44 protein-coding genes (1 of these 44 running past the window's edge) are annotated in these 57,671 nt (G+C 72.1%); 18 read left to right on the top strand and 26 right to left on the bottom strand.

The genetic code is table 11. The features are described from left to right. From QSK22_RS17720 to QSK22_RS17685, 8 genes are all read right to left on the bottom strand, one after another. Positions 1-1,414, bottom strand: partial view of a beta-galactosidase gene (locus QSK22_RS17720; protein ID WP_285495306.1) — the beginning only. The gene continues 1,472 nt to the left of window position 1, outside the view; only the first 1,414 of its 2,886 coding nucleotides appear in the window; it begins with the start codon at positions 1,412-1,414; its stop codon lies off the left edge, out of view. Positions 1,415-1,498: 84 nt separating this feature from the next. Next, positions 1,499-4,552, bottom strand: coding sequence for a glycoside hydrolase family 3 protein (locus QSK22_RS17715; protein WP_285495305.1), 3,054 nt, complete (start codon positions 4,550-4,552; stop codon positions 1,499-1,501). Positions 4,553-4,785: 233 nt separating this feature from the next. Continuing rightward, complete coding sequence (locus QSK22_RS17710) at positions 4,786-5,811, bottom strand: LacI family DNA-binding transcriptional regulator (protein WP_502872325.1); 1,026 nt, start codon at positions 5,809-5,811, stop codon at positions 4,786-4,788. An 81-nt stretch (positions 5,812-5,892) separates the two neighbouring features. Further along, entirely contained in the window at positions 5,893-7,272 is a 1,380-nt protein-coding gene (locus QSK22_RS17705) for a GH1 family beta-glucosidase (protein ID WP_285495303.1), read from the bottom strand. Further along, positions 7,269-9,605, bottom strand: coding sequence for an alpha-xylosidase (gene yicI, locus QSK22_RS17700; protein WP_285495302.1), 2,337 nt, complete (start codon positions 9,603-9,605; stop codon positions 7,269-7,271). The genes QSK22_RS17705 and yicI overlap by 4 nt, the downstream gene beginning before the upstream one ends. Continuing rightward, positions 9,602-10,504, bottom strand: coding sequence for a carbohydrate ABC transporter permease (locus QSK22_RS17695; RefSeq protein ID WP_285495301.1), 903 nt, complete (start codon positions 10,502-10,504; stop codon positions 9,602-9,604). Before QSK22_RS17695 ends, yicI begins: the two co-directional genes overlap by 4 nt. Beyond that, the gene (locus QSK22_RS17690; protein ID WP_285495300.1) at positions 10,501-11,430 is read right to left on the bottom strand and encodes a carbohydrate ABC transporter permease; all 930 of its coding nucleotides are present in this window, start codon (positions 11,428-11,430) and stop codon (positions 10,501-10,503) included. The genes QSK22_RS17695 and QSK22_RS17690 overlap by 4 nt, the downstream gene beginning before the upstream one ends. Continuing rightward, positions 11,427-12,710, bottom strand: coding sequence for an ABC transporter substrate-binding protein (locus QSK22_RS17685; RefSeq protein ID WP_285495299.1), 1,284 nt, complete (start codon positions 12,708-12,710; stop codon positions 11,427-11,429). Before QSK22_RS17685 ends, QSK22_RS17690 begins: the two co-directional genes overlap by 4 nt. A gap of 372 nt (positions 12,711-13,082) precedes the next feature. Between QSK22_RS17685 and QSK22_RS17680 the strand changes: the two genes are divergently transcribed. Both QSK22_RS17680 and QSK22_RS17675 read left to right on the top strand, forming a co-directional pair. Continuing rightward, entirely contained in the window at positions 13,083-13,952 is an 870-nt protein-coding gene (locus QSK22_RS17680; protein ID WP_285495298.1) for a SigE family RNA polymerase sigma factor, read from the top strand. Continuing rightward, positions 13,952-14,893 (top strand): hypothetical protein, encoded by a 942-nt coding sequence (locus QSK22_RS17675; protein WP_285495297.1) that lies wholly within the window; start codon positions 13,952-13,954, stop codon positions 14,891-14,893. Before QSK22_RS17680 ends, QSK22_RS17675 begins: the two co-directional genes overlap by 1 nt. A 245-nt stretch (positions 14,894-15,138) precedes the next feature. On the opposite strand, the gene QSK22_RS17670 is transcribed toward QSK22_RS17675, so the two are convergent. The 3 genes from QSK22_RS17670 to QSK22_RS17660 are packed head-to-tail and all read right to left on the bottom strand — an operon-like array spanning position 15,139 to position 18,276. Further along, positions 15,139-15,801, bottom strand: coding sequence for a ThuA domain-containing protein (locus QSK22_RS17670; RefSeq protein ID WP_285495295.1), 663 nt, complete (start codon positions 15,799-15,801; stop codon positions 15,139-15,141). Between the two features lie 10 nt (positions 15,802-15,811). Beyond that, positions 15,812-17,137, bottom strand: coding sequence for a protein kinase domain-containing protein (locus QSK22_RS17665; RefSeq protein ID WP_285495294.1), 1,326 nt, complete (start codon positions 17,135-17,137; stop codon positions 15,812-15,814). A gap of 59 nt (positions 17,138-17,196) precedes the next feature. Then, on the bottom strand, positions 17,197-18,276 hold the full coding sequence (locus QSK22_RS17660) for a lytic polysaccharide monooxygenase auxiliary activity family 9 protein (protein WP_285495293.1): 1,080 nt from the start codon (positions 18,274-18,276) through the stop codon (positions 17,197-17,199). 173 nt (positions 18,277-18,449) lie between these two features. Here QSK22_RS17660 and QSK22_RS17655 point away from each other — a divergent pair, with 173 nt between their 5' ends. Next, positions 18,450-19,454 (top strand): LacI family DNA-binding transcriptional regulator, encoded by a 1,005-nt coding sequence (locus tag QSK22_RS17655; protein WP_285495292.1) that lies wholly within the window; start codon positions 18,450-18,452, stop codon positions 19,452-19,454. A 133-nt stretch (positions 19,455-19,587) separates the two neighbouring features. On the opposite strand, the gene QSK22_RS17650 is transcribed toward QSK22_RS17655, so the two are convergent. Continuing rightward, a complete protein-coding gene (locus tag QSK22_RS17650) occupies positions 19,588-20,832 on the bottom strand; it encodes an oxygenase MpaB family protein (RefSeq protein WP_285495370.1) in 1,245 nt (414 codons plus the stop codon). 191 nt (positions 20,833-21,023) lie between these two features. On the opposite strand from QSK22_RS17650, the gene QSK22_RS17645 reads away from it, so the two are divergent. Next, positions 21,024-21,713: a TetR/AcrR family transcriptional regulator gene (locus QSK22_RS17645; protein ID WP_285495291.1), complete on the top strand. Its 690-nt coding sequence runs from the start codon at positions 21,024-21,026 to the stop codon at positions 21,711-21,713. 69 nt (positions 21,714-21,782) lie between these two features. Here QSK22_RS17645 and QSK22_RS17640 read toward each other — a convergent pair whose 3' ends face one another. The 7 genes from QSK22_RS17640 to QSK22_RS17610 all read right to left on the bottom strand — a co-directional run bounded on the left by QSK22_RS17640 (position 21,783) and on the right by QSK22_RS17610 (position 29,666). After that, complete coding sequence (locus tag QSK22_RS17640) at positions 21,783-22,628, bottom strand: sugar phosphate isomerase/epimerase family protein (RefSeq protein ID WP_285495290.1); 846 nt, start codon at positions 22,626-22,628, stop codon at positions 21,783-21,785. 73 nt (positions 22,629-22,701) lie between these two features. Next, positions 22,702-23,859 (bottom strand): dihydrodipicolinate synthase family protein, encoded by a 1,158-nt coding sequence (locus tag QSK22_RS17635; RefSeq protein ID WP_285495289.1) that lies wholly within the window; start codon positions 23,857-23,859, stop codon positions 22,702-22,704. A gap of 94 nt (positions 23,860-23,953) precedes the next feature. After that, positions 23,954-25,114: a Gfo/Idh/MocA family protein gene (locus tag QSK22_RS17630; protein WP_285495288.1), complete on the bottom strand. Its 1,161-nt coding sequence runs from the start codon at positions 25,112-25,114 to the stop codon at positions 23,954-23,956. An 83-nt stretch (positions 25,115-25,197) separates the two neighbouring features. Next, positions 25,198-26,361, bottom strand: coding sequence for a xylose isomerase (gene xylA, locus QSK22_RS17625; protein ID WP_285495287.1), 1,164 nt, complete (start codon positions 26,359-26,361; stop codon positions 25,198-25,200). A 28-nt stretch (positions 26,362-26,389) separates the two neighbouring features. Next, positions 26,390-27,775 carry a xylulokinase gene (gene xylB, locus QSK22_RS17620; protein ID WP_285495286.1) on the bottom strand — a complete coding sequence of 462 codons (1,386 nt, stop codon included), beginning with the start codon at positions 27,773-27,775 and terminating at the stop codon, positions 26,390-26,392. A 382-nt stretch (positions 27,776-28,157) separates the two neighbouring features. After that, positions 28,158-28,745: a peptidoglycan-binding domain-containing protein gene (locus QSK22_RS17615; protein WP_285495285.1), complete on the bottom strand. Its 588-nt coding sequence runs from the start codon at positions 28,743-28,745 to the stop codon at positions 28,158-28,160. A 264-nt stretch (positions 28,746-29,009) separates the two neighbouring features. After that, a complete protein-coding gene (locus QSK22_RS17610) occupies positions 29,010-29,666 on the bottom strand; it encodes a GntR family transcriptional regulator (protein WP_285495284.1) in 657 nt (218 codons plus the stop codon). Positions 29,667-30,021: 355 nt separating this feature from the next. Between QSK22_RS17610 and pdhA the strand changes: the two genes are divergently transcribed. The 3 genes from pdhA to QSK22_RS17595 are packed head-to-tail and all read left to right on the top strand — an operon-like array spanning position 30,022 to position 33,549. Beyond that, the gene (pdhA, locus tag QSK22_RS17605; RefSeq protein ID WP_285495283.1) at positions 30,022-31,197 is read left to right on the top strand and encodes a pyruvate dehydrogenase (acetyl-transferring) E1 component subunit alpha; all 1,176 of its coding nucleotides are present in this window, start codon (positions 30,022-30,024) and stop codon (positions 31,195-31,197) included. Positions 31,198-31,210: 13 nt separating this feature from the next. Further along, complete coding sequence (locus tag QSK22_RS17600; protein WP_285495282.1) at positions 31,211-32,227, top strand: alpha-ketoacid dehydrogenase subunit beta; 1,017 nt, start codon at positions 31,211-31,213, stop codon at positions 32,225-32,227. After that, complete coding sequence (locus QSK22_RS17595) at positions 32,224-33,549, top strand: dihydrolipoamide acetyltransferase family protein (RefSeq protein WP_285495281.1); 1,326 nt, start codon at positions 32,224-32,226, stop codon at positions 33,547-33,549. Before QSK22_RS17600 ends, QSK22_RS17595 begins: the two co-directional genes overlap by 4 nt. Before the next feature lie 135 nt (positions 33,550-33,684). On the opposite strand, the gene QSK22_RS17590 is transcribed toward QSK22_RS17595, so the two are convergent. The 3 genes from QSK22_RS17590 to QSK22_RS17580 form a co-directional block, all read right to left on the bottom strand. Next, positions 33,685-34,992, bottom strand: a complete 1,308-nt coding sequence (locus QSK22_RS17590; RefSeq protein WP_285495280.1) for a glycoside hydrolase family 10 protein — start codon at positions 34,990-34,992, stop codon at positions 33,685-33,687. A 313-nt stretch (positions 34,993-35,305) separates the two neighbouring features. Then, positions 35,306-36,778 (bottom strand): family 43 glycosylhydrolase, encoded by a 1,473-nt coding sequence (locus QSK22_RS17585; RefSeq protein ID WP_285495279.1) that lies wholly within the window; start codon positions 36,776-36,778, stop codon positions 35,306-35,308. A gap of 8 nt (positions 36,779-36,786) precedes the next feature. Then, positions 36,787-38,211 carry a family 43 glycosylhydrolase gene (locus tag QSK22_RS17580; protein WP_285495278.1) on the bottom strand — a complete coding sequence of 475 codons (1,425 nt, stop codon included), beginning with the start codon at positions 38,209-38,211 and terminating at the stop codon, positions 36,787-36,789. A gap of 446 nt (positions 38,212-38,657) precedes the next feature. On the opposite strand from QSK22_RS17580, the gene QSK22_RS17575 reads away from it, so the two are divergent. The 9 genes from QSK22_RS17575 to QSK22_RS17535 all read left to right on the top strand — a co-directional run bounded on the left by QSK22_RS17575 (position 38,658) and on the right by QSK22_RS17535 (position 49,231). After that, a complete protein-coding gene (locus QSK22_RS17575) occupies positions 38,658-39,704 on the top strand; it encodes a LacI family DNA-binding transcriptional regulator (RefSeq protein ID WP_285495277.1) in 1,047 nt (348 codons plus the stop codon). A 102-nt stretch (positions 39,705-39,806) separates the two neighbouring features. Continuing rightward, positions 39,807-40,982 carry a mandelate racemase/muconate lactonizing enzyme family protein gene (locus QSK22_RS17570; protein WP_285495276.1) on the top strand — a complete coding sequence of 392 codons (1,176 nt, stop codon included), beginning with the start codon at positions 39,807-39,809 and terminating at the stop codon, positions 40,980-40,982. Next, complete coding sequence (locus QSK22_RS17565; protein ID WP_285495275.1) at positions 40,979-41,986, top strand: zinc-dependent alcohol dehydrogenase; 1,008 nt, start codon at positions 40,979-40,981, stop codon at positions 41,984-41,986. The genes QSK22_RS17570 and QSK22_RS17565 overlap by 4 nt, the downstream gene beginning before the upstream one ends. Positions 41,987-42,045: 59 nt before the next feature. Next, entirely contained in the window at positions 42,046-43,029 is a 984-nt protein-coding gene (locus tag QSK22_RS17560) for a U32 family peptidase (protein WP_285495274.1), read from the top strand. Positions 43,030-43,146: 117 nt separating this feature from the next. Beyond that, positions 43,147-44,280: a multiple monosaccharide ABC transporter substrate-binding protein gene (gene chvE / locus QSK22_RS17555; RefSeq protein WP_285495273.1), complete on the top strand. Its 1,134-nt coding sequence runs from the start codon at positions 43,147-43,149 to the stop codon at positions 44,278-44,280. A gap of 25 nt (positions 44,281-44,305) precedes the next feature. Then, positions 44,306-45,865, top strand: a complete 1,560-nt coding sequence (mmsA, locus tag QSK22_RS17550) for a multiple monosaccharide ABC transporter ATP-binding protein (RefSeq protein WP_285495272.1) — start codon at positions 44,306-44,308, stop codon at positions 45,863-45,865. A gap of 13 nt (positions 45,866-45,878) precedes the next feature. Continuing rightward, entirely contained in the window at positions 45,879-47,153 is a 1,275-nt protein-coding gene (gene mmsB / locus QSK22_RS17545; RefSeq protein WP_285495271.1) for a multiple monosaccharide ABC transporter permease, read from the top strand. Positions 47,154-47,234: 81 nt separating this feature from the next. After that, complete coding sequence (locus tag QSK22_RS17540) at positions 47,235-48,413, top strand: aldose epimerase family protein (protein ID WP_285495270.1); 1,179 nt, start codon at positions 47,235-47,237, stop codon at positions 48,411-48,413. Beyond that, complete coding sequence (locus QSK22_RS17535) at positions 48,410-49,231, top strand: SMP-30/gluconolactonase/LRE family protein (RefSeq protein WP_285495269.1); 822 nt, start codon at positions 48,410-48,412, stop codon at positions 49,229-49,231. Before QSK22_RS17540 ends, QSK22_RS17535 begins: the two co-directional genes overlap by 4 nt. 47 nt (positions 49,232-49,278) lie before the next feature. On the opposite strand, the gene QSK22_RS17530 is transcribed toward QSK22_RS17535, so the two are convergent. The 3 genes from QSK22_RS17530 to QSK22_RS17520 form a co-directional block, all read right to left on the bottom strand. After that, positions 49,279-49,566: a hypothetical protein gene (locus QSK22_RS17530; protein ID WP_285495268.1), complete on the bottom strand. Its 288-nt coding sequence runs from the start codon at positions 49,564-49,566 to the stop codon at positions 49,279-49,281. Beyond that, on the bottom strand, positions 49,563-49,844 hold the full coding sequence (locus QSK22_RS17525) for a hypothetical protein (RefSeq protein ID WP_285495267.1): 282 nt from the start codon (positions 49,842-49,844) through the stop codon (positions 49,563-49,565). The genes QSK22_RS17530 and QSK22_RS17525 overlap by 4 nt, the downstream gene beginning before the upstream one ends. A gap of 167 nt (positions 49,845-50,011) precedes the next feature. Continuing rightward, positions 50,012-50,614: a hypothetical protein gene (locus QSK22_RS17520; protein WP_285495266.1), complete on the bottom strand. Its 603-nt coding sequence runs from the start codon at positions 50,612-50,614 to the stop codon at positions 50,012-50,014. A 697-nt stretch (positions 50,615-51,311) separates the two neighbouring features. Between QSK22_RS17520 and QSK22_RS17515 the strand changes: the two genes are divergently transcribed. After that, on the top strand, positions 51,312-52,610 hold the full coding sequence (locus QSK22_RS17515; RefSeq protein WP_285495265.1) for a hypothetical protein: 1,299 nt from the start codon (positions 51,312-51,314) through the stop codon (positions 52,608-52,610). Between the two features lie 12 nt (positions 52,611-52,622). Beyond that, positions 52,623-53,513 carry a transporter substrate-binding domain-containing protein gene (locus tag QSK22_RS17510; RefSeq protein ID WP_285495264.1) on the top strand — a complete coding sequence of 297 codons (891 nt, stop codon included), beginning with the start codon at positions 52,623-52,625 and terminating at the stop codon, positions 53,511-53,513. Between the two features lie 85 nt (positions 53,514-53,598). Here the strand turns inward: QSK22_RS17510 and QSK22_RS17505 are convergent, their stop codons facing one another. Then, positions 53,599-57,375: a glycoside hydrolase family 2 TIM barrel-domain containing protein gene (locus QSK22_RS17505; protein ID WP_285495263.1), complete on the bottom strand. Its 3,777-nt coding sequence runs from the start codon at positions 57,373-57,375 to the stop codon at positions 53,599-53,601. Positions 57,376-57,671 lie beyond the last annotated feature (296 nt).

Genomic DNA, 57,671 nt, shown 5'->3' with positions numbered 1-57,671 from the left:
GCAGTTCGGAGCTGGAGACCGCCAGCCGCTGGCCGCCCATGTCGTACCCGGCCACCAGGATCTTGGCGTCGCGGCCCTTCACCCGCACCGGGACCTTGTAGGTGCCGTCGGGCGCGTTCCAGGTGAGGTCGGCGGAGGCGTCGGCGTCGGTCGTGCGGTCGGGGTGCCGGACGAGCACGAACTGGGTGCGCGTGTCGGGGTTGGCCCGGGCCTCGGTGTGCACGGCCTCGTCGCTGGACGCCGGCGCGGCCGCCGGGTCGGTCTTGGTCAGCGGGGCGACCGTGGTGGCGAACAGGCCCTGCCGTTTGAACTCGTCGTACTTGCCGGTGAGCTGCCGGTTCTCGGTGATGGCGGCGCCGTAGTCGTAGGAGGTGTACACGTCGTTGGGCTGGGCGAGCCGGCCCCAGTTGGTGCCGCCGAACGACATGTAGTAGCCGAACATCGTCGCGCCCGAGGCGATGAGGTTCGACTTGTAGTACACCTTCATGAAGTTCGGGCCGGTCAACTGGCGGCAGCCTTCGTAACCGGCCTTGTTGCCGTCGATCGCCCCGGCCTGGTACTCGGCGGCGTACACGGGGGCGTCGTCGCTGAGCCGTTCGGTAACGCCTTCACCCCAGGTGCCCCACACGTCGGGTTCGCGGCACTCGAACGCCTGCGGGTAGTCGTCCACGCCGGGGATCTGCACGGCTCCCTGCCCGGACGCCCAGGTCGGCGTCCACGACGCGTCGCAGCACTGGTTGTGGGTGATGGGCACGTCGATGCCGGCGGCCCGCGCCTGCTTCTGGATGTCCTCCATGTAGGCGGGGTCGGTGTTGGCGGCGTACTCGTTCTCGGCGTTGTAGGCGATCACCGAGCCGCCGCGGGTGACCTGGTGCCGGGCGATGATCGGGTTGATGTGCGCCAGCCACTCGCGGTAGGCGCGGGTGTAGCCGGGGTCGCTGGAGCGGGCGCGTCCCGGCACGTTCTTCAGCCACGCGGGGAACCCGCCGCCGGTGGTCTCGGCGTTGATGTACGGACCCGGGCGCGCCACCACGTACAGCCCGAGCTCCTCGGTCATCCGCAGCAGCCGGTCCACGTCGCGGACGCCGGTGAAGTCGTACACGCCGGGCGCGGGCGAGTGGTAGCCCCAGTGGAAGTACAGGGACACGCCGTTGAACCCGGCGGCCTTGATCTTCTCCAGCACGTCCCGCCACAGGTCGGGGCTGGGCAGGCGGAAGTAGTGGAACTCGCCGCCCCACAGCAGCACGCGCCTGCCGTCGACCTTCAGCGAGTACCGGTCGTAGGTGACGCGGTGGGCGGTCTTTGCGGCGGGGGCGGCGGTGGTGTCGGCGGCGGCGCCGGTGGGCGCCCAGAGCCCGGCCGCCGCGGCGGCGGCGGCCAGCAGCACGGTCAGTTTTCGGGGGTTTCCTGGCATGGCGGTGTCCTTCCAGGAGGGGGATTGGCCAGGAGGAGGCCGGGCGGCGCCCCAGCCGGGACCGGGGCGCCGCCCGGCCGGGGGTTACCTGGTGAAGGAGAAGGAGCTCAGCCGCACGTCGCCGTCGGACACCAGGTAGACGTCCTGGCGTCCGGCGGCGCCGGAGATCGGCGCGGTGAGGTCGCGGTAGGCGTACTTGTCGCCGGTGGAGGGGACGGTGATCGTGCCGACCTTGCGCCCCTTCGGGCCGCCGAGCCGGACCTCGACCGTCGCGTCGCCCGCGGCCTCGCGCGCGGCCCGCACCTTGATCCCCGTCACGCCGCGGCCGAGGTCGGCGCCGGCGAAGGAGATCCAGGTGCCGGAGCCGGCGCCGACCGCGTCGCCGCGCACCTTGGTCTCGTCGACCAGTTCGGCGCCGTTCTGGTCGTCGAAGTCGGCGGCGCGGGTCGCCTTGGTCAGGTCGCGGGCGGGGACGGTCTCGCCGCTCACCTTCAGCGCGGCGCGCTGCCGGATGTCGGCCGACGACGAGCCGATGAGCAGGTCGTGCACGGCGTTCTCGACGGTCCACTTGTTGCGGGTGACGTCCCAGTGGGCCAGGTCGGCGGCGCGCAGGGTGAAGGTGACCGTCGTGGTCTGGCCGGGCGCCAGCCGCACCTTCTTAAAGCCGCGCAGCTGCCTGACCGGCTGCTTCACCCGCGAGGTCCGCTGGTGGGTGTAGAGCTGGACGACCTCGTCGGCGGTGATCCGGCCGGTGTTGGTGACCGGGACGCTCACCTTCACCGTGCCGCCGGCGGCCACCGAGTGCGCGCTGAGCCTGGGCGTGCCGTACCGGAACGAGGCGTACGACAGCCCGTGCCCGAACGGGTAGAGCGGCTTGCCCTTGAAGTACAGGTACGTGCGGTCGCTCTTGACGATGTCGTAGTCGAGGATGTCCGGCAGGTCGGACTCGGACCGGTACCAGGTCTGCGGCAGCTTCCCGGACGGGCTGGTGTCGCCGAACAGCACCGAGGCCAGGGCGTTGCCGGTCTCGGCGCCCGCGTGGCTGGTCCACAGCAGCGCCGGGACGTTGTCCTGCTCCCAGTTCAGCGTGGTGGGGTAGCTGTTCTCCACCACCACGACCGTGTTGGGGTTGGCCTTGCGCACGGCCTTGATCAGCTCGGACTGGGCCCCGGCCAGCGCCATGGAGGTGCGGTCGTGGGCCTCCCGGCCGTTGATGAACGGCATGCTGCCGACGACCACGACGGCGGCGTCGGCGCCGGTGGCGGCCTTGACCGCCTCGTCCACGCCGCTGCGCAGCACCTCGCGGGTGAAGCGGGCGGCCTCGGCCTTGGTGCCGAGCGTCAGGCGCCCGTCGGCTGCGGCCTTGAGGTAGGTCTTGTCGGGCTCGGCCCAGCCCTCGTCCTTCTCGTAGCCGGCGTAGCGGACCAGGTACGTCCCGTCGTCCTGCTGCTCCAGGTCGAACATCTGCTGGACGAACCAGCCGTTCGGCTGGGCCTGGTCGTTTTTGAAGTAGTCGGTCCAGGAGTTGTTGTTGGCCGGGTCGCTCCACCGGCCGACGACCTTGCCGTTGGCGGCGTTGCGCAGGGTGAGCTTGCCCTGGCCCCAGTCGAACACGTCGAACTGGGCGGTGGCGTCGGCGGTGGTGGCGCCCAGCCGGAGGAAGTCGCCCTCGGCCGCGCCGCCGCCGGTGATGTAGCGGCCGGTGGCGGTGTCCTTGAGCGCGACGCGGTCGGCGGCCTCGGTGCCCGCGACGGTGCCCTTGCTCCCCAGGCGGTTCTTGATGCCGTCCAGCGGGGTCACCCGGTAGGGCAGGGCGCCGGAGTACCAGTCGGTGTACAGGGTGTCGGCGAGCGGGCCGACGACGGCGACCTTCTCGGTGCGGTCGGCGTTCAGCGGCAGCGTCTTGCCCTGGTTCTTCAGCAGGACCATCTGCTCGGTGGCCGCCTGCCGGGCCAGGGTGCGGTGCGCGGTGCTGTCGACGGCCTCCTTGCCGATCTTGCCGTAGGGGCCGCCGTCCGGGTCGAACTCGCCGAGCCGCACCCGCAGTGTGAGGATGTTCCGCACGGCCCGGTCCACGTCGGACTCGGCCAGCAGGCCCTTGGACAGCGCCTCCTTGACGGCGTTGACGGTGTTGGCCGAGTTGGTGTCGTCGGCGGTGAAGCTGTCCACACCCGCCTTGAGGGTGGCGGCGTCGGCCTCGGCCAGGGTGCCGTAGTACTGCTGGGAGCCGACCAGGTTGTTCGGGGCGCCCGCGTCGGTGACGTTGAACAGCGGCTTGGTGGCCCACGTGCGCACCAGGTCGTTGACGTCCGAGGTGACCGTGGCGGGCCGCCCGTTGATGAGGTTGTAGGCCGTCATGACGCCGGTCGCCGCGTCGGCCTGCAGCGGCGTCTTGAACGGGACCTCGTCGTACTCCTTCTTCACCCGGGGGCGCAGGCTGGAGTTGGTCTGGTCGCGGCGGACCTCGTTGTTGTTGGCCATGTAGTGCTTGAGCACCGGCGCTGCCTTGAGGTACTCGCCGTCGTCGCCCTGGATGCCCTTGCCGTACGCGGTGGCCAGGGCGCCGGTGAGCAGGGGGTCCTCGGAGTAGCCCTCCTCGTTGCGGCCCCAGCGCGGATCGCGCAGCAGGTTCACCACCGGCGCCCACAACTGCAGGCCCCAGACGTCGGAGTTCTCCTTGTTGTAGCCGCGGGCCTCGTCGCCGACCGCCGACCCGATCTTCTTCAGCAGGTCGGGGTTCCAGGTGGCGCCCAGGCCCACCGACTGCGGGAAGACGGTCGCGGTGGCGGTGCGCACCGCGCCGCCCGCGTTGACATCGGTGGACCAGGCCAGCCCGTGCAGGGCCTCGGTGCCGGTCTTGAACCGCTTGATGCCCAGCCGCGGGATGGCCGGCTGGTACTGGTGCAGCAGCGACACCTTCTCGTCCAGCGTCAGCCGCTTGAGCAGGTCCTCGACCCGCGCGTCCACCGGCAGGCGGGGGTCGCGGAACGGCAGGGTGTCGCGCGCGGCCGCCGGTGCGGCGGTCAGCCCCACCGAGGTGACGGCGGCCAGGGCCGCGGCGGCCACGGGGATCAGCGGCCGCCGGAAGCGGCCGGGCGAACGGGTGCGTCTGGACGACCTTGGACGGGTGATCGGCACCACGCCTCCTCGATTCGTGCGACGATCAGGAAATTCGGCCCCATCCCCCGATAGGTGCTGTCTGCAGTTGTCCGTTGCGTACGCGCCTTTCGACTTCCGGGCCCGGCGGCGCCGCCCGCGCCGTTCGCGGCGAAATCGAAGCGCTTCGATCAACCGGCTGGATTGGCTTTTTGTCGGTGTCCTCCTTCGGACGGTCGGTCGGATCGGATGGTCGGCGGGGCGGGAGATGTCGGTCAGGACGGCACGGGCGCGGGCCCGCTGCTGGCCCGCGCGGTCAGCCGGGGCGGCACCAGGGTGGCGGCGGGCACCGGACCGCCCTCCAGCTTGGTCATGAGCAGCTCGACCGCCTGCCGCCCCACCTCCTCGGCCGGGACGGTGACGGACGTCAGCGGCCGTTCGGCGCGCTCGGCCACCTCGTCGGGGCAGATGGCCACCACCGACAGATCGCCGGGGATGCTCCGGCCGGCGGCGCGGAACGCCCGCACCAGCGGTTCGACGACCGGCTCGTTGTGCACCACCACCGCGGTCGGCGCGTGCTCGTCGGCCAGCAGCCGGGCGGCCATCGCGCGGGCGGCCTCGGCGGTGGACTCACACGGGTGCAGCACGCCGGTCAGGCCGTACTCGGCCACCGCCGCGCGGAAGCCCTCGGCGACGCGCTCGGCGTAGCCGGTGCGCCGCCGGTAGACCTCCGGCGGCGAGCCGACCAGCGCCACCGACCGGTGCCCCAGCTCGGCCAGGTGCCGCACGCACGCCTCGGCGGCGGCGCGGAAGTCCAGGTCGATGCAGGTCAGGCCGGACGCGTCGGCCGGGAACCCGATGAGCACGCTGGGCCGGTCCAGGGTACGCAGCAGCGGGACGCGCGGATCGTCCATCTGCACGTCCATCACGATCAGCGCGTCCACCATCGCGCTGTCGGCCACCCGGCGCAGCCCGTCCACGCCCTCCTCCTGGGTGAGCAGCAGCACATCGTGGTCGTGCCGCCGCGCGGTGGTGACCGCGGCGACCGCGAACTGCATGACCACGGGCACGTGGATGCCGCTGCGCAGCGGGATCATCAGGGCCACCACGTTCGACCGGCTGCTGGCCAGCGCGCGGGCGCCCGCGTGCGGCCGGTAGCCGAGCTCGCGGATGCTGGCCAGCACCCGCTCCCGGGTCTCGGCCGAGATCGAGCGCTTGCCGCTCAGCACGTAGGACACCGTGCTCGGGGACACCCCGGCATGGCGCGCCACGTCGGTGATCTTTACCACGTGCCGTCCCATCCTGCGGACATGTGAAGCGATTCGATTGTGCAGAGGATAGCGGCGCCTACGGCGGCTCCGGCCCGCCCGGCCGCGGCCCGGTCACGGGGCGGCGGCCGGGACGCCGCCCGCCGCGATGAGGTCCCGGTACCAGTGGGCGCTGTCCTTCCAAGTCCGGCGGCCGGTCGGGTAGTCGACGCGGATCAGGCCGAACCGCTTGGAGTAGCCGTAGGCCCACTCGAAGTTGTCCAGCAGCGACCAGGCGAAGTAGCCGCGCACGTCGGCCCCGGCGTCCATGGCGGCGCGCACCGCGGCGATGTGGTCGCGCAGGTAGGCGATGCGGCGGTCGTCGCGGACCCGGCCGCCCGAGTCCACCTCGTCGTCGAACGCGGCGCCGTTCTCGGTGACCACCAGCGGCACCCCGGGGTGGTCGCGGTGCAGCCGCAGCAGCATCTCGGTCAGCCCGGTGGCGTCGATCGGCCAGCCCATCGCGGTGTACGGGCCCGGCTGGCGCGGGAACTCCACGTCGTCGCAGCCGACGAAGGGGCTGGCGGCGCCGTCGCGGTGGCCGTCGGCGGTCTCGCGCGGGGACGTGCCGTCCCACCGCCGCACCCGGGTGGGGCTGTAGTAGTTGACGCCGAGCATGTCCAGCGGCGCCGCGGCGGTCTTCTCGTCGCCGTCGCGGACGAACGACCAGTCGGTGAGCGCCGCGGTGTCCTCCAGCAGGTCGTCCGGGTAGCCGCCGCCGAGCATCGGGCCGAGGAAGATGCGGTTGGCGACCGCGTCCACCTTCCGCACCGCCTCCGGCTCGCCGCGCAGGTGGTGCAGGTTGAGGGTGACCGAATGCCGCGCCGACGGCGCCACCACCTCGCGCAGCGCCCGGTTGGCCAGGCCGTGCGCCAGGTTGAGGTGGTGCGCGGCCTTCAGCGCGTCCACCGGGTCGGTGCGGCCCGGCGCGTGCACGCCGGAGGCGTAGCCGAGGAACGCCGAGCACCACGGCTCGTTCAGCGTCGTCCAGGTGTGGACGCGGTCGCCGAGCGCCTGGCCGACGCGGGTCGCGTACTCGGCGAAGCGGTGGGCGGTGTCGCGCAGCGGCCAGCCGCCCGCGTCCTCCAGCTCCTGGGGCAGGTCCCAGTGGTAGAGGGTGACGACGGGCGCGATGCCGCGCTCCAGCAGCTCGTCCACCAGGCGCGAGTAGAAGTCCATGCCGATCGGGTTGAACCGGCCTTCGGGCAGCACCCGCGACCAGGAGATGGAGAAGCGGTACGCCCTCAGGCCCAGCTCGGCCATGGCCGCCACGTCCTCGCGCCACCGGTGGTAGTGGTCGGTGGCCACGTCGCCGGTGTCGCCGTTCAGCACGCGGCCCGGGGTGTGGCTGAAGGTGTCCCAGATGGACGGCGTGCGGCCGTCCTCGCCGGCGGCGCCCTCGATCTGGTACGACGCGGTGGCCGCGCCCCACAGGAAGTCGTCGGGGAAGGTCATCGGTCCTCCAGGGTGATGGCGATCTGCGGGCCGTCGGCGCGTACCAGGGTGCCGTGCGGATGCTCGTCGACCGTGCCGCCCTCCACGCGGGCGACGGAGTCGACGCCGGCCAGTAGCACGTTCCACGGCTTGCCGGCGCCGCCGGCGAACTCGGCCGCCACCCGGACCGCCGCGCCGTCCCGGGAGGTGGTGAACGACGCGGCGGTCCCCCCGCCGGACGGGGCGGGGATCTCGGTGGTGGCGCGGGCGCCGTCGGCGAGCTCGTACACCCGCAGCGTCACGCCGTCGGCGTGGTCGTAGTCGGGCCGGTCGTCCACGGCCCCCTCGGGGATCACGGCGCCGGGCCGCACCAGCAGCGGCAGGCTGTCGAAGCCGTGGCGTTCGCGCACCCAGCGTCCGCCGTGCACCCTCTCGCCCGTCAGGTAGTGCGTCCACACGCCCTCGGGCACGTAGTAGGCGACCTGGCCGTCGGCGGAGAAGACCGGCGCCACGAGCAGGTCGTCACCCAGCATGTACTGCCGCTCCAGGTGGGTGCAGGCCGGGTCGTCGGGGAACTCCACCACCATCGCGCGCATCATCGGCAGGCCCTCGCCGTACGCCTGCCGCGCCGCGCCCGCCAGGTAGGGCATCAGCCGCATCTTCAGCCGGGTGAAGTGGCGCAGGACGTCCACCGACTCCTCGTCGAACAGCCACGGCACCCGGTAGGAGTGGCTGCCGTGCAGGCGGCTGTGCGACGACAGCAGCCCGAACGCGATCCACCGCTTGAACAGGGCGGGGTCGGGCGTGCCCTCGAAGCCGCCGATGTCGTGGCTCCAGTACCCGAACCCGGACATGCCCAGCGACAGGCCGCCGCGCAGGCTCTCCGCCATCGCCTCGAACGTCGACTCGCAGTCGCCGCCCCAGTGCACCGGGAAGCGCTGCCCGCCCGCCGTGGCGGACCGGGCGAACACCACCGCCTCGCCCTCGCCCCGCCGCTTGCGCAGCAGCTCGAAGACGGTCTGGTTGTACAGGTAGGTGTAGTAGTTGTGGGCGCGCTCGGGGTCGGAGCCGTCGTAGAACACCGCGTCGGTGGGGATGCGCTCGCCGAAGTCGGTCTTGAAGCAGTCCACACCCATGTCCAGCAGCGCGTCCAGCTTGGCGGCGTACCACTCGCGCGCCTCGGGGTTGGTGAAGTCGACGACCGCGCAGCCCGGCTGCCACTTGTCCCACTGCCACACGTCCCCGTTGGGCCGCTTCAGCAGGTAGCCGCGCGCCTTGCCCTCCTCGAACAGCGGGGACCGCTGCCCGATGTAGGGGTTGATCCACACGCAGATCCGCAGCCCGCGCTCCTTCAGCCGGCGCAGCATGCCCGGCGGGTCGGGGAACACCCGCGGGTCCCACTGGAAGTCGCACCACTGGAACTCGCGCATCCAGAAGCAGTCGAAGTGGAACACGCTGAGCGGCAGGTCCCGCTGCGCCATGCCCTCGATGAACGAGGTGACGGTCTCCTCGTCGTAGGAGGTGGTGAACGAGGTGGACAGCCACAGCCCGAACGACCAGTCCGGCACGCGCGCCGGGCGGCCGGTCAGCGCCGTGTACTTGCGCAGGATCTCCCGCGGCGTCGGCCCGTAGATCAGGTAGTAGCGCATCGACTGGCCCTCGACGCTGAACTGCGCACGGGCCACCGCCTCCGACGCCACCTCGAACGACACCCGGCCCGGGTGGTCCACGAACACCCCGTACCCGGCGTTGGTCAGGAAGAACGGCACGTTCTTGTACGCCTGCTCGCTGGCGGTGCCGCCGTCGGCGTTCCAGATGTCCACCGACTGGCCGTTCTTGACCAGCGGCCCGAACCGCTCCCCGAGCCCGTAGACGTAGTGGTCGACGCCGAGGTCGAGCTGCTCGCGCACGTAGTGGCGGCCCTCGTCGGTGTCGATGATCGCCATGGCCTTGAAGCCGCTGCCGGTCAGGCGCCGCCCGCCGGCCGAAAAGTCCACCCGCCACTCGTCGCCGCGCGCCACCCGCACCGTCAGGTCGCCGGAGGTGAGGGACACCGCGTCGTCGTCCACGGCCACCGCCGCGTCGACGTCGGGGTCGGCGGCCACCTCGAACTCCGGACGCGGCGGCCGCACCCCGGCGAAGTGGGTGACGGTGACGCCGACGACGTCCCGCATGGGCGAGGAGCAGGTCAGCGTGACCACGGGGCCCTTGAGCAGATCGCCGCGGTGCCGGATGCGCTGCACGGGGGCGTGCACGGTGAACGAGCCCGTCCCGGCGTCGACGTCGAGCACCTCCGCCGGGTAGGACGCGTGCACGCCCTCGCGCATCATCCAGTAGCCGTCGGTGAACTTCATTTGATGGCTCCAGCCGTGAGTCCGCGCGACAACGTGCGCTGGAAGATCAGAAAGAAGACGACGGTCGGGATCAGCCCGAGCAGGGCCGCGGCGCTGGACATGGTGGCGTCCATCAGCCGCTGCCCGTGCAGCACGCCGAGCGCGACCGAGACCGTCTGATTGTCGTTGGACTGCAGGAAGACCATGGGGATGAGGAACTCGTTCCAGGTCCAGATGAAGAAGAACACCAGCAGGACCGACAGGGTGGGCCGCACCACCGGCACCACCACCCGCCACAGGATCTGCCAGCGGCCCGCGCCGTCGATCCGGGCCGCCTCCAGCAGCGGCCGCGGGAACGTCGACAGCACCGACGACAGCAGGTAGGTGCCGAACGCGCTCTGGATGACGGTGAACACGATGATCACGCCGAGCCGGGTGTCGTACAGCCCGAACTGCTTGGACAGGTAGAACAGCGGGTAGACCAGCGCCTCCTGCGGCAGCGTGTTGGCCATCAGCAGCACCACCAGCACCCACATGCGGCCCTTGACCCGGCCGATGCCGAGCGCGTAGGCGTTCAGCACCGACAGCAGCACCGCGCCGACCGCGACCGACCCGCTGATCAGGGCGCTGTTGAACAGCACCCGCCCGAAGTCGACGCGCTCCCAGAAGTCCCGCACACCCTGCAGGTACAGGCCCTCGGGCGGCGCCAGCGGCCCGTTGGCGGAGTACTCGGCCGGCGACTTCAGCGCGTTGAACACCACCACCACGAACGGGATCAGCATGATCGCGGCGAGCGCCGTCATGCCGACGAGCACGGCGTACGCCGACGGGCCGCGCCGGCGCCGCCGCCGCGTCCGCCGCGCGGAACGGCGCCGTTCCCCGGCCGGTGCCCCGGCGGTGCGCGTGGTCAACGTCGTCACCGCTCCTCCCCCAGGTCACGTCCCTGCATCCGCAGGAACACCACGGTCAGCGCCAGGATGATCAGCGTGAGCACGGTGGAGATGGCCGAGCCGTAGCCGACCTCGGTGCGCTCGAAGAAGCTGACGTAGGAGTAGTAGGACGGCACGTTGGTCGCGCCGCCCGGGCCGCCCTTGGTCAGCACGAAAATGTGCGCGAACGCCTTGAGCGCGGCGATCGTCGTCCACAGCAGCACCACGAAGATCTCCGGGCGGATCTGCGGCAGCGTGACGTGCCGGAACCGCCGGGCCCAGGTGGCGCCGTCGATCTCGGCCGCCTCGTACAGGGACGGGTCCACCCGCTGCAGCCCGGACATGAACACCACCAGCGGGAACCCGATCTGCACCCACACCATCACGGCCATGACCGTCCACAGCGCGGTGCCCGGGTCGCCGAGCCAGTCGTGCGCCAGACCGCCCAGGCCGACCGCGTCCAGCAGCTCGTTCACCGCGCCGCTCTCGGGGTTGAGCAGCCAGCTCCACACGATCCCGGCGATGACGACCGGCAGCACCTGCGGCAGGTAGATGCAGGCGCGCAGCACGCTGGCGGTGCGCGGCCCGAAGTGCCGGTCGATCAGGTCGGTGAGCACGGCGGCCAGCACCAGCCCGATCGCGGTCGGCACGATCGCCATGCCCACGATGACCAGGACGTTGTTTCGGAACGACGCCCAGAAGTCGCCGTCGCCGGCCAGCTCGGTGTAGTTGTCCAGGCCGATCCAGCGCGGCGTGCCGATGCCCTCCCACTCGGTGAAGCTGGTGTAGAGGTTCATGACGAACGGCACGCCGATGACGGCGATGAACAGCAGCACCCCGGGGACGAGGTAGGGCAGGTAGGCCAGGCGGCCGTCGCGGTTGCGGGCGGCCGCCTGCTTGGCAGTGCGCTCGGTCACTTCGGCACGCCGCTGTCGTAGTCCTTCTGCAGGTCACCCAGGACCGAGCTGGGCGAGCTGCCGTTCATCAGCTTCTGCCCGGCCGACACCCACTTGTCGTAGAAGCCCGGCACGGGCCAGTCCGGGTAGTACGCCAGCCCGTTGTTCTTGGCCAGCCGGTCGAAGTTCTCGATGAGCTTCTTGGCCTTCGGCTCGGTGATCGCCGCCGGGTCGGCCGCGACCGGCACGCCGCCCGCGTTGCCCAGGGCGTTCTGGATGTTCTTCTTCATCGTGATGTCGATGAAGTCGTAGGCCAGCTTCTTGTTCTTGGAGCCCTTGGGGACCACCCACAGGTTGCCGCCGGAGCCGGCCGTCATCGTGCCGCCCGGCCAGAGCATGGTGTCCCAGTCGAACTTGGCCTCCTTGAGCACCCGGCCGAACCACCAGGTGCCGGAGAACATCATCGGGAACTTGCCCTGGATGAACGCCACGCCGGCGTCCTCGGCCTTCAGGCTGACCGAGTTCTTGGCGATGTAGCCCTTCTTCACCCAGTCGGCGAACGTGGTCGCCCCGGCCGTCCACGCCTGGTCGGTCAGGTTCGCCTTGCCGGTGTACCGCTGGTAGGCCTGCACCCAGTTCGGGTCGGCCTTGTCGAGGGCGAGCTGGTAGATGAAGTGCTGCGCCATGACCTCGGCGCCGGCGTTGGTGAACGGCGTGACGCCCTTGGCGACGAACTGGTCCATCGCCTTGATCAGCTCGTCGTAGGTGGTCGGCACCTTCACGCCGTGCTTGTCGAACAGCTCCTTGTTGTAGTAGATGAGCGTGTACTCGGCGTAGTTGGGGATGCCGTACCACTTGTCGCCGCCCATGACGCCCTTGGCGTCGTACTTGGACGTGACGGCGATGTTCGGGCTGAGCATCTTGTCCCAGCCGCGCTTGGCGACCTCGGCGGACATGTCGTCCAGCAGCCCCTGCTTGGACAGCAGCCCGGCGGTGGCGTTGCCCTTGTTGTACTCCAGGATGTCGGGCGCGTCGTTGGAGTTGAGCACCATCGGCGCCGTCTTCTGGATCTGCTCGAAGCCCTTCTCCTCGAACTTGACCTTGACACCGGGGTGGGTCGCCTCGAACTCCTTGATGGCCTGGTTCCAGGCCACGCCCATGGCGCTGTCGGGCGACTCGTAGTGCCACAGCCGCAGCTCGTTGGGGTTGGACTCGCCGCCTCCGCCGCCGCACGCGGTCAGCGCCAGCGACCCCGCGGCGAGCGCGGCCAGCAGCGCCGTGCCCCTGCCTGGTCTGTTCATCGGTGCTCCTCCGGGGTGGGAACTCGCTGTCCCCGCGCCGGGCGACGCAAGCGTTCCGGTCGCGGACGGGCCGCCGGTCGCCGGTCGTGTCGGCGCGGGTGTCGAGAGGGGTGTCGAAGCGCTTCGATTGTGTGGGATCGTAGACCCAGGTGACCTGGCACACAATAGGGAAATCTGGAAAGTTCTCTCACACCCGAGCTGACCGGGGGTTTCATATGGGAGCGCTCCCAGCAGCGGCGGCCCGGCCCCGTTCCGGCGGCCGCGGCGGCGGCCCGCTGTTACCCTCGGACGCCCCGGAAGCCAGGGATGATCCGCACAAGTCGCCCCGAAGGCGGTGGCGGCCGTGCCGCAGCGATCGCGGGAGCGCTCCTGATGAGGTCCACCGACGACACGTTCGACCCGGCGTCCGACGACCTGGCATGCGGCGACCTGGCATGCGGCGACCTGGCATGCGGTGACCCGCCATCCGGCGACCCGCCGGAGGCCGAGCGGGACGAGGAGGCGTACCGCCGGGAGTTCCGGCGGTTCTTCGAGCTGCACCACCGCGACCTGGCCCGGCTGGCGCACCTGATGCTCGGCGACCCGGACTCGGCCGACGACCTGGCCGCCGACGCCCTGGCCGCCGCCTGGCACCGCTGGGACCGGGTGCGCAGCTCCGAGCATCCGCTGGCCTACGTCCGCCGTATCGTGCTGAACATGTGCCACAGCCGCATCCGCGCCCTGGTGCGCGAGCGGGACCGGCTGGCGGCGCTCGGCGCGAGCGTGCAGGAGCACGCCGACACGCCGGACGTGCCCGCCGTGCTGGACGTGCGCGCCGCCCTGCAGCGGCTGCCCGAGCGCAAGCGCGCCTGCGTGGTGCTGCGGTTCGCCTTCGACCTGTCGGAGAAGGAGACCGCGCGGGTGCTGGGCATCACGGTCGGCACCGTCAAGAGCCAGACCTCCAAGGGCATCGCCGAGCTGCAGCGCGCGCTCGGCGACCCGGAGCGGCCGCGCGCGGAGCGCCGGGGCGACGAGGGCCGCGGCGCCGGGCCGCAGCCGGGCGCGAACGCCCGCCGGGAGGACAGACGGCTCGCGGACGTGCATCCTGGGGAGGACGGGCCCGCGGACGCAGGCGACGGCGGGCGCTCCGGCGGCGCGCGGCGGGGCGGCGGCCGCTCCGGCGGGGCGCAGTGGCGGCGCGGCGCGGTCGGCGTCCTGCTCGGTGCGGTCCGGGCGGGTGAGCGGCCGCAGGAGGGCGCGTGATGGGGGGCCGAGACAACGATCCCGAGCACACCGAGGAGTCCCTGGCCCGGCTGCGGGACTGGCTGCACGCCGAGGCCGAACGGCACGAGCCCGACCGCGACCGCATCTGGGCGCGGATCGAGGCCGCCATGGACCGCCCCACCGAGACGATCACGGCGGGCGGCGCGCACCCCGGCGATGCCGGCGGGCACGGGCTCGCGGACGGCGCCGACCGCGAGGACGGGCGGCGCGGCGGCCGGCACGCGGCCGAGCCGCCGCACGACGCCAAGCGGCGCTGGCTGCGCGCGGGCGTGGCGTCCCTGGCCACGGCGAGTGTCGTCGGCCTGACCTCGGGGGTGTTCTGGGGGTTCACCGAAGGGGACACCGGCCCCGCGCTGCCGCTGGCCGGGCGCAGCAGCGACCAGCCCGGGTCGCCCGGCGGCACCGGCTCCGCCGCGCCGACCGGCGGCACGCCGACGGACGGCACCGCGTCGGCGGCGCCGTCCCCACCGGGCGAAAGCGAGTCGTCGCCGCCGCCCCGGCGCTCCCCGTCCGTCGACGCCGGACGCACCGCCCGCCCCGCCAAGTCACCGTTCACGGCGAGCGGCGCCGTGGACTCGGCGAGCAACGAGCACTGGGCGCAGAACAACGTCGTGCTGCGCGTGCACGAACCGCTGCACGCGCTGACGGTCACCATCCGGGTGAAGCTCGGCGAACGCGTGTCGTCGGCGGGCTCGTGGCTGTCGCTGCCCAACGGCGACTTCCGCTCGTCCGTCAAGACGACGCTGGACGCCATCGTCTACACGTGGACGCTGCTGCCCGGACGCACCGTGGAGCCGGGCTCGTACACCTTGGCGGCCCAGTACAACCGGACCGCCGCCCACGATCCGGGCGAGGACGTCTACTCGGTGCGGGCGGCCGTGCGGGACGGCCCGTCCGCCCCCGCCGAGGGCCACTTCTGACCCGTCCGGCGGTCCCGTGCGGCGAGCAGGGGACGCTCGCGGTGCCTGGCTGGGGTGCGCGCATCACCTCCGCTCGGAAAGCGCTTGCCCTCGACGGTAGGCACTCCGTGCGTCCGCGTCAACACAATCGAGGAGTTCTCCGGAACCGCGGCAACCCCCCGGACCGCCCAGGCGACTATGGCGGTGAAGGCCCCCCGCACCGGCGCCCCACACACCCTGCCCCGGTCCGGGGGGCCTGCCAACGTTCAGTCCCCTGCGAGACGGGCCGCGTACCGGATGCCGCCCAGAAGGTGGGCGCGGAACTCCGGCTCGGCGAACGACTCGGCGGTGTGGCCGAGCGCGGTGTAGAAGCAGCGGCCGTCGCCGACGTCGTGGCACCAGGCGAGCGGATGCGGCTCCCCCATGCCGGCGCCCTCGTAGCTGGACTCGTCCACGGTCAGCAGCACCCGGACGCGTGCGCTCGGAGCGGACGCGAAGTCGTACCACTCGTCGGTGCGCGTCCACGTCCGCCCCAGGTGGGCCGTGGCGGGATGGTCGCGGTCCTGGACGAGCACCGTGGCGGGCTGCACGTGCGGGTGGCGCGCGAACCGCGCCCCCACCAGCTCGCCGTAGAAGGGCCAGTCGTACTCGGCATCGGCGGCGGCGTGCACGCCCGCGAAGCCGCCCCCGCCCCGCACATAGGACTCCAGCGCCCGCCGGTGCGCGTCGGTGAAGAGCTCCCCCGTGGTGCTGAGGAACACCAGCGCCCGGTAGCGGACCAGGATGTCGGGGGAGAACAACACGGTGTCGTCGGTGACGTCCACCATGAAATCGTGGTCGGCGCCCAGCTCGCGGACGGCCTCGGCCCCCGCGGGGATGGAGGCGTGGCGGTAGCCGGCGGTCCTGGTGAACACGAGCACCCTGGGCATGGCCGCTCCGTCACCGCCCGGACCGGCAGGTGCGGCCGTTGAGCGTGAACCGGCCGGGGCGTCCGTTGCCGCCGTCCCGACGGCCGATGAACCCGAACTCCACGGCGCCGCGCGGCGGGATGGTGCGGTTCCAGTCGGCCGCGGTGACCTCCACCTCGGCGCCCTGCTGGCGCTGCGCGCCGTTCCACAGCTGGGCGACCTGCTGCCCGTCGGGGAACGACCAGGCCAGCCGCCATCCGTCGATCGGCGCGTCGGCCAGATTGGTGACGCGCACCCGCGCCTGGAAGCCGTCCGGCCACTCGCCGACGACGTCGTAGGCCACGGCGCACGCGCCCGGCCCGGACGACGGCGCGCCGCCACCGGGCGCCGACCCGCTGTCGGAGGACCCGGAGGGCAGCGCGACGAGCAGCACGGCGAGCAGGCCGAGCGCGCCCGCCGCGCCGCCGGCGACGAGCAGCAGTCTGCGGGTGCCGCCGCCGGGAGGCGGCTCGGGCGGCGGGCCGGGGTCGTCCAGGACGCGCGTGTCGTGGTCGCGCGCCGGGCCGTGCGGCGGCGCGGCGCCCGTGCCGGCGACGGCGCCGCGGGGGATTCCGGCGGCCGCGCGCAGCACCGCGGCGACCTCGGCCGCCGCCGGCCGCGCCTCGGGTCGCTCCTGCACGCACCGCCGCCACACGTGCTCGACCTGCTCCGGCGCGTCCGGGGCCTCGCCGCCCAGGCACTCGCGGAGCACGACGCCCAGGGAGTACACGTCGGCGGCGGGGGTGGGGGCGGCGCCGTCCAGCAGTTCGGGCGCGACGTAGTCGGGGGTGCCGAGCACCGGGCCGGCGCCGCCGGGGCGCCCTCCGGCGGGGGCGGTGAACGCGATGCCGAAGTCGAGGATCTTGGCGCCGGTCGCGGTCAGCAGCACGTTGCCGGGCTTGACGTCCCGGTGGACCACGCCCGCGGCGTGCGCGGCGGCCAGCGCGTCCGCCAGCTGCGCGCCCAGCACCGCGGCCTCCCGCCACGGCAGCGGGCCGCGGGCCAGGCGCGCCGCCAGGGTCTCGCCGTCCAGCAGCTCCATCACCACGTACGGCAGGCGCTCGCCGTCCGGCAGCTCGGCCTCGCCGTAGTCGTGGACGCCGGTGATGTGCGGGTGGGTCAGGGCCGCGGCGGCCTTGGCCTCCTCGTGCAGCCGCGGGGTCAGCTCCCGCGGCCAGCCGTCGCGCGGCAGCTTGACCGCCACCGGCCGGTCGAGGACCAGGTCGACGGCGCGCCACACCGTCGCCATGCCGCCCGATCCGACGGGCGCCACCAGCTGGTAGCGCCCGCCCAGGCGGCCCCCGGGGATCTGCGACATGCCTGGCAGCTTATTCGGCCGGTCCCCGGGGGCGCGTGTCCTCCGCTCCGGGGTCGGGGCTAGGAGGTCATGCAGTGGGTGTCCAGGTCGCTGACGGCGCTGGACGTCTTGGCGGTGAAACCGAACGTGGTGGACGCACCGACCGCCAGCGAACCGTTCCAGGAGGCGTTGACGACCTCCACGTCCGCGCCGGTCTGGGTGTAGGTGCCGCTCCACAGGCCGTCGACGGTGGCGCCGTCGGCGAAGGTCCAGTGCACCCGCCAGCCGTTGATCGGCACGGTGCCGGAGTTGGTGACCGTCACCTCGCCCTGGAACCCGCCGTCCCAGGTGCTCACCGTGCGGAACGAGGCGGTGCACACCGCGCCGGGCTGCTGCGTGGGCGTGTCGGTGGGCGTGGCGGTGGGCGATGTCGTGGGACCGCTGCCCGGGCCGACGCCGGTGACCTCGCCGTTGCCGCCGTCGAACACCACGTCGGAGCAGCCGTAGAACGTCTCCTGGCTGTCGGAGCGCTGCCACACCGAGTAGATGATGTGCCGGCCGCTCTTGCCTGACGGAAGCCGCGCGTTCCAGTAGTAGTAGGCGCTCTCGCTGCCCGGCGAGCCGACGCTCGGCGGGTCGGTGACCTCGTCGAACGGCTGCTCCTCGAGGTCGTCCCAGGTCAGCGGGCGCGTCGGGCTCCAGCTGTCCTTGGTGATGTAGGACCGGAAGGTGCCCGGGTGCGCGGCCCACTTGTTGTAGCGCATCTGGATCTGCGCGCCGGACGTCAGGTGCGTGACCGGCCAGTCGTCGCGCGCCAGGTCGAAGCCGCTGAAGTCGTACACCTTCGCGTCGGCGCTGCACAGCTTGCCGTCGGGGATGAAGCCGCGCATGCGCCCGGCGCCGTCCGAGCGCAGCACCGCGAACCAGTTGTAGAGCGAGTTGGCGCCGCTCTGCGCGACCGCGGCCGCGCACGCGGGGTTGTTGGGCACGATCTGGCCGGTCGAGCTCAGCCCGTCCTTCCAGCACAGGTACGTGCGGCTCCCCGGCATCATCATCGCGCCGTGCGCCGACGCCGGGGCGGCCGTCAGCACGGTTCCGAACACGGCCGCCGCCGCTGCGAGCGCCCCTCCGGCGAGCACCGCCCGCCGCCGCTGCCTCATCGAAACGCCTCCGTTCCTCCGCCCCCTGGTCGTGGCCTGCGGCCGCCGCCGGACCTGCGGCGGCCCTCGCGCTGGAACGTAACCGGAGGCGACGGGTCGGATGAACGGACCTTTCACGCTTTCACGGGTTCACTAGACTGTTTCGAAAGCGCTTTCCACCTGGCGGGGGTCAGATGGTCACACTGGAGGACGTGGCGCGGCACGCGGGGGTCTCCCTCGCCACCGCCTCGCGGGTGCTCAACGGCAGCAACCGGCGGGTGGGAGCCGCCCTCCGGCAGCGCGTGGAGCTGGCGGCGGCCGAGCTGGGCTACGAGCCGGACGTCACCGCGCAGGCGCTGGCCCGGGGGTCCAGCAACGTCATCGGGCTGGTCGTGCACGCGCTGACCGACCCCTACTTCGCGGCGCTGGCCGAGGGCGCCATGCGCGCCGCCGACCGGCACGGGCTGACGGTGATGGTCGGCACCACGCACCGCGATCCGGAGCGCGAGATCGCGGTGGTGTCCACGCTGCGGGTGCAGCGGGTCCGCGCGATCGTGCTGGCGGGCTCGCGCACCAGCGACGAGACGATCACCAAGCGGCTGACCGCGGAGCTGACCCGCTACCGCGACGCCGGGGGCCGGGTGGCGTGCGTCGGCCAGGACCTGCTGGGCGTCGACACCGTCGCCCCCGCCAACCGGGAGGGCGCGGCGGCCCTGGCCCGGTCGCTGGCCGGCCTCGGGCACCGCCGCTTCGCCGTGCTGGCCGGCCCGCCCGGGCTGCTCACCGCCGCCGACCGCACCGCGGGGTTCACCGCCGCGCTGGCCGATCTCGGGCTGCCCGCGCCCCGCGTGCTGCACGGCGACTTCGACCGCGACGGCGGCTACGCGGCCGCGGTCGAGCTGGCCGGTTCCGGCCTGGACGAGGTGTCCTGCGTGTTCGCCGTCAACGACGTCATGGCGCTGGGGGCCCTGGCGGCGCTGCGCGACCGCGGCGTGGACGTTCCCGGTGACGTGTCGGTGGCCGGCTTCGACGACATCGCCACCCTCCGCGACCTGGTGCCCGCCCTGACCACCGTGCGCCTGCCCCTGGCGGAGATGGGGGAACGGGCGCTCGACCTGGCCTTGTCCGACACCTCCGAGCCCGCCATCGAGCCGGTCGCCGCCGAGGTCGTCCTGCGCGCCAGCACCCGCCGGGTGTGAATCGGACCCGCGGGCCGGGAGCCGCGACGACCGGTCGGCGGGGCTTCGAGCGTCCTTTCGGGGCCCCCGGCCCGCGGGCAGCGCGGGCCGGGGGCTGGGGGCGCCGCGGCCGTGCGGCCGCGGGGAGGGGGGATCAGGGGTAGTTGGGGTTGTTGGCGTCCGGGATCTGGATGCTGATCGGCAGGTCCCCTTCCGACAGGTAGAGCAGGATGCCCAGGCGCAGGATCTCGTCGAAGGCCCAGTAGGCCTTCTGCACGACGCCCGGCGCCTTTTCGAGCGACAGCAGCCCCTCCCGGATGGCGATGAAGGGCTCCCAGGCCGTCTCGAAGATCGGGTCCCACAGCGGATCCCGGGGGATCTTCAGCCAGTCGGCGATCTGGTCGCCGAGCACGTAGCGGGTGAGCGCGCCGAGGACCGGCTTGGTGACGAGGCCGAAGTCGAGCTGGGCGCCCAGGTTCAGCAGCATGTCGGCCAGCTTGATGCCCTCGGGCGTGGGCGCCAGCAGGGGGTCCAGCACCTGCTTGGCCTGGGCGTTGGCCTCGTCCCAAGACTTGGGGATGTACTCGTCCTTGATGCCGAGCATGTGCGCGGCCACCTGCCAGGAGTGCAGGAACGCCTCGGACTCGGCCTCGGGGATCGGCACCTTCCACTTCTTCAGGTTCTGCATGACGGTCGTGGGCAGGCTGTGCCAGGTGACCATCATGTCCCGCTGGCTGATCGGGATCTCCTCGTCGGCGACCTTCGTCCAGTGCGGGGACTGCGGCAGCAGGTGGCGCACGCCCGCATGCGCGAGGCGGGTCTTGACGCAGGTCACGATCATCTCGCCGTCGGGCTTGTAGGCGTTGGACGTGCCGATGTCGTACCCGAGCTTGGCGGTCTTGGTGATGCGGTCCTTCATGTCCGCACCGCCCTTGGAGTAGTAGACCGCGCGCGCCTCCCGGGGGATGACCGTGCTCATCATCCCGCTGGCGAAGCCGTAGGTCACGCCGAGGTACAGGCCCCGCTTCTCGTTGAACTGGTAGGCGGTGGCGAGCTTGTCCTCGTCGGCCCACGACGGCACCTTCCGGGCCTCTTCCATGAAGTCCCGCAGGTCCGCCGGCAGCCCGCTGGGCAGCGGCTGGCCGTTCTTGGTCCACTGCTTCAGCAGCTTGTTGACCTTGGGCACGTCGCCCCGGTCGATCAGCGAGGCGACCAGGTCGTCGGCCTCCGGGTCCCAGACCCACCGCGGGTCGGCGCCCTCTCCCGCGCCCGCCACCGAGCCCTTGGGCGACCACGTCCACAGTGAGCTCGCCTGGGCGGGCGTCGCGACGCTCAGCGCGCCGAGCGCGCCCAGCGTCCCGCCCGCCATCAGCACGTTGCGCCTGCTGGGTTTCTCCATGTCCTGCTCCTCCTCGGGGCCGAGAGCACCGCTCATTCTGATACGGTGATACATGGCTCGTATCTGCGTATCATCAACGGCACGTCTAATACAGCACACTGTGGCGGCCGCCACAAGACCCGAACCTGAACGACCGAACATGAACAGGGCCGCCGAGGGTGAGGCAGAATCAGGCGAGCCGGGAGGAGCCCATGGAACCTGCGCTGTCCGCCCTGATGACGGCCTCGGGCACGGAGTCGCTGCTCGAACGCGCCTACAGCGACGCCGTCGAGCAGGTCGACGACATGGACGAGACCAGCACCCAGATACTCGACGCGGCCTATGAGCTGTTCTGCCGGATGGGCGTGCAGCGCTCCACCATGGAGGACGTGGCCCGCAGGGCGGGGGTGTCGCGGATCACCGTCTACCGCCGGTTCGCCACCAAGAACGCGCTGGTCGAGCATGTCGTGCGGCGCGAGTTCCGCCGGTACTTCGACCAGTTCCTGCGCGACATCAAGCAGGCCGAGACCGTCGCCGACCGGGTCGTGCTGGGCTTCGTCAGCTCGCTGCGCGCCATCCGCGGCAACCCGCTGATCGGCGGTCTGATCGAGACCGAGCCCGACCTGCTCGTGCCGTCGATGATCAGCGACGGGGGGCGCACCCTCGCCACCGTGCGGCAGTTCGTCGCGGGCCAGCTGCGCCAGGAGCAGCGCGCGGGCAACGTGCGCGCCGACCTGGACACCGACCTGGTGGCCGAGATGATGGTCCGGATCTCCGCCTCGTTCCTGGGCATCCCCAGCCACCTCGTCGACCTCGACGACGACGAGCAGCTGGCCATGGTGGCCCGGCGGTTCCTGGTGCCCATGCTGGAGGCGCCGCCTCCCCCGGCCGAGCCCGGATAGCCCGCCGGCCTTCCGGCGTCGGGGGACGGCCGGCGCCGCGCGGCGGGGCGCGGCACCGGCCGCCGGGGTTCAGCCGAGGAAGGGGGCGACCAGCGCGGCGAAGCGCTCCTTCATCGTCGCCAGCACCGCGTCCGGGTCGGCGGCCCAGACGTCGGCGTTGAAGATCTCGACCTCGACGTCGCCGTCGTAGCCGGTTGCGGCGACGGCCCGCGTCAGCGGGGCGAAGTCGATGACGCCGTCGCCCATCATGGCGCGGCCCAGCAGCACGTCCTGCGGGAGCGGGTGCAGCTGGTCGCACACCTGGTAGGTGGCGACGCGGCCCTCCGCGCCCGCGCGGGCGATCTGGTCGTAGACCTCCGGGTCCCACCAGATGTGGAAGGTGTCGACCACGACCCCGACCCGGTCGGCCTGGTGCGGGGCCGCCAGGTCGAGCGCCTGCTTCAGCGTGGACAGCACCGCGCGGTCGGCGCAGTACATCGGGTGCAGCGGCTCCAGCGCCAGGCGGACGCCGCGTTCGGCGGCGTAGGGCGCCAGGACCTCCAGCGCCTCGGCCACGCGCGCGCGGGCGGCGCCCAGGTCGCGGGAGATGCCGTCGCCCAGCGCCTCCCCCGGCACCACGCCGGGCAGGCCGCCGACCACCAGCACCAGGCAGGCGGCGCCGAGCTCGGCGGCCTCGTCGATGGCGCGGCGGTTGTCGTCCAGCCCGGAGCCCCCGGTCAGGAAGCCGCCCCGGCACAGCGACGAGACGCGCAGCCCCGCGTCGCGCACGAGCTTGGCGGTGGCGGCCAGGCCGTGCTCGGCGACGGGCTCGCGCCACAGCCCGATGGCCTCGATGCCGTGGCGCCGGCAGCCGTCCACGGCCTCGGGCACCGACCAGCGCCGGGTCGTCCACTGGTTCAGCGACAGCCTGCTCATGCCCTGCCTCCCGTCCGCCTCCGCGGCGCCGTGCCGCGCCCTGCGTCCTGGCTCCCGCGCCGCTGCGGCCCGCTCACTGGTCCACTCCGTGCACGGCCAGCAGCGCGCGCATGCGGCGGACGGCCAGCTCGGGGTCGGGCAGCAGGCCCGCGGCGTCGGCCAGCCGGAACACCTCGGCCAGATGGACCACCGAGCGGGCGCTCTGCGCGCCGTTCACCATCGTGAACGCCTCCTGGTGCCCGGCAAGCCAGGCCAGGAACACGATGCCGGTCTTGTAGTGGTAGGTGGGCGTCTCGAAGATCTTGCGGGACAGCGGCACGGTCGGCGCGAAGATCTCGTCGTAGGCGGCGACGTCGCCCGCGTCCAGCGCGTGCAGGGCGGCGGCGGCCGCGGGCGCGATCGCGTCGAAGATGCCCAGCAGCGCGTCGCTGCCGGACGCGATCAGGTCGGGGTAGTTGAAGTCGTCGCCGGTGTAGAGGCGGACGCCGGCGGGCAGCCCCGCGCGGATCTCGATCTCCCGGTCGGCGTCCAGCAGGGACACCTTGACGCCGTCGATCCGGGACGCGTGCGCGCGCACCAGGTCGAGGAAGTGGCCGACGGCCTTGTCCAGGTCGTCCGAGCCCCAGTAGCCCGCCAGGTTGGGGTCGAACATCTCCCCCAGCCAGTGCAGGATGACCGGGCGGTCGGCCTGCTCCAGCAGCCGGCCGTAGACGGCGTGGTAGTCCTCGGGGCGGCCGCGGGCGATCCGGGCGAGCTGGCGGCTGGCCATGATGATCACCCCGGCGCCGGCGTCCCGGACGACCTCGATCTGCTCCTCGTAGGCGGCGGCGACGTCGTCCAGGGTGGCCGCGTCGGGCCGGTGGTCGGTGCCCGCGCCGCAGGCCACCAGCTCCGCCGGGTCGCCGTGCGCCGCGGCCTCGGCGGCGCTGCGGCGGATCAGCTCGCGGGTGGCGGCCCAGTCCAGGCCCATGTTGCGCTGGGCGGTGTCCATCGCGTCGGCCACGCGCAGGCCCAGCGACCACAGGTGCCGGCGGAAGCGCAGCGTCGCGTCCCAGTCCACGGTCGCGGGGACGCCGGGGCCGTTGTCGGCGCGCGGGTCGGCCACGACGTGCCCGGCGGCGTAGGCGATGCGCGACGTCGGCGGACCGGACGGCGTCCGCCAGGCGCGCGGCTCGCCCGGGGTGTACCGCTCCAGGCCTCCGTCCGCGGTCGGCAGTTTCAGCTCGCGCATGCTCGTCCTCCGCTCGCTTCCGGGGCGCCGGGGAGCCGGCGCCCTCCCCTCTCGCTGCGGGCGCCGGGGCGCCCGTGCGGCTGGCTCATCGGGCTCACTTCCCGCCGAGGTCGATCGGGTCCAGCTCGACGCGGCGCCCCTCGGCGGACGACAGCAGGCCCGCCTCGGCGAGCTGCACGCCGCGCGCGCCGGCCGCGAAGTCGTGCGGGAACGGGGCGTCCTCGACGACGTGCCGGACGAACATCTCCCACTGCACCTTGAAGCCGTTGTCGAAGTCCTCGTTGTCGGGGACCTCCTGCCACTGGTCGCGGAACTTCTCGGTGGCGGGCAGGTCGGGGTTCCACACCGGCTTGGGCGTCATCGCGCGGTGCTGGACGCGGCAGCGGCGCAGCCCCGCGACGGCGCTGCCCTCGGTGCCGTCCACCTGGAACTCCACCAGCTCGTCGCGGAACACCCGGGTGGTCCACGACGAGTTGATCTGCGCGATGATCCCGCCGTCCAGCTCGAAGATGCCGTACGCGGCGTCGTCGGCGGTGGCGTCGTAGGGCGAGCGGTTCTCGTCCCAGCGGCGCGGCACGTGGGTGACCGCGCGGGCGGTCACCGCCGCCACGCGGCCGAACAGGTTCTCCAGCACGTAGTGCCAGTGCGGGAACATGTCGAGCACGATGCCGCCGCCGTCCTCGGCCCGGTAGTTCCAGCTGGGGCGCTGCGCCTCCTGCCAGTCGCCCTCGAACACCCAGTAGCCGAACTCGCCGCGCACCGACAGCACGCGGCCGAAGAAACCGCCGTCCACCAGCCGCTTGAGCTTGCGCAGCCCCGGCAGGAACAGCTTGTCCTGCACGACGCCGTTCTTGACGCCGGCCGCCCGCGCCGCCTTGGCCAGGGTGATGGCGTCCTCGAGGGAGTCGGCGGTGGGCTTCTCGGCGTAGACGTGCTTGCCCGCCTCGATCGCCCGGGTGACCGCGCCGACCCGGGCGGACGTGACCTGGGCGTCGAAGTAGATCTCGGTCTCGGGGTCGGCGAGGGCGGCGTCCAGGTCGGTGGTCCAGTCGGCGATGCCGTGCCGTTCGGCCAGCTCGCGCAGCTTGCCGGCGTTGCGGCCGACCAGGACCGGGCGCAGGTGGACCCGGCCGCCGCCGGCGAGCGGGACGCCGCCCGCCTCGTTGATCGCCAGAACGGAGCGCAGCAGGTGCTGGCGGTAGCCCATGCGGCCGGTCACGCCGTTCATCACCACGCCGAGGGTGCGTACGGTCATCGTTCTCCTTGGAGGCGGACGAAAATGGAGTAAGCGCTTTCCCGCACCCTAGGCCGGAAAGCGCTTACTCTCAAGTGTCCTGGTCAGCGCACCCCGTAGAGGTGTTCGAGCGCCAGTTGGTCCAGCCGCTCGAACGCCGCGCCGCGCGCCGCCAGGGCCTCCACGTCCGGGGTGAACTCGCGCACCGACCGCCAGTCCTCGCCCTCGGCCAGCGTCGGGACGGCCAGCTGGTCCACCCGCGCCGCCCGCAGCGCCTCCTGCACCTCGGGGTCGGCCCGGAACGCCCGCACCTTCTCCCGAAGGATCAGCCAGTTGCGCATGCAGCCGCGCGCCGACTCCCACACGCCCTCGTCGTCCTCGGTGCGCGGCGGCTTGAAGTCGAAGTGGATCGGCCCGTCGTAGTCGCTGCCATCGATGAGATCGACCACCCAGAACGCGCCGCGCGCGTTGCCGGCGCCGAACCGCAGGTCCTGGTCGTAGCGCGGGCCGTTCTGCCCGTTCAGGTCGATGTGGAACAGCTTGCCGTGCCACAACGCCTGGGCCAGCCCGTGCGTGTAGTTCAGCCCGGCCATCTCCTCGTGCCCGACCTCGGGGTTGAGGCCGACCAGCTCGGAGTGCTCCAGCTCCTCGATGAACGCCAGCGCGTGCCCGACGGTCGGCAGCAGGATGTCGCCGCGCGGCTCGTTGGGCTTGGGCTCGATCGCGAACCGCAGGTCGTAGCCCTTGTCCAGGACGTAGGCGCCGAGGATGTCGAACGCCTCCTTGTAACGGTCCAGCGCGGTCCGCACGTCCTTGGCCGCCCCGGACTCGGCGCCTTCCCGGCCGCCCCAGCACACGTACACCTTGGCGCCCAGCTCGGCGGCCAGGTCGATGTTGTCCATGACCTTGCGCAGCGCGAACCGGCGCACGTCGCGGTCGTTGGCGGTGAACGCCCCGTCCTTGAAGATCGGGTGGCTGAACAGGTTGGTGGTCGCCGTCGTCACCACCAGGCCGGTCTCGTCCAGCGCCTTGCGGAACGCGCCGATGCGCTCGTCGCGCTCGGCCGCGGTCGCCTCGAACGCGAACACGTCGTTGTCGTGGAAGTTGACGCCGTACGCGCCGATCTCGGCCAGCTTGCGCACGGCCCGTTCGGCGGGCATCGGCGCCCGCGTCCCGGGGCCGAACACGTCGACGCCCTGCCAGCCGACCGTCCATATCCCGAACGAGAACTTGTCCTCCGGGCGCGGTGTGTAGCGGTCCTCGGTCACGTTTTCCTCCTCTGTGCGTTGCGGTGGTTCACCAGGTCGCGGTGGCGTCGCGCAGCGCGCCGTAGCGGGCCCGGACGGCCTCGGCGGCCGCCGCGTCGCCGGGTGCGGCCTCGTGCTCGGTGGCGGGACGGTCCGGCCAGGCGGGCGGCTCGGGCGTCCCCGCCAGCGCCCAGGCGGCCTGCCGGGCGGCGCCGAGCGCCACGTACTCGGCCGGTTCGGGGACGGTGACGGGCGCGCCGAGGATCGCCGGCGCCAGCGCCCGCACCGCCGCCGAGCGCGCGCCGCCGCCGATCAGCAGCATGCGCCGCGGCGTCACGCCCTGCGCGGCCAGGTGGCCGACGGCGTCGGCCAGCGAGCACAGCAGCGCCTCGACGGCCGCCCGCGCGATGTTCCCCCGGGTGGCGTTGGACGTGGTCAGCCCGGACAGCACGCCGGTGGCGTCCGGGCGGTCGGGGGTGCGCTCGCCGTCCAGGTACGGCAGCAGGGTCAGCCCGCCCGCCCCCGGCTCGGCCGCCAGCGCCAGGCGCGACAGCTCGTCCAGGTCGGCGCCCACCATGGCGGCGGCCGAGGTCAGGATGCGCGCGGCGTTCAGCGTGCACACCAGCGGCAGGAACCGCCCGGTCGCGTCGGCGAACCCGGCGACCAGCCCGGACGGGTCCGCGGCGGGTCGGTCGGCGACCGCGTACGCCGTGCCGGACGTGCCGATCGACAGCACCACGTCGCCCTCGCGCAGGCCGAGGCCGAGCGCGGCGCCCATGTTGTCGCCGGTGCCGGGGGCGATGCGCGCGCCCCAGGCGGTCTCGCCGACCGCCTCGCCCGGCGCCGCCACCCGCGGCAGGCCGGGCTCGTGGCCGAGCGCCGCCGCCGCGATCTCCGGCAGGTAGCGGCCCTCGGCGGGCGACCAGTACCCGGTGCCGGACGCGTCGCCGCGGTCGGTGACGTGCTCGGCGGCGCCGAGCCTCCAGGTCAGCCAGTCGTGCGGGAGCAGCACGGCGGCGGTGCGGGCGGCGTTGTCCGGCTCGTGCTCGGCCATCCAGCGCAGCTTGGTGACGGTGAACGAGGCGACCGGCACCGATCCCGTCCGCTCGGCCCAGGTCTTGGCGCCGCCCAGCTCGTCGACCAGCGCGCGGGCCTGCGGCGCCGAGCGGGTGTCGTTCCACAGCAGGGCGGGGCGGACCACCTCACCGCCCTCGTCCAGCGCCACCATGCCGTGCTGCTGCGCGGCCACGGCCACGGCGTCGGCGCGTTCCAGCAGCGCGCGGGCTTGGTCGAGGGCCTGGCTCCAGTGCCGCGGGTGGCATTCGGTACCGTCCGGGTGGGGCGCGGAGATCTGGTCGACGATCGCACCGTCCTCCGCCCGGCAGAGGACGACCTTCGTGGACTGGGTGGAGGAGTCGATCCCGGCGACGAGCATGGTCCTCCTCGGAGGGGTTCCGCGAAAGCTTTCGGCGGTCGGTCCGAAGAACTTTCGAAGCGCTTCGACTGCGTGCAGCCTACGACGCCTGTGACCGTCGGCACAACGGACGGTCACCCCGGCCCCTGGTCGCGCGACGCGCCCGACCCGGTCATCCCGCACCCCGAAGGCGGATGCTGCAAGCGGACGACGAGCCTGCCGCAGGCCGCGTTCCCCGCGCCCGGCCGGACGGTCGCACAGACGCCTGGGAACCGCGGTCGGGTCGCAGGCGGCACGGCACCGTCCCGATGTTCTCCCGCCGTCCGGTGATTGTCACGGCAGTCGCTCCGTGAAGCCCTGCGGGATTCACGGAGCGACCGTCCGGATGATCCGAAGTGTTTTTCTATCGGGGAGTGCTCTTGCTCTCGGCACCCTGGGCGAACAGGGCGCGGAAGGTGATGGGGCCGACCTCGCCGTCGGCGTCGATTTCCTTTCGGGTCTGGAAGTTCTTGACGGCCGTCGCGGTCTTCGGCCCGAAGATGCCGTCCACCGCGAGGGCGGCGCCGAGCTGGTTGAGCGAGTACTGCAGCCCCTTGACCAGCTGGGCGCGGGTGTCACCCTGGCGGGCGATGCCGTGGTCGGTGCGCAGTGTCACCCAGGTCTCGTCGTTGACCGTTCCGGTGCCCACGAGCTCGCGGTCGGCCTGGTACTTGCGGACGGTGGTGACCAGGGCGTCGTCGAAGACATCCGCCCCGGAAGCGCCGGGCGTGCAGGCGGTGCGGTAGATCTGGGCGAGGAAGCAGCGCACCGCCGCCACCCGGTAGCCTTTGTCTCCCTTCTTCAGCGTCACCCAGGGCTGGGCCTCGATGGCGGCGAGGATGCGCCGGTCGGTGTCGGCGCCGTCGGCGTGGGCGGCGGCCGTCCAGCCTCCGGCGGCGAGGACGAAAACGGCGGCGGCCAGGGACACCACCGCGCGCAATACGGTCTTCATTCAGCCTCCTCTTCTGAAATCACTGACCGTCTTGCCATTGAGGACGCGGCATTGCGGCGGATGGTTTTCACGGAATTCAAAAGATTTGCCGGACGGGTGCCATTGACGCGTGATCACGGAAATCGGTTTACGCGGATCATTCAAACATCGAAACCGATTCCGGCCAGTATCGCGGCGGCGGGCCGGCGGACGCCGTCGCGGTGACCGGCGCCCGGTGGCCGCGGCCGACCGGTATCGGCGGGCCGGCGCGCAGGTCGGCCTCCCTCAGGCGGTGCCGTGGGGGGCGTAGTTCATGACGTGGTCGTGCAGCATGCGCGGGGCGTCGGGGTCCTGCCGGCGGAACGCCTCGATCAGGGCGGCGTGCTCGGCGGACTTGGAGTAGATCTCGGTCTCGTGCAGGCGCAGCGACAGCGTCGTCCACAGCTCGATGCCGAGCGACTCCCACACCGACATCAGCAGCCGGTTGCCCGACGACTCCACCACCACGCGGTGGAAGCCGATGCTCAGCCGGATCTGCGCGTCCAGGTCGCCGGCCTCGGCGGCCTCGGCCAGGCGCGCGTTCTCCTTCTCCAGCACGTCCAGCCGGTCGGCCAGGCGGGGCAGGGCCAGCTCGACGGCGGTGCGCTCCAGACCGGCCCGCACGGGGAAGATCTCCACCATGTCGCGCTCGGTGAACGGGCGCACCCGGGCGCCCCGGTTGGGCAGCGACTCGATCAGCCGCAGCGCCTCCAGCTGGCGCAGCGCCTCCCGCACCGGACCCTGGCTGACGCCCAGCTCCGCGGCGATGCGCCGCTCGACGATCCGCTCGCCGGGCTGCCAGCGGCCGGCGCTGATCCCCTCGACGATGAACTCGCGGATCTGGTCGGCCAGCCCCGTGCGCCGCAGCGCCGGGCCCGGGGTCGCGGTGGACGGTGGGTTCACGTAGGCAATGGTAGATGGGCAGGTGGTCCAGACCTTTCGGCCGCCCGGGCGAACGCCCCAGGGAGATGAGGCGGTTCGCCCCGTTTTGGCATAGAAAATCGCGGGAGTGGCCGCCACGGAGGCCGTTGCGCGTGATAGTCGTCACCGAAGGCGCGTCCCCGCCGGCGGCGGTTCCGGCGCGCCGACGGAGCGGGCCGGCCGTCCGGCGCCCCCCGGGGGCGTCCGCGCTGGTCCGCGGACGTTCCCGGGGTCCCCTTTCGGACAATGTGGCGGTATGATCGATCATTGATCAATGATGATCGGTGAAGCGCCGCGGCGACCCCGCGGCACGCTCCCCGACGGAGGTAGAACGCCGATGGCTGAGACCACCAAGGCCACCCGCTCCCGGCGGACACGCGGTGCCGCGAGGCAGGACACGGGCGCGTCCGGCGCCGAGTCCGAGGCCGCCGCCCGGGACGCGGACGCCGGCCCCGCAGGCGCCGAGAATGCGCAGGCGCCCGCGGGCACCGCCGGCGGCGCGGACGCCGACGCCGAGACCCTGGTCGCCTACTACCGGCAGATGCTGCTCATCCGCCGGTTCGAGGAGCGCGCCGCCCGCGCCTACACCCAGGCCAAGATCGGTGGCTACTGCCACCTCAACCTGGGCGAGGAGGCCACCATCGTCGGGCTGATGGCGGCGCTGCGTCCCACCGACTACCTGTTCACCAACTACCGCGAGCACGGCTACGCCCTGGCCAAGGGCATCGACGCGCGCAGCGTCATGGCCGAGCTGTACGGGCGCTCCACCGGCGTGTCCAAGGGGTGGGGCGGCTCGATGCACATGTTCGACGTCAAGACGCGGCTGCTCGGCGGGTACGGCATCGTCGGCGGGCAGCTCCCGCTGGCCACCGGCGCCGCGCTGGCGGTGTCGTACAAGGGCGGCGACGAGGTCGTCATGTGCCATATGGGCGACGGCACCGCCGCGATCGGCGCGTTCCACGAGTCGCTGAACATCGCCGCGCTGTGGAACCTCCCGGTGGTCTTCGTCGTGATCAACAACGGGCTCGGCATGGGCACGACCGTGGACAGGTCGGCCGCCGAGCCCGAGCTGTGGCGGCGCGGCGCCGCGTACCGGATGGAGTCGGCCCGCGTCGACGGCACCGACGTGCTGGCCGTCCGCGAGGCCGCCCGGACCGCCGTCGAGCGCGCCCGCACCGAGAGCAAGCCCTACCTGCTGGAGGCGACCAGCCCGCGGCTGCGCGGCCACTCGGTCGTCGACCCGGCCCGCTACCGCTCCGCCGAGGAGAAGGAGGCCCTCAAGGCCGCCGACCCCCTCGCCGCGATGGCGCTGCGGCTGGAGGAGGCCGGGATCCTGGACGCCGAGGCGCGCGACAAGCTCGACGCCGAGGTCACCGCCGAAATCGAGGACGCCGCCGCGTTCGCCGACGACAGCCCGCACCCGGACGTGTCCACGCTGTTCGACTACACCTACGCCACGCCCGTCCCTAGCGAGCTGCGCCGCCTGCCCGCCGACCCCGTGTTCCGCTCCTGAGGAGACCCGACCGATGGCAACCGTCACCTACCGCCAGGCCCTCCGGGACACGCTGCGCGCGGAGATGCTCCGCGACGAGAACGTGTTCCTGATGGGCGAGGAGATCGGCGTCTTCGAGGGCTCCTACAAGATCACCGAGGGGCTGCTCAAGGAGTTCGGGGAGCGCCGGGTGCGCGACACCCCGATCGCCGAGGAGGGCTTCGTCGGCGCCGCGATCGGCGCGGCCATGCTCGGCCTGCGGCCGGTCGTGGAGATCATGACGATCAACTTCTCGCTGCTGGCACTGGACCAGATCGTCAACCACGCCGCCAAGATCTACGGGATGTTCGGCGGCCAGTGCAGCGTGCCGCTGGTCATCCGCACCCCGGGCGGCGGCGGTCAGCAGCTCGGCGCCACCCACTCGCAGAACGTGGAGCTGTACTACTCGTTCGTCCCGGGCCTGAAGGTGGTCGCGCCCAGCACGCCGCTGGAGGCGTCGGCCATGCTCAAGGCCGCGATCCGCGACGACGACCCGGTGCTGTTCCTGGAGAACCTGGCCCTCTACAACACCAAGGGCGAGGTGCCCGACGACATCGCCGAGGTGGAGCCCGCCCAGATCGGCCGGGCCGCGGTGACCCGCCCGGGCACCGACATCACCATCATCGGCTACTCGCGGATGGCGCATGTGGCGCTGGAGGTCGCCGAGCGGCTGGCCGCCGACGGGATCTCCGCCGAGGTCGTAGACCTGCGCAGCCTGCGGCCGCTGGACCGGGAGACGATCGTGGCGTCGGTGCGCCGCACCGGCTGCGCGGTGATCGCCGAGGACGACTGGCTGACCTACGGCATCGGCGCCGAGATCGCCGCGACCATCCAGGAGGGCGCCTTCGACTGGCTGGACGCCCCCGTGCGGCGGGTGGCGATGGCCGAGGTGCCGCTCCCCTACGCCAAGCCGCTGGAGCTGGCCGCGCTGCCGTCGGCCGACTCCCTCGTCACCGCCGTCCGCGACACGCTGCGCGCGACCGGCCGCCTGTCCCTGGAGACCGCTCGATGACCGACATCCTCATGCCGCGCCTGTCCGACACCATGGAGGAGGGCGTGATCAGCTCCTGGCACAAAAAGCCGGGAGACCAGATCGCCGTCGGCGACGTCCTGTGCGACATCGAGACCGACAAAGCGATCATGGAGTACGAGGCGTACGAGGCCGGCGTGCTCGAGAAGATCCTGGTCGAGGAGGGGCAGACCGCCGCGATCGGTGCGCCGATCGCCGTGCTCGCCCCGGCCGGCGCCCCGGTCGGCGGTTCGTCCGGCGGTTCGTCCGGCGCCCCGGCCCCCGCCACCGAGCCCGCGCCCGAACCCGAGCCCGAGCCCGAGCAGCCCGCCGCCGCGGCCGAGCCGGAGCCGGCGGCCGAGCAGCCCGCCGCCGCGCCGGCGCCCGCGCGCGCGGAGGCCCCGGCGGCCGCGTCCAAGCGTCCGCCGTCGTCGCCGCTGGCGCGCAGGCTGGCGCGCGACCACGGCATCGACCTGGCCACGCTGACGGGCAGCGGCCCGGGCGGGCGGATCGTCCGCGCCGACATCGAGGCAGCGATACGCGCGGGCGCGCCCGCGCAGGCCCCGGCGCAGCAGGCGCCCGCCCAGCAGGCCGCCCCGGCGGCCGCGCCGCAGGCGGCGCCCGCCCCGCCGCAGGCCGGCGAGGACGTCGAGGTCGTCCCGCTCAACCGGTTCCGCAAGGTCGCCGCCCGCAGGCTCACCGAGAGCAAGCGCAACGCCCCGCACTTCTACCTCAACCGCGAGGTGGACGCGGCCAAGCTGGTGGAGTTCCGCGCCACGCTGAACGAGGCGCTGGCCCCCGCCAAGGTCAGCCTCAACGACCTGGTGGTGAAGGCGTGCGCCACCGCGCTGCGCGCGTTCCCCGAGGTGAACGTGTCGTTCACCGAGGAGAACCTGCTGCGGCACAAGCGGGTGCACATCGGCGTCGCGGTCGCGGTGGACGACGGCCTGGTGGTCCCGGTGATCCGGGACGCCGACCGCAAGAGCGTCTCGCAGATCGGCGCCGAGACCCGCGAGCTGGCCGGGCGGGCCCGCGAGGGCAGGCTGACCCCGCAGGAGATGAGCGGCGGCACGTTCAGCATCAGCAACCTGGGCATGTTCGGCGTGGACAGTTTCTCGGCCGTCATCAACCCGCCGGAGGCCGCGATCCTGGCGGTCGGCGCGGTGCGCGACGAGCCGGTGGTGCGCGACGGACAGGTCGTGCCGGGCAAGCGCATGGCGGTGACGCTGTCGGTGGACCACCGCGCCTGCGACGGCGCGACCGGCGCCCGATTCCTCGCCCGCCTGGTCGAGCTGCTGGAGAACCCGCTGCTGATCGTCGCCTGACGGATTCGCACGAGAGGATCGCCTGACCCCCGGAAGCCGAGGGGTCAGGCGATCCTCGTTTCCGGGACGGCCGCGGCACGCCTCCCGAGCGTCACCCGCGTGCCGGCACCGTCCCGGAGCCCGTGTCGCGGCGGGTCAGCCGACCGCGCAGCTCACCGACGGCCAGTTCCAGTTGCCGTTGTGCATGATGGTGAAGCCGAAGGTGTTGCCGCTGCCGTTGGGCCGCATCGTCATCACATTGCCGGTGGAGTCCCAGGTCGGTGACCCGTTCCAGGTCGCGATGATCTTCTGCGGGTACTGGACGCGGACCGTGACGACCCAGTTGTTCGTCCCCGACACCGTGACCGAGAGGTTGAAGCGGTCGTTCCACTGCTGGCCGGGGGTGATCGTCGCGGTGCAGCTCTCCCCGGGCTGGCCGCCGGTGCCGCCGTTCAGGGCCGCCAGCACGGCGTCGTAGGCGGGCTTTTTGTTGTAGTTGCTGTCGAACAGCAGCGGGGTCCCGCTGGCGCGCCAGGAGTAGTGGTCGGGGATGCCCCACACGGTGATGCCGGTGCAGCGGGACACCGCCAGGCACGCCTGCACGACCCTGCGGTAGTTGTCGGCCTGGGCGCTGCCGGACCCCTCGATGTCCAGCTCGGTGATCTGCACGTCCACTCCCAGCGCCGCGAACTGCTCGATGTTCTGCTGGTAGTTGGACGGCACCGGGGACTGGGCGTTGAAGTGCGACTGCAGGCCCACGCAGTCGATCGGCACGCCGCGCGCCTTGAAGTCGCGGACCATGTTGTAGACGGCCCGGGTCTTGGCGGCGTTGGCGTCGTCGATGTTGTAGTCGTTGTAGCAGAGTTTGGCGTTCGGGTCGGCGGCGCGGGCGGTGCGGAACGCCTCCTCGATGTAGCCGTCGCCGAGGCGCTGCTGGAAGACCGACTGGCGGCGGGCGCCGCTGCCGCCGTCCTGGAACGCCTCGTTCACCACATCCCAGGAATGGATCTTGCCGCGGTAGTGGCCCATCACCTGGTTGATGTGGTTGTTCATCGCCGAGCGCACGTCGCTCGCCGACGGCAGGCCGCTCACCCAGCCGGGCAGCTGCGAATGCCACACCAGCGTGTGCCCGCGGATTTTCATGCCGCGGCTCTGCGCGTGGTCGACGATGCGGTCGGCGTTGCCGAAGGAGAACGACCCGCGGGACGGCTCGGTGGCGTCCCATTTCATCTCGTTCTCGGGGGTGACGGAGGTGAACTCGCGGTCGAGCACGGTGACGTACTGCGACTCGCCGAGGTGACCCGCGGCGACCGCGGCGCCGAAGTAGCGGCCGGTCTGCGCGGCCGCCTCGCCGAGTGTGCTCGCCGCCGCGTCGGCCGGCGGTGACACCGCGGCCGCGACGCCCATCGCGACGACGCCCGCGGCGCCCGTCGCGAGCGCCTTCCGAATGACGCCTCTGAGCATGTGCGATCCCTTCTGGAACAGGGTGGGGCGGGAACACCCGGGCTCCTCAGCGGACCGGCCCTGCCCGGGGAGGCTCATTGTGAAATCCTCCCGGAATGGCGTCAACACGGCCGTGCAACCTTTCAGCCCATTGTCCGCGCAAAGCGCCGTCACGCTGGCTCACATTACTCCGGAAAGAAGTCTCCGAAACTTTCGAGAATCGGCGAAAGTTTCGGAGTCGTCGAAACTTTCGCGGGCGGGCGAAACTTTCGGTTCCGTGCGAATGCCCCCGCGCCGCAGCCGGGACGAGGGGGCATTCGCGCGATCGGATCGGTCAGGAGACGGGGCGCAGCTGCCATTGCTGGCAGGCGTTGTCCAGCCAGGACCACTGGCGGACATCGGTGCCGTCGGCGGTGCCGCAGTTCGCCACGTCCAGGACCTTGCCGCTGTTGGCGTTGGCGATGCGGACCCAGCCGCCCTCGGCCGTGGAGATCGGGCGGAACCGCTGGCAGGCGTTGTCCAGCCAGGACCACTGGCGGACATCGGTGCCGTCGGCGGTGCCGCAGTTCGCCACGTCGAGCACCTTGCCGCTGGCGACGTTGACCAGGCGGCTGGTGTCATCGCCGAGGTCCTCCCAGCGCCAGCGCTGGGAGGCGGAGCCGTTGCACGTCCACTGGCGGACGTCGGCGCCGTCGGCGGACGAGCCGTCCGCCAGGTCCAGGCACTTGCCGCTGTTGCGGTTGACGATGGTGTACGCGGTGGGCGTGGCGGCGGTCTCGCCGGACGGGCCGTCCAGCGTGGTGCCCGTCGCGACCGGCGTGCCGAGGTCGGGGGTGCCGTCGGCGTTCCAGCCGATCTTCTGGGCGCGGGTGGTGCGGCCGTTGTCGCAGCCGCCGGACGCCGAGGAGTTGGCGTGGTAGACGATCCACGTCTCGGTGCCGTCCGGCGAGGTGAAGAAGCCGTTGTGCCCGGGGGCGTAGACTCCCGCGGAGTCATTGCGCTGGAAGACGGGCTGCGGATTCTTCGTCCACGACGACGCGCTCAGCGGGTCGCCGCCGTTGTAGGTGAGCCGGCCGAGTTTGTAGTCGGGTCCCCAGCAGGCGCTGGCCGAGTAGATGACGAAGGTCCGGCCGCCGCGCTGGAGCGCCACCGGCGCCTCGTTGACGGCGCCGCTCTGCACCTCCCAGTCGTATTCGGGCGAGGAGATGAGCGAGAACGGCCCCGACACGGTGTACGGGTTGGACATCGGCGCGATGACCAGGCTCTGCGCGCTGCCGTTGATGAAGCCGCTGCCGAGCAGGTAGAGGCGTCCGTTCAGGCGCAGCAGGCTCGCGTCGATGAGCCACCCGTTCAGGCCGAGGTTGGAGCCGGTGAGCATGGTGCGGTACCGGTACGGGCCCATGGGGTCGGTGCCGACGCTCTCCAGCACGTACGTGCGCTGCGAGTCGCAGCACGGCTCGCCGACCGCGCCCGCCGAGTAGTACAGGTACCACCGGCCGTCGACGAAATGCAGTTCGGGCGCCCAGAAATTGGTGCCGCGGGAGGCGGTCGTGTCCGACCAGACCTGGACGCTCGGCGCGGTGGCCAGGCCCGCCAGCGTGGGCGAGCGGCGCATCTGCAGTTCGCCGGTGAACGTGGTCGTGATCAGGTAGTAGTTCCCGTCGTGCCGGACGATCCAGGGGTCGGCGCCCTTCACGCTTTTGATGGGATTGGTGAACGGGCGTCCCGGGGCGGCCGAGGCGGGTGCGGCGAAGAACGCCGACAGCAGCACCAGCACGGCGGCCAGGATCAGCCAATGGCGTTTCATCGTCGTTCCTATTCGAGCCGGAAGGTCGCGTCGGCGCGGCCGAGGTCGTCGCCGGCCGCGGTGATCCGGAGCTGGAAGTACTGGTGCCGCAGGTACTCGCCCGGCCGGTTCACCGATTCGAAGGAGACGGCCTGCGCGTCGGCCAGCCCGGCGCGCTGCCGGAAGGAGGCGTCGGCGGCGAACGCGGCGGACCCGTCGTTCTTCTCCAGCCGCACCTCGGCGCCCTGGTGGCGCAGGAAGTAGCCGGGGTCGTCGGCCGATTCCAGCGCGACCGTCCCGGTCCCGGTCAGGCCGGGCACGATCCTGAACTGGGACGCCGGCAGGTCGTCGGTTCCGGATTCCAGCACGACCTGCGAGTCGCGGTGCCGGATGTGGTGCTCCGGGTAGTTGTGGGCGGCCAGGCGGTACGGGGTGGCGCCGTCGCTCACCGGAATCCCGAAATTGGGGCTGCCGTCGGCGTTCCAGTAGATCTTCTGCACCCGGGTGCGGCGGTTCGGGTCGTCCAGCGGGTCGCCGGAGATGTCCTTGTAGTTGCGGTCGTGGTACACGAGCAGGTCGCTGAGCCCGTCCTCGGACGTGGTGAAGGAGTTGTGCCCCGGACCGTACTGGCCGGTGGCGTCGTTGCTGGTGAACACCGGCTGCGGATTCTTGGTCCAGGACGCCGGGTCCAGCAGGTCGGCGGACGACGGCGCGGACAGCAGGCCCATGCAGTAATTGCTGTCGGTGGCGCTGGCCGAGAACGTCATCCACACCCGGCCGTTGCGTTCGATGACCGCCGGGCCCTCGTTCACCTTGAACCCGCGGGTCTCCCAGTCGTAGGTGGGCGTCGACAGCAGCGCGGGCTGCCCGCTGATGGTCCACGGATTGGCCATCTTGGCGATGTAGATGCCGGAGTTGATGTCACTTCCCGGCGGCTGCTGCGCCCACACCAGATAGCGCGTTCCGCGGTGCGTGAACGTGGTCGCGTCCAGGGAGAAGGTGTCCCACGGGGTGACGATGCGCCCCTTTTCCTGCCATGTCCCGGTGAACGGGTCGGACGCCGCGTTCTCCAGCACGTACATGCGTATCCGCCAGACGTCCTCGGCGCTTCCGGCGGCGAAGTAGACGTACCAGCGGCCGTCGATGAAGTGGATTTCCGGCGCCCAGATGTGAGCGCCCATCTCACCGGTCGCGTGCTTGGTCCAGATCACCTTTTCCGACGCCGTCGCCAGCCCCTGGATGGTCCTGGAACGGCGCAGGATGATGCGGTCGTACTCGGGTACGGTCGCGGTGTAGTAATAGTAGCCGTCGGTGTGTTTGAAGACGTGCGGGTCGGCCCGCTGCTCCACCAGCGGATTGGTGTACCGGACCCCCGGGGTCGCCGCCGCGGCGGCTTTTTGCGCGGCGGTCGCGGGAACGGCGCCGAGCGCGCCGGCCAACAGCACGAAAAGCACGAGGGGAATGATTCTGCGCACGGAAAAGAACTCCGGCATCGCGGAACTCCTCAGGTCACGGCCTGACGGATCCGGCACTTCGCGAAATGCCACAGGAAAGCGCTTGCCGCGACTGTAGACGCCCATTCCTCCCCCGTCAACGCCCGTCCCGACGATCCCGCAGCCGCCGCCGCGCGGCCCCGGAGGCGCGGCAGCGAGGGTCCCCGCCCCGCGCCGCCCCCGTCGACTCACCGCCGGGCGCGGCGGGTGGACGGCGGGAGGCTTGCGTGATGGGCTCGTGCGCGGGGCCTGCCGCGCGCGGTGGGCGGCCGGGACGGCGGGGCGCGGGCGGGGTCCGCCGCCGCCCCGGGTCGGGATGTTGGCGCTATCAGGGGTTTTTTCAGGGGTATTGACAGCACGTTTCGTTAGCGCAAACATTCGGGGCACGCCGACGTGAAGGAGGTCACGTGACCGCCGCCACACCCCCGCCCGCCCGGCCCCGCGCCGCGGTGATGGAGGACGTGGCCGCCCTTGCGGGCGTGTCGGCCATGACGGTCTCGCGGGTGCTCAACTCCCCCGAGAAGGTGCGGCCGCAGACCCGCGCCAGGGTGCTCGCCGCCATGCGGGAGCTGGACTACCGGCCCAACTCCGCCGCCCGCGTGCTGGCCACCGGCCGGTCCGGGGTGCTGGGCGTGGTCAGCTTCGACACCACCCTGTACGGGCCGGCGTCCATGCTCTACAGCATCGAGCGGGCCGCCCGCGCCGCCGACTACTCGGTCAACATCGCCAGCCTGAGCACGCTGACCCCGCGCGCCATCGAGGACGGGGTGGAGCGGCTGCGCGGGCAGTCGGTGGACGGCGTGGTGATCATCGCGCCGCACCAGTCGGCGGCCGAGGGGCTGCGGCGGCTGCCGCCGGACTTCCCGGTCGTCGTGGTCGGCGTGGGCGACGACGTGCCGGCGCCGGTGGCGGTGGTCGACCACCGGGCGGGCGCGGCCCGGGTGGTGCGGCACCTGCTCAGCCTCGGCCACCAGACGGTGTGGCACATCGCCGGGCCGACCGACTGGATCGACGGCAGCGCGCGCGTCGACGGCTGGCGCGCGGTGCTGACCGAGCACGGCCGGGAGGTCCCCGAGCCGCTGAGCGGCGACTGGAGCGCCCGGTCCGGCTACGAGCAGGGCCGCCGGCTGGCCGCCGACCCGGACGTGACCGCGGTGTTCGCCGCCAACGACCCGATGGCGCTCGGCCTGCTGCGCGCGCTGCGCGAGGCGGGCCGGCGCGTCCCCGAGGAGGTGAGCGTGGTGGGCTTCGACGACGTGCCGGAGGCGCCCTACTTCGCACCCCCGCTGACCAGCGTCCGCCAGCCGTTCGGCGAGGTGGGGCGGCACGCGTTCCAGCTGCTGCTGGAGCGCATCGACGGGACCCCGCCGCCGGAGGGCGCGGGCTTCCCGCGCCGCACCGTGGAGCCCGAGCTGGTGGTGCGGGAGAGCACCGCCGCGCCGCCGGGGCGCTGACCAGGAACGACGCGACACAAGGGGAGATCGGTGCCAGGCATAATGTTAGCGCTACCACCAACAAGCGCTTGACCAAGATCGCCGCGAACAGGAAGACAGGCCGTGCGCATCACCAAGATCGAGACCCATGTCGTGGGCACCCCGTGGCGGAACCTGACCTTCGTGACCGTCCACACCGACGAGGGCCTCACCGGAGTGGGCGAGACCCGCATGCTCGGGCATACCGACGCCCTGCTGGGCTACCTGGCCGAGGCCGAACGCCGGCACATCGTCGGCACCGACCCCTTCGACCGGGAGGACCTGGTCCACCGGATGAAGTACGGCGACTTCGGCCGGGCCGGCGAGATCGTGATGTCCGGCATCGCCTGCATCGAGATGGCGTGCTGGGACATCGTCGGCAAGGCCCTCGGCCAGCCGGTCTGGCGGCTGCTGGGCGGGAAGGTCCGCGACCGCGTCAAGGCGTACGCCAACGGCTGGTACACCGTGGACCGCTCCCCCGACGAGTTCCACGCCGCCGCCAAGAAGGTCGTCGAGCGCGGCTACCGGGCGCTCAAGCTCGACCCGTTCGGCGCCGGCCGCATGGAACTCGACCACGAGGAGACGATGCGGTCGATCGCGCTGGTGGAGGCGGTGCGCGACGCCGTCGGTCCCGACTGCGAACTGCTGGTGGAGATGCACGGCCGCTTCTCCCCCGCGACCGCGATCCGGCTGGCCGAGCTGCTGGAGCCGTACGCGCCGAGCTGGCTGGAGGAGCCCGTCCCGCCGGAGAACCTCAAGGCCCTGGCCAAGGTCTCCGCGCACACCGGGCTGCCGATCGCCACCGGCGAGCGCATCCACGACCGGTTCGAGTTCCGGGAGCTGTTCGAGCGGCAGGCGGCCGACATCGTGCAACCGGACGTCGGCCACTTCGGCGGCATCGCCGAGGTGCGCAAGCTGGCCGCCGCCGCCGAGACGCACTACGTGCAGGTCGCGCCGCACAACGTGGGCGGGCCGGTGCTCACCGCGGCGACCCTGCAGCTGGGCGTGTGCGTGCCCAACTTCAAGATCCTGGAGCATTTCAACGACTTCGCCGACGCCCCGATCAAGAAGGTCGCGGCCGGCGCGCCGGAGGTGGTCGACGGCTACTTCGCGCTGCCGGAGCGGCCCGGGCTGGGCGTCGAGCTCGACCTGGACGCGGTCGCCGAGTTCCCCCGCCAGAACGCCGACTTCGACCTGTTCGCCGAGGACTGGCACCTGCGCCGGGGCACCGGCCCCGACTCGCAGAAGGCGCGCTCATGAGCAGATCACTGGTGGTCGAGGAACCACGCCGCTCGCGCCTGGTCGTCGCAGACGTGCCCGAGCCCGGACCGGGCGAGGCGCTGGTCCGGGTGGCCGCCGCCGGGCTGTGCGGCAGCGACCGCGAGCTGTTCGAGGGCGCCCGCCCGGCCGGCTTCTGCACCTACCCGATCGTCCCGGGCCACGAGTGGTCGGGCACGGTCGCCGGGGTCGGCCCCGACGTGGACGAGGCGCTGGTCGGCGCCCGGGTCGTCGGCGAGGGGTTCCGCGGCTGCCTGGTGTGCGGGCCGTGCCGCAACGGCGCGCCCAACCTGTGCGCCTCCGGCTACGACGAGACCGGGTTCACCCGCCCGGGCGCGTTCGCCGACCACCTGCTGGTGCCGGCGCGGCTGCTGCACGTGCTGGCGCCCGGCGCCGACCTGCGCGCCGCGGCCCTGCTGGAGCCGGCCGCGGTGATCGCCGCGGCGGTGCGGCATGCGGCGCTGCGGCCCGGCGAGACGGCCGCGGTGGTCGGCGCCGGCACGCTCGGCATGCTGGCGCTGCAGCTGCTGGCGGCCGCGTCCCCGGCCCGGCTGGCGGCGATCGACCCGCGCACCGAGCGCGGCGAGCCCGCGCTGGCGGCGGGCGCCACCGTCTTCCACCGGCCGGGCGAGGCCGCCGAGGAGTCCTTCGACGTGGTCGTGGAGACGGCGGGCGCACCCGGCACCGGGCACGCGGCGGTGGCGCTGGCCCGCCGCGGCGGGCGGGTGGTCGTCACCGGCATCCCCGGCGACCCGTCCGACGCCGTGCCGACCGCGCTGCTGGTCACCCGCGCGCTCACCCTGCACACGGTGTTCGGCGCGGGCCCGGCCGACTGGGCGTACGCGGTGCGCGCGTTCGACAGCGGCGTGCTGCGGCCCGCCGGCCTGATCACCCACGAGCTGCCGCTGGCCGACTTCGAGAAGGCGCTCGCGCTGAGCGCGTCGCCCAGCGCCGGCAAGGTGCTGCTCCGCCCCGACGCAGGATGACGCCCCCGAATGACACGTCCGATGTCCGCTTTCGAGTACTAGCAGAGGTGACTCCCCTGATGGACGGACCCGACGCCCGCCCGCGGCTGCCCGGCGAGCACGCGCTCGGCGAGCTGGGATTCCCGCCGCGTCCCGAGACCGCGCCGGGCTCGGCCCGCGCCTTCCCCGACGGCGGCACCTGGCGCACCGAGCTGCCGTCGTGCGAGGGCCCGGCCGTGCTGGCGGCGGTGCTGGAGGAGAGCGAGCGCCTGGACGTGCCGCTGCACCGCATCAGCCAGGGGTCGGGCGTGTGGATGCTGACCGACGCCGAGATCTCCGAGATGGTCGCCGCCTGCCGCGAACGGGACATCGAGCTGTGCCTGTTCCTCGGCCCGCGCGGCTCGTGGGAGCCGGGCGGCGGGTCGCGCACCTACCCGACGGCGGGGCCGCGCGCCCGGGGCCGCGACCAGCTCGCCCAGTGCGTGGAGGAGGCCGAGCGGGCCGTCGCGCTCGGCGTGCCGTCGCTGCTGGTCGCCGACGAGGGCGTGCTGTGGACGCTGCACCGCATGCGCGCCGCCGGCCGGCTGCCCGCCGACGTCACGTTCAAGGTGTCGGCGCTGGTCGGGCCGGTGAACCCGGCGTCCTACCAGGTGTGGGAGCACCTGGGCGCCGACTCGGTCAACGTGCCCAGCGACCTGACGCTCGCGCAGATCGCCGAGATCCGCGCGGTCAGCGCCGCGCCCATGGACTTCTACGTCGAGGCGCCCGACGACCTCGGCGGATTCGTCCGCCTGTACGACGCGGCGGAGCTGATCCGCTGCGGCGCCCCCATCTACCTGAAGTTCGGGCTGCGCAACGCCGCCCCGATCTACCCGGTCGGCCGCCACCTGCGGCAGCTGGCGGTGGACAGCGGCCGCGAGCGGGTGCGGCGCGGCCGCCTGGTCCTGGACACCCTCGCCCGGCTCGGCGCCGACGGCGGGATGTCGCCGCCCGGCTCCCGGGACCCGGGGCCGCTGGAGCGGTTCCCGGCCGCCGGCGCCGCCGCACCGCTCACCGCCCCCTGAACCACCGCTCTCCGACGCACCGAACCCCCCTGACCCACCGAGCCCCCTCCCCATCCCCGAGCACCGCCCCCGCGCATCCGGCGCGAGCGGGCGGCCCCCACCCCGGAGGAGTAACCCATGAGAATCGGGCGCATCGCTACGGTCCTCTCCGCCTTCGCCCTCACCGCGTCGCTGACCGCTTGCGGGTCCAGCGAGAAGACGATCGACAAGGAGGCCAGGTCCGCCGACAACTCCGGCGCGCTGATCGGCGTCACCATGCCGACCCGCTCGTCCGAGCGCTGGATCGCCGACGGCGACAACCTCAAGAAAGGGCTGGAGAAGCTCGGCTACAAGGTGGACCTGCAGTACGCCGAGGACAACATCCCCACGCAGGTCAACCAGCTGGAGAACCAGATCACCAAGGGCGCCAAGCTGCTGATCATCGCCTCCATCGACGGCACCACGCTGACCACCCAGCTGCAGCAGGCCGCCGACAACGGCATCAAGGTGATCGCCTACGACCGGCTGATCCGCAACAGCCCGAACGTCGACTACTACGCCACGTTCGACAACTACAAGGTCGGCGTGCAGCAGGCGACCTCGCTGCTGGTGGGGCTGAAGGTCAAGAACGCCGACGGCTCGGAGGGCTCCGCCAAGGGGCCGTTCAACATCGAGCTGTTCGCAGGCTCGCCCGACGACAACAACGCCACGTTCTTCTACAACGGCGCGATGTCGGTGCTCAAGCCGTACATCGACAAGGGCGTGCTGAAGGTCAAGAGCGGCCAGACCGACTTCAAGACCATCGCGATCCTGCGCTGGGACCCGGCCACCGCGCAGAAGCGCATGGAGGACCTGCTCACCAACGCCTACCGCGACGGGTCGAAGGTGCACGGCGTGCTGTCGCCGTACGACGGGCTGTCCATCGGCATCCTGTCGGCCCTCAAGAGCAACGGCTACGGCACCGCCGGCCAGCCGTACCCGATCGTGACCGGGCAGGACGCCGAGGTCGCCTCGGTCAAGTCGATCCTGGCCGGCGAGCAGTACTCCACGATCTTCAAGGACACCCGCAAGCTGGCGGACGCGACCGTGAAGATGGCCGACACCGTGCTCAAGGGCGGCAAGCCGACGGTCAACAACACCAAGGACTACGACAACGGCAACAAGGTCGTGCCGTCCCAGCTGCTGGAGCCGGTCATCGTCACCAAGGACAACGTCAAGACGGCGCTGATCGATACGGGCTACTACACCGCGGACAAAGTCGGCCTGAAGTGACCGGCGCGACCGACAGGAATCCGACATGACCGACGACATCCTCCGGATGCAGGGCATCACCAAGCGGTTCCCCGGCGTCAACGCCCTGACCGGCGTCGATCTGACGGTGCGGCGCGGTGAGATCCACGCGATCTGCGGGGAGAACGGCGCGGGCAAGTCCACGCTGATGAAGGTGCTGTCGGGGGTGTACCCGCACGGTTCGTACGACGGGGAGATCTTCTTCGACGGCGAGCCGTGCCGGTTCTCCGGCATCCGCGACAGCGAGGAGCGCGGCATCGTCATCATCCACCAGGAGCTGGCGCTGTGCCCGCAGCTGTCCATCGCCGAGAACATCTTCCTCGGCAACGAGCGCGCCCGCCGGCGCGGCCTGCTCGGCGGGTTCATCGACTGGAACCACACCAACCACGAGGCCGCACAGCTGCTGGAGCGGGTGGGGCTGCCGGAGAACCCGGTCACCCCGATCGCCGACCTCGGCGTGGGCAAGCAGCAGCTCGTCGAGATCGCCAAGGCGCTGTCCAAGAAGGTCAAGCTGCTGATCCTGGACGAGCCCACGGCAGCGCTCAACGACGAGGACTCCGCGCACCTGCTGGACCTGGTGCGCGGCCTGCGCGACGACGGCATCACCAGCGTGATCATCTCGCACAAGCTCAACGAGGTGCTGGCGATCGCCGACTCGATCAGCATCCTGCGCGACGGACGCATGATCGAGACGCTGGACGCCAAGGCCGACGACGTCACCGAGGACCGGATCATCACCGGGATGGTGGGCCGCGACCTGGAGCACCGCTACCCGCCGCGGGAGCCGCGGATCGGGGCGGAGGTGCTGCGGATCGAGGACTGGACGGTGCACAGCCCGTCCCAGCACGACCGCAAGGTGGTGGACGGGGCGTCGCTGACGCTGCGCCGCGGCGAGATCGTCGGGCTGGCCGGGCTGATGGGCGCGGGCCGCACCGAGCTGGCGATGAGCGTGTTCGGCCGCTCGTACGGGGTCGGCACGTCCGGGCGCGTGCTGAAGGACGGCCGGCCGATCGACGTGCACACGGTGCAGGACGCCATCCGGCACGGCATCGCCTACGCCACCGAGGACCGCAAGCGCTACGGGCTCAACCTGATCGAGGACATCAAGCGCAACATCTCGGCCGCGGGGCTGTCGCGGCTGGCCACCCGCGGCTGGGTGGACGGCAACGAGGAGTACCGGGTCGCCGACGAGTTCCGCGCGAGCCTGAACATCAAGGCGCCGGACGTCGGCGCGGTCACCGGCAAGCTCAGCGGCGGCAACCAGCAGAAGGTCGTGCTGTCCAAGTGGATCTTCACCGATCCGGACGTGCTGATCCTGGACGAGCCGACCCGCGGCATCGACGTGGGCGCCAAGTACGAGATCTATTCGATCATCAACCGGCTGGCCGGGGAGGGGAAGGCGATCCTGCTGATCTCCTCCGAGCTGCCCGAGCTGCTGGGCATGTGCGACCGCATCTACACGATGTCGGCGGGCCGGATCACCGGCGAGGTGCCGCGCGCGGAGGCCACCCAGGAACGCCTCATGTACCTGATGACCAAGGACAAGGAACAGGAGAAGGTTCGATGAGCGGGAGGCGTTCATGAGTCGTACCGCGTCCGCGAGCGCCGACGCCGGCGCGACCGCGAGCAAGACCGCCCCGGCGTCGTCCGGGCCGGGCAACGGCAGGTCGCTGTCCCAGCTGACGATCAACGTCCGGCAGAGCGGCATCTACATCGCCTTCGCCCTGATCGTCGTGCTGTTCACGGTGCTGACCGGCGGGGACCTGCTGCAGCCGCAGAACATCTCCAACATCATCGTGCAGAACTCCTACATCCTGATCCTGGCGATCGGGATGATCTTGATCATCATCTCCGGGCACATCGACCTGTCGGTGGGGTCGGTGGTCGGCGTGACCGGCGGTATCGCCGCGGTGCTGATGGTCAACCACGATGTGGCCTGGCCGCTGGCGCTGCTGCTGACGCTGGCCGCGGGCGCCGCGATCGGGGCCTGGCAGGGCTACTGGATCGCCTACTTCGGCATCCCGTCGTTCATCGTGACGCTGGCGGGGATGCTGCTGTTCCGCGCGCTGACCCTGACCGTGCTGGGCAACCAGGGCATCGGCCCGTTCCCCGACGAGGTGCGCACGCTGTCCAACGGGTTCACCGAGGGCTACCTCGGCAACATCGGGCTCGGCGTGCTGGGCGGCGCGGACCTGTTCAGCCTGCTGGTCGGGATCGCCGTCGTCGCCGGGCTGGCGGTGGCGCAGTGGCGCACCCGCGCCGCGCGCCTGGGCTACCGGCAGACGGTCGACCCGCTCCCGGTGTTCGTGCTGAAGATCGCCGCCGCCGGTGTGCTGATCATGGCGGTGACGGTGCAGCTGGCCCGCTTCCACAACCTGCCCTGGGTGCTGGTGCTGCTGGCGGCGCTGGTGCTGGGCTACACGATCCTGACCAACCGGACGGTGTTCGGCCGCCGCATCTACGCGGTGGGCGGCAATCTGCAGGCGGCGCAGCTGTCCGGCGTCAAGGTCAAGTCGATCGTGTTCTGGCTGTTCGTGAACATGGGCGTGCTGTCCGCGCTGGCCGGGGTGATCTTCGCCGGGCGGCTCAACCAGGCGGGCCCGACCGCGGGCAACACCTTCGAGCTGGACGCGATCGCGGCGGCGTTCATCGGCGGCGCGGCCGTGCAGGGCGGCGTCGGCAAGGTGGTCGGCGCGATCACCGGCGGCCTGATCATGGGTGTGATCAACAACGGGATGTCGCTGATGGGCGCGCCGAGCGAGCGGGTGATGCTCGTCAAGGGCCTGGTGCTGCTGGCGGCCGTCGCGTTCGACGTGTGGACCAAGCGCCGCTCCGGCAGCCCGCTGCTGCGCTAGCCGCGCCCGCGCGGCGCCGCCGGGGCCGCGGCGCCGGATCCATGTCCTCGGGGGGTCAACGCATCACCTGAGAGGAGAATCATGAGATTCCTACCGCCCCTCACGGGAGCCGCACTGCTGGTCGCCGCCATGGTGGCGGCGACGGGACCGGCGTCGGCGTCCCCCGGCGCCGCCGCCCCCGCGCACACCGCCCCGAAGATCGCCAAGGAGCCGTTCGGAACGCTGCCGGACGGCACCGCGGTCGAGCGGTACACGCTGTCCAACGGCCGCGGCATGACCGTGCGGGTGCTGACCTACGGCGGGATCGTCCAGTCGCTGGAGGTGCCGGACCGGCGCGGCCGCACCGGCAACGTCGCCCTGGGCTTCAGCAGCCTGGCAGGCTACCTCTCGCCGACGTACCAGGACGAGAACCCCTACTTCGGCGCCATCATCGGCCGGTACGGCAACCGCATCGGCAAGGCCCGCTTCACCCTCGACGGCAAGACCTACCGGCTCAGCGCCAACGACGGGGAGAACAGCCTGCACGGCGGCGACAAGGGCTTCGACGAGAAGGTCTGGAAGGCCGAACCCTCCCGCGACGGCGACGAGGTGTCGCTGCGGCTGTCCTACACCAGCAAGGACGGCGAGGAGGGCTACCCGGGCACGCTGGAGACCACCGTCACCTACACCGTCACGCCCAAGAACGAGCTGCGCATCGGCTACCGGGCCACGACCGACGCGCCCACCGTCGTCAACCTGACCAACCACACCTACTTCAACCTGGCGGGCGAGGGCTCCGGCAGCATCCTCGACCACAAGCTGCAGATCAACGCCTCCCGGTACACGCCGGTCGACTCGACGCTGATCCCCACCGGGGAGCTGGCGTCGGTGCGCGGCACCCCGTTCGACTTCACCCGCCCGCACACGATCGGCGAGCGCATCCGCGACGGCCACCCGCAGCTGGTGATCGGCCGCGGCTACGACCACAACTTCGTCCTGGACGGCCGGGGGCTGCGCAACGCCGCCCGCGTCACCGAGCCGCGGTCCGGCCGGGTCATGGACGTGCGCACCACCGAGCCGGGCCTGCAGTTCTACTCCGGTAACTTCCTGACCGGGCGCCTGGTCGGCACCGGTGGCAGCGCCTACCGGCAGGGCGACGGCTTCTGCCTGGAGACGCAGCACTTCCCGGACTCGCCCAACCAGCCGCAGTTCCCGTCCACGGTGCTGCGGCCCGGCCAGACCTACGACACCACCACCGTCTACGCCTTCTCCACCCTATGACCGACGTCGAGATCGCCCTCGCCCGGCGCGCCGCGCTGGGCGAGGGCCCCACCTGGGACACCGCCGCGGACCGCCTGCTGTGGGTGGACATCCTCGCCTCCGAGGTGCACACCTACGACCCGTCCACCGGCACGGACACCGTCCGGCCCACCCCGCAGCACGTCGGCGCCGCCAAACCGCGCGCCTCCGGCGGCCTGGTCGTCAACCTGCGCGACGGCATCGGCCTGTACGCGCCGGACGGCTCGTTCCGCTGGCTGGCCGAGTGGCCCGAGGAGGGCCGCCGGGGCAACGACGCCGCCGTCGCCCCCGACGGCGTGCTGTGGGCGGGCACCATGCGCTACGACGAGGCCCCCGGCGGGGGGCGCCTGCGCCGGGTGACGCCCGAGGGCAAGGTCACCACCGTCCTGAACGACGTGACCGTCAGCAACGGCCTCGCCTGGAGCCCCGACGGGCGCCTGATGTACTACGTGGACACGCCGACGCGCCGCATCGACGTGTTCGAGGGCGACGACCGCCGCGTGTTCACCCGCGTCCCCGGTCTGCCCGACGGCCTGACCGTGGACGCGGACGGGTGCGTGTGGGTGGCGCTGTGGGGCGGCGGCCGCGTCCTGCGCTACACCCCCGCCGGGGAGCTGGACCGCACCGTCGAGGTGCCCGCCCGCCAGACGACGGCGTGCGCGTTCGGCGGCCCGCACCTGCGCGACCTGTACATCACCACCGCCGCGACGGGTGCGCCCGACGACGACGCCCACGCCGGTTCGCTGTTCGTCCTGCCCGACGCGGGCCAGGGCCTGCCCAGCCCGGCCTTCCCCGCCTAGCCGCACAGTGCGGGCGCCGCCGGTTCCGCGCGGCGCCCGGGGGCGGGTCAGGGGAGCCAGGCGATGGTGGTGACGCGGAACTCGCGGATGTCGTCCAGGACGACGTACTCGTAGATCACCGGCTGGCCCGGCACGGTCGCGCTGTAGGCCACGGCGTCGCCGTCCATGCAGTGCCCCGGCGGCGGCCGTCCGGCGTCGATGGCGGCGCCGCCGCGCCGGGCGAGCTCCTTGAAGTGCTCGACCACCGAGTCGTGCAGCGGGGTCGGCATCGCCTCGATCTCCCCCGCGGCGTCCTCGGTGCAGAAGACGGTCCAGCCGCGCCGGGGCGCGGTCACCGTTCGGATTCGCCGCGCGGCTCCGGCAGCGGTACGAGGTTGCGCCCCGCCACCCCGTCGGCGTAGCGGCGCCGGCGGCCGGGCACCTGGTCGAGGACGGCGTCCAGCCACCAGCGCTCCAGCACGCCGTCCAGCTCGGACCCCTGCTCGGCGGTCAGCACCTCGCCGTAGAACCTGGCGCGTTTCTCCCTGGTCAGCGCCTCGCCGATGGCCTTGATCGTGCGCGGGACCGGCCGCACCCGCCCGGCACCGCCGGGCCCCTCAGGCTGTGCGCTCATGCCACTCCCGTCTCACAGTGCGTCTCGTGGCGTCCCGTCTCCCCCGAGACGCTACAGCAGCGCGCCGACATCGTCTCCCATCCGGTATCAGCCGGCGGCCCGGCCGCTCAACGCGCCGCGCCGACCGCGGCCGCATCCCCGCCGGTCACGGCCCGGCCAGGGGCCGCTCAGGGGTGGTCGGGAACGACGCGCAGCGGCGGCCGGTCCTCCAGGCGCGGGTCGGCGTGCCCGCCGAGGACGGTGAACCACGCGGTGAACTCGTCCTCCTTCACCCGCGCGGCGAACCGGCGGTACTCGACTCCGGCCGGCGTGGGGTGATGGCAGATGACCTCGTCGTACACCCGGTCGGAGGCGGCGAACACCAGGTCGGCGTGGGAGTCGGCCAGGGCGCGCCGGACGGGCGGGGCGTCGATGAGCCGGGCGGCGTGGATCAGGGCGCGGCCGCTGACGCCCTGTTCGTCCCGGTACACCGGGCCGATGTGCAGGGCGCTCCGCAGCTGGATGCGGGCGGCGGGGCTGGCGCACTTGTTGTACCGCCGGATCTCCAGGTGCTGCCAGATCGGCAGGCTCTCGGCGAGGGCGAGGACGGGGACGGTGGGCGGGAGCACGGCCAGCACGCCGTCGCCGTGGTCCTGCCGGTAGTAGACGGTGTGCGGCACGGCGGCGCGGTCGAGGGCGCCGAAGACGATCTGGTAGAGCCCGCGCCGCACGGCCTGCTGGATGTCGGCGTCGCGGTCGGGGCGGCCGAAGCCCGCCACATCGAAAAACAAAATAGGGCAATACGTGCCGGACATATCGACCTCGCGCCGGTATTCCGGGAATTTCGGGAAAGTCATGGGGTCGACCTCCTGCCAGCGAGAGTGCACCTGGGGCGGGCGGGGCGCCGCGTCCGGGCCGGTCCGCCGGTCCTGACCCGTTCCGCCAGGCGCAGCGGCACCGGAGGCGGTGACGCTGACGTTGACGACGTTGACGACGCTGACGACGACGCTGACGACGACGTTGACGACGACGCTGACGGACCTTGGTCCGCCGGGTCTCGTGAAGACGGCCTTGCGGCGGTGCGCGGGTCCGGTGCGCCGCACGGCCGCCGGATTGGGCCCGCGGTGGCGGGTCGCACCCGGCTTCTGGTTTCGGTCAGGACGTCTGGGGGGTCGCCCGAGCCTGATCTCGCCGTTGAATACGACGCTAGCCCGCCGTTCCGCGGGAGAGCAGCGCAATCCCCTTACAGATCCGGACGTGCTTCCCCGAATATGGACGCCGTTATCCGCAGATAACGGTGCGGCGACGGGCGCCGCATGCGTTCCACATGATCTCCCGCAATTCTACTTATTTGTACACATTCGACCTGCCGGACGAGTTGTTCGCACCGACTCCGCACTCTCCCGGTTATCCTCGCTGGCAGGTAATGTTTCCCGGACTTTCCCAAAGATCGGGGAATCCGGGAGGGGTCGGGAGGTGCTGGCGGCCGTGCCCAGGCCGAAACGGGAGATCAAACCGTCGACGGTGCGTTTCATCGCGATGCTGCGCGCCCTCGACCTGGCGGTGGACTCCCACGGCGTGTCGCATGCGGAACTGGAGCGGCGGCTGTGCGACTGGCTGGTGCAGGGCCGGCAGGCCGAGGCGCGGCTTCGGGAGAACCCGGGAGATGCCGACCGGGAGCGCCTGACCGCCCTGGTCGCCCGCAAGAACGACGTCGAGCACAGCGGTCTGGCCCGCGCCGACGGCCACCGGGCCAAGGCGGGCGGGCAGCGGATCGGCGAGCTGGTCTCCGGGAAGTTCCCGGCGGGTAAGGTGCCGCCGCGGCGCCGCGTCGAGGTGTGCGTCGCCGTGCTCCTGGAGTTCCTGGCGGAGAACGATCCGGACGGCTTCGCCGACGGCGAGTACGGGACCCGCGGGGCGTGGCTGGAATGGTGGCGGCAGGCCGCCCAGGGGCAGGAGCCCGACATCGGCGAGGGGAAGCTGCACGTCTGGGGCTATCTGGACACCGCGCTGGAGCAGCTGCGCGACATCGGAGTCCACGTCGGCGCGGGCGTGCGGGCCGAGGAGCCCGCGTCCGCCGGCATCTCCGGCCTGCTGGCCGAACGCGACCAGGCGCTGGCCCGGGCGCGGCAGGCCGAGAAGCTGCTGGACGAGGCCACGGCCAGGGCCGACGCCGCCGAAGCCCGCGCCGACGCCGCCACCGCCAAAGCCGAGGAGGCAACCGCCAAAGCCGAAGAGGCCGCGACCAGGGCGCAGGAGGAGGCGCGGGAACGGGAGCGGGCGCAGCACCAGCGGGACGAGGCGCACCACCGCGCCGACCGGCTGCGGAAAAGGGCGGCGGCCCTGGCCCTGCCCCTGGCCGCTCTCGCGGCGTGCGCGGGCATCGCGGTCGACCGGCTGCTGCTCGCCGGTCGGCCGACCCGCACGGTGGAGTTCACCGTGCCCGCCCAGGAGGTCACCGCGTCCCAGCAGCCGGTGTTCACCCTCAGCGGGGGCCTGCCCGCGGGCTCGGACTGGACGCTGCGCATCCGGCTCGCCGTGACCCCCACCGACCCGTTCTCGGGCTGCACGTTCGAGATGCAGATCACCGCGCACGCCGAGGCCGACGGGCGGCGGCTGCCCTCGTTCACCTCCCATCCCGGGCAGAAGGACATCACCCAGGTGGTGCACCTCGGCCGGCTCGGCAGCCGGGGGGTGCGCCTGGTCGTCACCCGCCTGGCCGTCAATCCCCCGTCGTGCACGGTTCGCCTGGACCCGTCGGGGTCGCGGGCGACGGCACCCGGCTGAACGAGGACCCCGATGCCATACCGCCCTGCCGTCCGCCTGGCAGCCGTCGCCGCGCTGCCGTCCCTGGCCGCTGCCGCGTGCTGCCACGGCGCCTCCGAGCCCGCGCCGGGGCCGTCCCTCGAGCGGCTGTACGCGATGGACCGGGCCCTGCGCGTCGGCATCAAGGCCGACCAGCCGGGCATCGGGCTGTGCAACGCGGCGGGCAGCAAGTGCACCGGGCTCGACGTCGACATCGCGATCGAGATCGCCAAGGCACTGCGCGTCGAGCCGGTCTTCCAGCCCGTCGTCTCCGGCAACCGCGAGCGGCTGCTGCAGAACCGCGCCGTCGATCTGGTGATCGCCAGCTACTCCATAAGCGAGGCCCGGCTGAAGGTGATCGACTTCGCCGGGCCCTACCTGATCTCGGCGCAGGACACCCTGGTCCGCTCCGGCGACAAGAGCATCACGGAGGTGGACGACCTCAAAGACAAGATCACCTGCGGGGCGAAGGGCTCCAGCTCGCCGCTGCGGCTGGCCATCCGGTTCGGCGATCCCCGGGACACCGGCAGCGCCTGGGCCAGGCGGCACCTGCGGCTCGTCGACGGCTTCGGCGACTGCCTCCCGCTGCTGCTGGACGGCACCGTCGACGCGGTGTCCACCGACGAGTCGATCCTGGCCGGGTTCGCCGCCGACTCCCGCTACAAGGGCAAGGTGCGGCTGCTCCACAAGCCGTTCTCCAGCCACCGCGAGAAGTACGGCATCGGCATGCGCAAGGGCGATCCGGTCGACCGCGCGTTGATCAACCGGACGCTGAACGAGATGATCCGGGACGGCCGCTGGGCGCGCATCGTCACCAAGAATCTCCGCCCCGCCGCGCCCCACCTCCTGGCTCCCGAGAACCGCCCCACCCCGCCCGTCGAGTGAATGCCCCGCCGGCTGTGCCCGTGTTCGGTCTCGCATGCGTCCGGCCGGGCCCCGGGGTGGGGTCCGGCCGGACGTTCGGCGCGGATCAGTTCAGGGTTCCGGTGCGAGCCTCCTTCTGGGTCAGGGGGCGAAGGATCGTGGTGTAGGTGTAGTCGCGGTCAGGGCGCACCTGGTACTCGGGGCGCACCGGGTTGGGGGTGTCGCCCACGCCCGTGACGGCGTGGTCGACGTGCAGGGTGTTCCACCCCGGGTTGCGTTGGAGGGCGAACGGGTACAGGGCGCGGTCCAGGTCGTCGTACGGGGTGACGCTGACCTCCAGGTCGCCGCCCACCAGCAGCCCCGCGCGGCCGTCGGACAGCATGGCCCAGCGCACGTCGTCGTGGTTGCCGTGGTCCTGGGGCCGGTAGTAGTCGACGTACTGCTCGTCCACCGTGGACGACCACACGCCCATGGGGGTGCCGTCCTTGCGGTCGTTGTAGTTCTCCACGGGGCCGCGTCCGTACCAGGCGAAGCGCTCGAAGCGTTCGGGCGTCTTCACCGTGTAGCCGACGCGGGCCAGGTACGGCAGGGTGCGCGCGTCGCCCTGCGGGCTGACGTGGTGGGTCAGCTCGATCTGGCCGGAGCCGTCCACCGTGTAGGTGGTCGTCTGGTCGAACCAGGCGTTGTAGCCGGGCGCCTGGACGCGGCTGGCGATCTCCACCGTGGCCGTGGCGCCGGGCGTCGCGGTGACGGACGTCGGCGTCGTGACGAGGCGGTCGAGGCCCGCGCGGCGCCAGTTCTCGCCCTCGGCGTTGCCCCACGTGTAGGTCTCGTTGCTGATCGGGGGGCGCCACACGTCCAGTTCGGGGCCCTTCTCGACGAGCTCGACGCCCTTGTAGCGCATCGAGGTGAGGGTGCCCTCGGACTTGTCGAAGACGTACCGGAAGTCGCGTCCGGTGACGATGACCTCCTTGTCGTTCTCGGTGGTGCGGACGGTGCCGGTGGCGGGCCTGCGGACGTTCGGCACCTTCGTCCCGCCCGCCGGGAACTGGCCGAACCCGACGACGTGGCCGGACCGCGCGTACCACTGGCGGTCCTTGAGGACGGCCTCGACGGTCAGCCACCGCTCGGCGCCGGACGGGTTGGCGGGCGGCGGCGGGACGGCCACCTGCGTAGAGCCGCCCGGGTCGAGCCGCAGCGGCGCGCTGCCGGAGCGCAGCACCCGGTCGCCCTCGGTGTAGCGCCAGCGCAGCTCCAGGTCGGAGGTGCCGGCGAAGACCCGCTCGCTGGCCACGGTGACGGTCTCGCCGGAGCGGGTGACGCGGATCGGCGAGTGCACCCAGGCCAGCTGGGCGGTCTCGGGCTGGACGTACCGGTCGGAGCCGACCAGGCCGTCGACGCCCGACAGGCTCTGCCCGTTGGACAGGAACGTGCCGTCGGTGTCGAACCGGTCGAAGTCGAGCGCCAGCGCCGCGTCCTGCTTGGGGTCGGCGCCGGAGGCCAGTTCCCCGGCGGTCAGGGCGCGGGGGTAGACGCGGACCTGGTCGATGGTGCCCTTGGCGAACCGGCCGTGGTCGTTGTCCTGCATGGTCTCGGGGTTGCGGGCGATGTTCAGGTCGGCCGACGACCAGTCGATCTCCCCGCTGAACGGGACCTGCGCGGCCTCGCGTCCGTCCACGTAGAGGCGGACGGCGGTGCCGTCGTAGGTGCCGGTGACGCGGTGCCAGCGGTCGTACCAGTCGGCGGGGACGGGCGCGCGGACGGTGCGCCACGTGCCGCTGTGCACGAAGAACTCCAGGGTGTTCTCGTCGCTCATCTTCAGCGCCCACTGGTGGTCGCCCTTGGCGATCATCGTGAAGTCGCCGGTCCACGGCCGCACCGGCTTGACCCACGCGTCGAGGGTGACGGCCTTGCCGGTGATGTCGAGCCGGCGGTCCCGGTAGACCTCGACGAAGTCGTCCAGACCGGAGAAGTAAAGCGCTTTCCCCTCATGCCCGTCGACGACCTCCGGGATCCCCTGGAGCCAGCTCTTGATCTTGTTTCCGGAGGAGTCGGGCGTGGTGGTCAGGGGGTGCCGCATGTTGGCCTCCGCCCAGTCCCAGATGAAGCCGCCCTGCACCTGCGGGTACTTGCGGACGACCTCCCAGAACTCGCGGAAGTTGCCGAGGCTGTTGCCCATCGCGTGGGCGTACTCCCCCATGATGATCGGCTTGGTGGTGGAGTTCGCCTGCTGCTCCAGCCGCGCCGGGGTCGGGTAGCGCGGCCCCCACACGTGCGCGTACGGCGCGTCGCCGTCGGGCGAGTTGGACTGGTGGTACAGCGGCCGCGTCGGGTCGGTCGCGGTCGCGTACTCGGCCATCTTGGTGTGCGCGGCGCCGAGCCCGGCCTCATTGCCGGTGTCCCACATCAGCACGCTGGGGTGGTTCTTGTCGCGGGCGAGCAACGCCTGGAAGCGGTCGGCGAACGCCTTCTGCCATTCGGGCCGGTCGGCCAGGCAGTCGTTGGGCGCGACCCGGTCGCAGTTCTCCCAGTTGTGGGTCTCGATGTCGACCTCGTCGTCGATCCAGAGGCCGCGCCGGTCGGCCAGGTCGTACAGGTACGGGTCGGACGGGTAGTGCGCGGTGCGGATCGCGTTGATGTTGAGCCGCTTCATCAGCGCGACGTCGGAGTCCATCCGCTCGCGGGTCTGGTGGCGCCCGGTGTCGGGGTCGGTCTCGGGGCGGTTGACGCCCTTGATGAGGATCCGCTTGCCGTTGACCAGCAGCTGCCGGTCCTTGACCTCGATCTCGCGGAAGCCGATCGTCTCGCTGGTGGTATGCGTGACGCGGCCGTCCGGCCCGGCCAGTTCGAGGACGAGCGTGTAGAGGTTCGGTGTCTCGTCGGTCCACTTGGCGGGGTCGGCGACGTTCGCGCTGAGCTTGACCGTCGCAGTGCCGCCGGCGACCGTCGTCGTGCCGGAGAAGGTCTGCACGCGGCGGCCCTTGGGATCGACGAGGGTGGCCTTGACGGTGTGGTTCCCCTGCTCGCCCTGCTTGCTGGCGAGCGTCACCACGGCGTTGAGGGTGGCGTTGCGGTACGAGGCGTCCAGGTCGGTGGTGATGTAGGCGTCGCGCACGTAGGTCTTGGGCGTGGAGTAGACCCACACCGACCGGAAGATGCCGCTGTAGCGCCACTGGTCGACGTCCTCCAGGTACGACCCGGAGCTCCAGCGGTGCACCTGGACGGCGACGGTGTTGGCGCCCTTGCGCACGTAGTCGGTGACGTCGAACTCGGCGGGCGTGTAGCCGCCCTGGTCGTAGCCGACGTACCGGCCGTTCACCCACAGCAGGTACGCGCTGGTGACGCCCTCGAACCGCAGGAAGACGCGGCGCCCGTCCCAACTGGAGGGAATGTCGAAGCGCTTCACATACGCACCCGTCGGATTGACGTCCTTGGGCGCGCGGGGCGGGTCGTCCGGCACCATCTCGGTGGGGATGTTGCGGAAGATCGGATGGTCGAGCCGGTCGCTCTGCCAGGTGTGCGGCACCTGCACCTTGGTCCAGCCGGAGGTGTCGTACCCCTCGCGGTAGAAGCCCTCGGGGACCTCGGCGGGGCGCTCGGCCATGGCGAGGCGCCACTCCCCGTCGAGGGAGCGCTCCCATTTCGAGCCGCGGGAGGCGATGGCGTCCTCGCGGTCGTCGTAGGGGTGCAGCACCGAGTGCGGGGGCTCCTGCCCCTCGCCGGTCATCTCGGGGTCGTCGAGATAGGTGTAGACGTCGGACGGCGGCCCGGACGGCGCGCTGTGCGCGGCGGCCGGGACGGCCGCCAGCCCGGTGGCGGCGAGCACGGCGGCCAGGACGAACACAAGCCGGGAGCGGATGCGGATACCCAGGGGTGGGGGCATGGGTCGCGGTGCCTCCTCTGGCGGTCCGGGCGCAGCCCCCTGACAACGCCCGAAACGGCGTTCTGACGGATGAGGTGAAGTCCCCGTTCTGGGACGCTAAGCGCCGCAAGTGATCTCGTCAATGAACGCGGCCGAGTGTGGCGAAAGGCGCCAGAGATATCAGCGGGACGTGGCGGTTTTCGCCAGCCGCCCCCTTTGCGCCCCCACCCCTGCTCTTGAAAAGGACATACCAAAAATGGGCGGGCCGGAATTCGGCTGGCCGCCGCGGGAGAGGCTCGCGCCGACGCGATCGCGGG

The sequence above is a fragment of the Actinomadura sp. NBRC 104425 genome (assembly GCF_030269545.1).
GTDB classification, from domain to species: domain Bacteria; phylum Actinomycetota; class Actinomycetes; order Streptosporangiales; family Streptosporangiaceae; genus Spirillospora; species Spirillospora keratinilytica.
Note: the sequence above shows the minus strand (reverse complement) of the source record. Positions and strands in the feature narration are given on the sequence as shown.

Excerpts from the sequence above, each read along its gene's own strand:
- QSK22_RS17665 (WP_285495294.1), bottom strand. The coding sequence starts at position 17,137 with ATGTCGCAGATCCCCGGGGGCCGCCTGGGCGGGCGCTACCAGCTGGTG.
- QSK22_RS17505 (WP_285495263.1), bottom strand. The coding sequence starts at position 57,375 with ATGCCCCCACCCCTGGGTATCCGCATCCGCTCCCGGCTTGTGTTCGTC.
- QSK22_RS17640 (WP_285495290.1), bottom strand. The coding sequence starts at position 22,628 with ATGAGCAGGCTGTCGCTGAACCAGTGGACGACCCGGCGCTGGTCGGTG.
- QSK22_RS17560 (WP_285495274.1), top strand. The coding sequence starts at position 42,046 with ATGGACGGACCCGACGCCCGCCCGCGGCTGCCCGGCGAGCACGCGCTC.
- QSK22_RS17595 (WP_285495281.1), top strand. The coding sequence starts at position 32,224 with ATGACCGACATCCTCATGCCGCGCCTGTCCGACACCATGGAGGAGGGC.
- QSK22_RS17680 (WP_285495298.1), top strand. The coding sequence starts at position 13,083 with ATGAGGTCCACCGACGACACGTTCGACCCGGCGTCCGACGACCTGGCA.
- mmsA (WP_285495272.1), top strand. The coding sequence starts at position 44,306 with ATGACCGACGACATCCTCCGGATGCAGGGCATCACCAAGCGGTTCCCC.
- mmsB (WP_285495271.1), top strand. The coding sequence starts at position 45,879 with ATGAGTCGTACCGCGTCCGCGAGCGCCGACGCCGGCGCGACCGCGAGC.
- QSK22_RS17585 (WP_285495279.1), bottom strand. The coding sequence starts at position 36,778 with ATGAAACGCCATTGGCTGATCCTGGCCGCCGTGCTGGTGCTGCTGTCG.
- QSK22_RS17600 (WP_285495282.1), top strand. The coding sequence starts at position 31,211 with ATGGCAACCGTCACCTACCGCCAGGCCCTCCGGGACACGCTGCGCGCG.
- QSK22_RS17650 (WP_285495370.1), bottom strand. The coding sequence starts at position 20,832 with ATGGAGAAACCCAGCAGGCGCAACGTGCTGATGGCGGGCGGGACGCTG.
- pdhA (WP_285495283.1), top strand. The coding sequence starts at position 30,022 with ATGGCTGAGACCACCAAGGCCACCCGCTCCCGGCGGACACGCGGTGCC.
- QSK22_RS17525 (WP_285495267.1), bottom strand. The coding sequence starts at position 49,844 with ATGAGCGCACAGCCTGAGGGGCCCGGCGGTGCCGGGCGGGTGCGGCCG.
- QSK22_RS17670 (WP_285495295.1), bottom strand. The coding sequence starts at position 15,801 with ATGCCCAGGGTGCTCGTGTTCACCAGGACCGCCGGCTACCGCCACGCC.
- QSK22_RS17705 (WP_285495303.1), bottom strand. The coding sequence starts at position 7,272 with ATGACCTTCCCCGACGACTTCCTGTGGGGCGCGGCCACCGCGTCGTAC.
- yicI (WP_285495302.1), bottom strand. The coding sequence starts at position 9,605 with ATGAAGTTCACCGACGGCTACTGGATGATGCGCGAGGGCGTGCACGCG.
- QSK22_RS17710 (WP_502872325.1), bottom strand. The coding sequence starts at position 5,811 with ATGGGACGGCACGTGGTAAAGATCACCGACGTGGCGCGCCATGCCGGG.
- QSK22_RS17540 (WP_285495270.1), top strand. The coding sequence starts at position 47,235 with ATGAGATTCCTACCGCCCCTCACGGGAGCCGCACTGCTGGTCGCCGCC.
- QSK22_RS17590 (WP_285495280.1), bottom strand. The coding sequence starts at position 34,992 with ATGCTCAGAGGCGTCATTCGGAAGGCGCTCGCGACGGGCGCCGCGGGC.
- QSK22_RS17510 (WP_285495264.1), top strand. The coding sequence starts at position 52,623 with ATGCCATACCGCCCTGCCGTCCGCCTGGCAGCCGTCGCCGCGCTGCCG.
- QSK22_RS17675 (WP_285495297.1), top strand. The coding sequence starts at position 13,952 with ATGGGGGGCCGAGACAACGATCCCGAGCACACCGAGGAGTCCCTGGCC.
- QSK22_RS17655 (WP_285495292.1), top strand. The coding sequence starts at position 18,450 with ATGGTCACACTGGAGGACGTGGCGCGGCACGCGGGGGTCTCCCTCGCC.
- QSK22_RS17615 (WP_285495285.1), bottom strand. The coding sequence starts at position 28,745 with ATGAAGACCGTATTGCGCGCGGTGGTGTCCCTGGCCGCCGCCGTTTTC.
- chvE (WP_285495273.1), top strand. The coding sequence starts at position 43,147 with ATGAGAATCGGGCGCATCGCTACGGTCCTCTCCGCCTTCGCCCTCACC.
- QSK22_RS17535 (WP_285495269.1), top strand. The coding sequence starts at position 48,410 with ATGACCGACGTCGAGATCGCCCTCGCCCGGCGCGCCGCGCTGGGCGAG.
- QSK22_RS17645 (WP_285495291.1), top strand. The coding sequence starts at position 21,024 with ATGGAACCTGCGCTGTCCGCCCTGATGACGGCCTCGGGCACGGAGTCG.
- QSK22_RS17630 (WP_285495288.1), bottom strand. The coding sequence starts at position 25,114 with ATGACCGTACGCACCCTCGGCGTGGTGATGAACGGCGTGACCGGCCGC.
- QSK22_RS17635 (WP_285495289.1), bottom strand. The coding sequence starts at position 23,859 with ATGCGCGAGCTGAAACTGCCGACCGCGGACGGAGGCCTGGAGCGGTAC.
- QSK22_RS17660 (WP_285495293.1), bottom strand. The coding sequence starts at position 18,276 with ATGAGGCAGCGGCGGCGGGCGGTGCTCGCCGGAGGGGCGCTCGCAGCG.
- QSK22_RS17685 (WP_285495299.1), bottom strand. The coding sequence starts at position 12,710 with ATGAACAGACCAGGCAGGGGCACGGCGCTGCTGGCCGCGCTCGCCGCG.
- xylB (WP_285495286.1), bottom strand. The coding sequence starts at position 27,775 with ATGCTCGTCGCCGGGATCGACTCCTCCACCCAGTCCACGAAGGTCGTC.
- QSK22_RS17565 (WP_285495275.1), top strand. The coding sequence starts at position 40,979 with ATGAGCAGATCACTGGTGGTCGAGGAACCACGCCGCTCGCGCCTGGTC.